The following is a 57,671-nucleotide window of genomic DNA, read 5'->3' on the forward strand; positions in this document are numbered from 1 at the left end:
AGATACAAAAAACAAAGAATAAAAGCAAGTTATTTATCTGATAACCAGTAGGTTATTCATATATTTCCTTCGGTATTATAATTAAGAAAAAAGTCTTTATAACAAAAAAGTCGGAAGAATAATCTTCCGACCATGACTGGGGCAACCCTTCCAGTGTTACTTCGCCATTGGTATAGGATTTAAATATTCCGGTTTTCAGATCAAAAACTCCGTGAGTGGAACCCGAATCAAAAACAAGCTGATCCCCTTCGGTTTTAACTTCCAAACTTTGATTGGTTTTTGCAGTAGTGAAAACCGGTTCGGTAAGTGAAAACTGGGCTTTTGCAAGCTCGTGACCGGCCGGTACCAGAGCGGTAGCGGTTTTGGTAAACGCGTACACATTCAGCAAATATTCTGCATCAGCATCCAGTTTGGGCAATTTGATTTTTGCCGTTCCGGAAGTCTGCGGAGCAACCGCCAGCGAAAAGTCTTCGGTTTTAACCACCGCTCCATCCTTAAGCAACTCCCATTGAAATTGATACTCCTTCAAATTGGTAAAGTCAAATTCGTTAAAAACCGAAAGCTTATTATTTTTTTTATCGAAGTCAAACTGTACATTTTGGTACACCATTTTAACCTCTTCCAGGGCTGGATGCGGCGTGCGGTTTGAAGAAACCAATCCATTGGCGCAAAAGTTTTCATCATTCTGAAAATTGAGTCCGCCCAAATCGCCACCATACGCCCAATAGGTGCCCATATCGTCCTGGGTTTTGATTCCCTGATCTACCCAGTCCCAGATAAAGCCGCCCTGCATCTGGTCACTGCTTCTGATGATGTCCCAGTATTCGGTAAAATTACCGGTGCTGTTGCCCATCGCGTGTGCATATTCACACATAATGTAGGGCCGGTACTTATCGGTTGCAGCGGCATACTCGCGCATATAATCGATGCTGGGATACATGGGGCAAACCACATCGGTATTGCGCTCTTCATTGGCCTGCTCAAACTGCACTAATCTCGTGGTATCGCGTGCTTTGACCCAATCGTAGGCCTGCGGAAAGAAAATCCCGTTACCACACTCGTTACCCAGCGACCAGATAAGCACCGAAGGATGGTTTTTATCGCGTTCTACCAGCCGTTGAATGCGGTCCATTTGTGCCGGGAACCACTCGGGTTGATAAGCCGGGTGCCGGTCTTTATTTTTAACCGCGTGTACGTTGGCTCCCATTCCGTGAGATTCTATATTGGCCTCATCTACCAGATACATCCCGTATTGATCGCAGAGTTTGTACCACAGCGGATTTTGCGGATAGTGGCTTGTACGCACGGCATTGATGTTGTTTTGCTTCATCAGCTTCAGGTCTTTGAGCATCACCTCACGCGAAGGCACGTGACCTTTAACGTCGTCGTGAATGTGCAGGTTTACCCCTTTGATCAAAACCGGCATCCCATTGACCAGCAATTGCGCATTTTTAAGTTCAATTTCCCTAAAACCGATCTGTTCTGAAGTAAGCATCAGGGTTTTTCCCGCAGCGTTTTTTAAGGTCAATACCACATCATAGAGGTTGGGCGTTTCGGCGCTCCAGGATTTTACGTTTTTGATTGTGGTCTGAAAGTTTAGCGGGGTCTCGACAGTGGTAAATTTTTTAGTTGCAGAATACACCGGTTTGGAAGCATTTGCGGGAATGATTTCAAGTTGTAACGCACCTGATTGGGTGGTGTTATCAAAATGCTTCAAGACAACCGAAGCATCAAAAACTCCGTCTTTGTAGTTGTTTTCAAGGCCTGCTTTGAGAAAGAAATCCCAGATACTGGTTTTGGGCAAGGCGTATAAAAACACATCCTGCTCCAGCCCGCTTAAGCGCCAGAAATCCTGATCTTCCAGGTAACTGCCATCATGCCATCTAAAGACCTGAATGGCGAGTTGATTCTTGCCTTTTACAAGTAGCGAAGTAATATCAAATTCAGAAGGGGATTTGGCGACTTTGGTCATCCCGGCTTCTTTTCCGTTTACGAAAACGCGCGCATAGCCTGATACCGAAGAAAGGTTGAGAATCACTTCTTTATCCTTCCAGGTTTCCGGAATTTCAAAGTTGCGGCGGTACGTGCCCACCGGGTTGTAGCTGTTGTCTACAAAAGGCGGATTCTTAGGAAACGGATAATCGATATTGGTATAAATGGGTATGCCAAAACCTTCCAACTCCCAGTTTCCGGGCACGCTAATGCGATCCCAGCCAGAATCGTCAAAACCAGTTTTATAGAAATCCCGAGGACGGTCTTCTGGTTTTTTGACAAAGTTGAACTTCCAGGTACCGTTTAAGGATTGGTAATAGGGAGAAGTTGAAAACACATCGGCACGGGCATCGGTTTCGTTAGTATACGCGATAAAATCGGTATGCGGCTGTAGTTTATTCCGTTCGTACACCAGCGGATTTTCCCATTCGTTAACCTCCTGGGCAAGACCTGCGAAGCAGCAAAATAAGATGAAATATAGGGATGCGGTAAGGTTCATAAATTCAATTTTCAATACTTATATCTTGACGTAAATTTTCTTTTTGTCCATCCAGTAGCCCAATGCCCAGCACAGGAGCATAAAAACAATAGCGGTCATCAGCACTCCAAACGAACCCGGGAAGATGCGTTGAAAAATTGCTTCACTTACCCATTCAAAAGCATCCTGATTCGCATTTACAGGGATCAGGCGCAGGCTGATGTAAAACAGTTCGGAAAAGAGGTAAATCACTAGCGGATTTTTGCCAAAGACGTTGAAGAAGTTTGTGCCAAATTTGATGTTTTTCAGTTCTACTGCAAAAATGAGTGCTGCCAGCATAGACAGATTAAGGCCTATGGTTAACATCGCAAACGGACTCGTCCATAACTTTTTAGAGAGCGGAAAAATAAGCGCCCACCATTCTGCAAGGGCAAAAACGAGAAAACCGGCCAGCATCAGCTTGGCAATAGTCTCGTAGGATTTGCCTTTTCGTCTGATAAACACACCGGCAAGGTAACCGGCCAGTACGTTTACAATACTGGGCAGTGTGCTGAGTATGCCTTCAGGATCAAAAGGGATGGCGTCTTTTTTATAGATGTGGCCTTCGCCTAAAATGGCATAGTCAAATTTTGCCGCTGCATTGGTCGCCATCTCAAGCTCATGACCGGGTTCTCCAAAACCGTACAAAATCCCCCAATAGGCCAATAAAATTGCGGCACAGATAAACCCAATGGTTTTAACCGAAAAATACCGAACGAGCACCGCGCCAAAAAAGTAGCACAACGCGATACGCTGTAAAACGCCCATAATACGGGTTTCAGAAAAAGGAGAAAGTTCTAAATGCCCCTCATTCATCCTAAAAAACGGAAACCAATACATCAGGAATCCCAGTAGAAAGATGATGGCTGTACGTTTTAAAACTTTTTTCCAGAAATCTGCAGGTGCAGCTTCCTGAAACTTACGCATCGAGAAGCTCATGGCGTTACCCACGGCAAACAGAAAGGACGGGAAAACCAAATCTGCCAGGGTAAACCCAAACCACTGTGAGTGCACCAGATACGGATACAAGTCTGCACCGGTACCCGGGGTGTTTACCAGGATCATCAGGGCGATGGTAAGCCCTCTAAATACGTCGAGCGATAAAAAGCGTTCGGAGGTTTTTACAGTCATAGGCTGGTTTTAATAGTTATAGTCAATAGGCGGCATAATCTGGGTGATCGGTGCAATTTTGCTTCGGTATTTGTCGTAAAGCGCTTTTGCCACCTTGTACGAATCGCCGCTGGGCTGGGTAGGATACGCTTCTTCTTTGTTGACCCATTTCCATTCCCAGTTTTTTATTTTTTCATCAAAAACCTCCTGATCAAAATCTCCCCAGTTGGCCTCCACATCGGTGATAAACTGTTGCCAGCGCGGTTTGTAGAAATCATCCAGCACGCCGCTCCATTGGCGGCACGAGTACTCGTGCAACGGATTATCAGGACCTCCCCAAAGGGTGATGAGATCACGGGCATTACGCTCGTAAAGGGCTTTTTCTTCGGGAGTGGTGCCCCAGCTTCGGGCATCTGCAATCCAGGGTCCCAGCAGAAAGTCTTTGCGTGTAGCGAGCAATTGGTCCAGATCACTAATAAGGGTCAGGAGTTCCTCACTGTGTTTTTTAAAGGCTTCTTTGTCGTTATTTTCATAAGCGATACGCATTTGCTGTTGTACCGGCAATGCATAGTTGGCGAGCACCTGACGGCTAAGATCGACCAGATCGTACGCAAAGCCATCTGAATCTTTAAAGCGATCACGTACACCAATAAACAGGTCCCAGGCCGGTAGCAAATCAAGCGGATCGTAATTCATCTTGGTACGTGCCCAGCGGCGGTAGCCTTCAAAAGTAGGCCGCGCTGCGATGATAGACTCGGCACCGTCGCGTATGGTAGTACCGTTATACGCAGTTGCTACCAAAATATCCCAGGCTTCAAGGATGCTGTCGTTTACCGCACCATAGCGGTTTCGGGTATAATTCTTCAGCCAGGACTTGAGTTCAATGGGCGTATCCCGCCAGGTATTATCGGTCATCAACTCGTAAAGCACCGGGTTTTGTTCAATGGCTTCCATCGTAAGGCCAATACCTTTTAAATTACCCGAAGTACTGTCGTTTAATGCCAATGCCGGCTGTTCGGCAACGGTCTCGATACGGCCAAACATACTGATGTTTCCGCCAAAATTATGCAGCATATTCCAGATCCATTGCTTGCCGTAAAAGGCTTCGGTTTGCTTCCAGACGGGTTCGATTTCGGTAGCCAGATCAAGAATGATCATACGGTCATCAGGCACTGTGCTGAGCAAGCCTTTGATCTGTGGTGTTTTCCAAAAGTCTTTGTGGCTGTAAAACAACCAACCCTGCATTACCCAGGTTGCTTCGGGATCTGCGGCTTTCATTCCTTCAAAAATCTTTTCGCTCAACTCACCCAAATATTTAGGATCGTCTGAGGGCGGCTCATTCTCATTAAACGTATCTGCCGTATAGAAGTGATCTGTACCAAAAACTTCCTCCTGCTTTTCTAAAAAGCGTTTTCCAATTTCTGCGAAAAGCGGATCTTCTGCATCAAGGATATAGGTGTCTCCAAAATCATTGCCCCAGTTGGTCTTTTTAAGATCGGCATCAGGGAAGAATTTTTTAAAGGAGGCTGGCACGTGTCCCGTAAATGCCGGAAGCACGGGCTTCATCCCCAATTCGCGCGAACGCTTTAAAATCTTTTTTTGCAAGTCGCGGTGGCTTTCTTTCCAGCTTTGCGGAAGCGGGCCGCCCCAACCGTCCAGATTTCCCATCCAAAACCAGGAGAAATACGAAGGGCCGCTGAAGAAATCCTTCAGGTCTTCATCGGTAAAGCCATAGGATTTATAAACCTCGTCCCAGATGTATTCTTCGCCGGTAATAGCCAAAGGCATATTGATGCCGTGAAGCGCCATCCAGTCGATTTCTTTTTCCCAGCGCTCCCAATCCCACCAGCTCATCGAGTAGTTAAAGGTGCAATAGTTGAGGTAATAGCGGTATTCGTAAGGCGATTCTTTACGTACCGGTTTGTCGGGCAAGGGCAGCGATTTTGGAAAGTTCAGGTTGGTCCCATTCCAGGTGATCTGCCCGTGCGCATATTCTTTAATGTAATAATACAGAGCCGAAGCGATAGCGACACCGTTATTCCCTTTTAAACTGATTTTACTATCCTGAGCTGCAATTTCAAAAGCCTGATCGCCGGCACCGGGCAGCGAATCGATGATAAACGCATCTGTATATTCGGGAACAACCCGATTCAACAGGCTTTGGTAAGGCGTGAGTGCAACAGGCGCTTGTTTGGTTTCCTTTTGACAGGAACTAAGTCCTAAAACGAGGAGCAGGCAACCTGCAAGCTTTACGGCGGATGGATATTTAAGTTTAAAAATCATAACAGGAACTACTATAAAAATAATCTAAAATTTTAAGGTATCAGGTAAAAATTGAGCTGCTAAATCCTCATAATAAGGACGCAGTTCTTTTACGTTTGGGGGGGTAGGAGCCTTTGAGTACAAATCGTACGGGTTGAATTTTTCTACCCATTTAAACATCTCGTGATCATGAGCACTCATCAGATGCTCGTAAGCCCCTTCGCGGTGTTGTGCATAAAATGAGTGATAACGTATCATATACAAGGCTTCTTCAGGCAAATAGTCGCGCATAATATGATACAGGTACTCATCGTGACCCCAGGACATATGTACGTTGTCGAGTCCGCAATTGGGGCTGTAGACCCCGTTTTTGGTATTGAAACGAGGGTTGTTGTAATCGGGGTTTTGTTTAAAGAATTCCGGGTACACGATTTTGTCAGAATAGGCACAACCTACCGGAAAGGTATCACCCACCACTGCCCATTGGGGTTCGCCAAAAAGACAAAGCACTTTGCCCAGATCGTGCAGGAAACCGGTAAGTATAAACCAGTCCGGGTGCCCGTCTGCACGTATCGCTTCTGAAGTTTGAAGTAAATGCTGGGTCTGATCAAGATCAATATCAGGGTCTGAGTCGTCAACCAGGGTGTTTAAAAATTCTACTGCATTCCACAGCGACATCTCCCGGCGGTTAAATTTTAGAAAGTCGTTTTTCTTTTCCAGCACAAAGTCATAAGTCTGGTTGATGTGGTTGATGCGGTAAAATTCTTTTACCGTGTCGCGGGCAGGAGCTTCATAATTGCGAAAGTCTTCTTTAGCTTTATGAGCCTCTTCGGGATAACGACGTACCAGATCATCTTCCCATTCATCCAGGTTATCCAGCGGTTGCGCGTTTTGATTGCTATCTTTCATACAAATAAATTCAGGTTAAACAGTTCTTTTAATTTTTCATTTTAGAGGCACATGTGGCCAATTCAATTCCCGCTATGCGGGTTTCATCAGTCAAATCATTTAAGACCCGAGGGAAACCATCAGGTAAAGTAATCCAATAATGAGTATAACAATGAGACAGGCCAGCAGGAAGCCGGTACGGTCTTTTTTATTACACGTATAGATTTCCCAATTGCTATTTGGGAATAAAAGTTTTTCGGTGGTGGGTTGATTCTTCAGAATGCTATTGTCTACAGCACGGGTACGCATCTTACGGTAGAATTCAGCTAAATGTTTATCTGAATCCGGTTTAGTAGCTAAAGCGATAAGAAACAGCACCAGAAATGGGAATAGCAAACGTATGCCTAGTCTTATGGTTTCGTTTAAGGCATACGGGTTTTTTGAAAGATCCCACCCCAAACTGTCTAGCAGGTACAATTCAAGATAAATATAACCGCGGCCGTAGGAGGTACCGTCTTTCTCGGTCGTAACCCCTTTAGACCAAAAAATAGCCTGTCGCGGCATGGCATAATCTACAGCATTTGTACCGCCCAGTGCAAGTTCTTCAGGTTTACTGATCTGTTCTTTTTCGCTTTGCGGAAGCTTTTCCCATTGCGCGATATCGTGTATGCGGTTATCCAGATCGACTTCCTTTACCTCATAATTTCGGGTTACAATACGGGAATCGGTAAGCTTCGTAAGGCTTTCATCGGTACGCATCGCCGGAAAGATATTAGGTAACAGCGTCGGGATTAGATAAAACAAGGTAAAGGTGAGCAGAATCGAACTCCAAGCAGATATTCGGTTTGCGCGTCGCCATTTTAAGCCCAGCCAAAAGGCCGCTACAAAGACCACAAAAAACTCCCAGATGAACTTAAGTATCTGTAAAATCGTATCAAATTGAGTCGTAATGATTGCCGCCCCAATCAGGAATATAGCTCCCGAAATACGTGCCGCCCAGATGTAATGTCTGGCAGACTTTTCCGGGAAAAAGTATTTGTAAAAATTATTAACCACCAATCCGGACACGGTAATCATCAAGCAATCTGCCGTAGACATCAAAGCTGCCATCAAACTGGCCAGCATCAAACCTACAAGTCCCAATCCCAAAGGTGCCAATAGTTGTGTGGTGGCGTGACCCCAAACAAAATCAGAATTCATGATTTTACCTCCATACAACAAGATGGCACAAAGCCCAACCATACCCCATAAAATGGTCACTATACGCTTCATAAAGGTACCGGTCACAAAGCCCGTACGAGCTGCATCTTCACTTTTCGCGGCTCCCGCAGTTACCAGTTGATTGGGCTGCGCGACAACCGTCATCCCAGATACTAAAGCGGCCATAACTATGAAATACCAGGTAAAGTCTAAGGTTGCAGGTGAACCGAAAATTTCAAAGGTACTTTCCGGCAGTTGCTCGTGCAGATTCGAAAGCGCATCCATCATTCCGCTACCACCAAATTGTTCGTTAATTGCCGACCAGGCAAAAGGAATGAGAATGATTGAAAGTAGAATAATAAAAATACCCTGAAGTAAATCGGTATAAAAAGCAGCTTCGAGTCCGCCCATCGCGGTATAAAACAGAACGATAAAACAGATGGTCCAGATCAGCATATCTTCGGAAAAATAACTGAATAACGCCCGCGGATTTTCCTGTCTGAGTTCGGTTAATTCCTGTTTCTCAGCTTGCGAGAGGTAGGTGAAGTTTTCGTTAGATAATTCAAAAAGCCGGTCTGCCTTTTCTTTTTCGACCTTTTCAGTTACAGTTAGCGCGGTATCCGGCTTTCCGGTCATGGCCATTGCCGTGGTGGTAACCGCTTTATAACCTACAGATAGTAAGCCCATCATCCCGATTGTGCCCACAAGAGCATAGGTGGCGGCCATTTTTCGCGAAACGTAACGCTGTTCATAAAAATCCCCCATCGTGGTAATGCGCAGCCGTCGTAACCATGGAGCAGTGATCCAAAACAAGGGAGTGGCAAAAAGCATTAAAAGCGAACTCCAGATCCCACTGGCGCCGTTTTTAAAGGTGGTGGTTGCCACACCTGCCGGACCGTCTGCCGAAGTTGCTTGACCAAAACTTGCAAATGTTGAAAAGAGTTTTCCAAATTTTCTACCACCAAGAAAATAGTCTTCTTCTTTTTTGATCTTCAGACTAGATCGTATACCGATATATACAATGATGGCAAAGTAAAGCACCAGTACAACAATATCCAGATATGACAAGCCTAAAACCATAATCAGTTCGCGATTTTTTCGAGTTGTGTTTTTCCTTTTTTAACGATGCTTTCTAAATGCTCAAATGCCGCCGTTCCATTAAAGTTATCGAGTATCAACGGAGTTATATTTTCGGCATAGAGTGCGTTGCCGTAGTATGCCGGTTTTTGGGTTCCCCAATTTACCGTGGTATTTGAGATGTATACGTTTTGGGCATTTATCATATAAAACCCTGCGGTTTGTTCACCTACAAAATCATCATCTTTGCAGGGTCTGCAATCATAGTATCCACCCTGATATTCCGTAGTTTTTGAAACCTCCAGATCAATATCATTAAAGCGAATATTATCAAGCAGATCTGGTGATGCCGCTCCCAGAAAAATACCGTTTTCACTTTTGCATCTAATGTTTGCGAAGGTGATGTTAGAAACTTTACCAATACCGGCTTCTTTAGCTCCGGGTTTTAACCTCCAGCCTGCATCTTTATGGTCGTGCGAGGCACGGGGATAAGCGGTAATGTAAATAGGCTCTGCCATACCCCACCAGACCTCAGAAAACTGTTTGCATTCTACCATAATATTCGAGAATATGATATCTGATACAGTACCTTCATCCCGGTTTTGAATACCTATACCCCGGCAACTTCCGGTTATGATGCAATTATTAAAGGTAACATGACTAATAGAATCCATATTTTCTGAACCTATTTTAATCGCGCAAGAAGTACTGATTAAGGTACAGTTGGAAATAACGATATTTCTGCAGGGACCTAATTCTTCATATTCCCTTCGGTTTTTTAAACAGATACAGTCATCACCAGATTCTATATGGCAATTACTAATACGTATATTTTGGCAATGATCAAGGTCGATACCATCACTATTGCGAACTTTCAGATCGTTGTATAAAGATATATTTTCAATGGCAACATCATAGCAGCCAATAAAATGAAGCGCCCAATAGGCGGCATTACTAACAGTAACACCGTACATTTTTATATTTTTACACGATACTAGTGTAAGCATATGAGGTCTTGGGTCTATAGTTTCAAATGGTTTAAGCTCATAAGAGTCATGCAGTTCATCCCCCATAAAGAAGATACCGTTGCCATCTAACGTACCGCCACCTGTGATGGAAATTTGATTGAGATTTTCGCCACCGATCCAGATCGTGCCTTCACCCATATTTTGTCTAAATGCACTTTTTGTATACACACTTTCATCTGGATAAGCTTTAAGAACGGCTCCGTGTTCCAGGTGTAACTCGATATTCGATTTAAGATTAAAAGGTCCGGATAAATAAGGCTTACCGGCAGGGATCACTACTTTACCACCACCTAGGGCCGCGCAATAATCTATTGTTTTTTGAATTGAAACCGAATTATTCGTAAAATCATCATTTACGGCTCCAAAATCCTGTATATTCGCTAAATTCATTAATTTTATATGTGGGACATATTTTAAATGGTAATATATTTAAAATATATATTAAAATTACTTTTTAAATGTCTTAAGTTTTAGTTGTTTTACCAGAAATTTCTAATTAATCATCCAATCACTATGTCTTCCAAAATCAAACCCATTAAATCAGTTTCACTGGTTGAGCAGGTAGAACAGCGCATTCTCGAATTTTTAAAGGAAAACCGCTTTAAATCCGGAGATTCATTGCCAGGAGAGATTGAACTTGCTGAAAATTTGGGAGTAAGTCGTAACATCGTGCGTGAGTCACTTAGCCGCCTACGTATGTTTGGTGTAGTTGAGTCTAAAAAGCGCAAAGGAATGTTCATCGCTGAGCCTGATATTTTGAGCGGAATTGAACGTATTATGGATCCTGATCTTTTAGGGGAAGAAGCTATGCAACACATTTTTGAATTACGGCTGGTGCTTGAAGTAGGTATGAGTGAATTGCTGTTCATTAGAAAAAATAGTTCAGATATTAATAATTTGGAGGAAATTGTAGATCGTGAGGCTAATGATCCTCTTTGCAAAACAGATCTTAAAACTCGTCTGGCTTATGAGATTGAATTTCACTCCTATCTTTATAAAATGTCTGGTAATGGTACATTAAACCGTTTTCAGTCTATGCTACTACCGGTTTTTCATTATATGATGCAGCAGGAATCTAAGTCTGATGCTAAACCGGTACGCGGTACTATTTCGCATAAAGATCTTGTTGAAACTTTACGGAATGGAACCGCTTATGAATTTCGAGAAAACATGCGCAATCACCTTACTCCGCATTTTAGCAAATTGAGTTAAATAATTCATATTTTTTAAAATTAAAGTCCGTCAATCCTTCAGGCTAATCCGTGATTGACGGACTTTCTTGTTCTTAGTAACCCGGATTTTGGCTTATCGAATTACCGGAAGCGTCAATCTCGGACTGTGGTATTGGTCTTAGTCGATTTTTATCACTAATTGCATTATTAAGAGCTGCATGTGGGTTGTATTCTAAAACGCGTGATACTAAAGTACCGGTACGTTTTAAGTCCATCCAGCGGTTTACCTCTCCTATAAGTTCACGAGCACGTTCTTCTAAGATTAGTGTGATATCTATATCTGTTGCAGTCAACGGTGTAGTAAGACCAGCACGTGAACGAACAGTATTAAGATAAGTAGCTGCCGCATCCAGATCATTGTTCTGGAAAGCAGCTTCAGCTGCGATAAGATAGGCTTCAGCACCTCGCATCATAATCATATCACGATCTCCAAAGGCTCGCTCATTTGCATAAACAAATGGAGCTCCTGGGTCATCAAATTTTTTGAACATAGGGAAGTGTACGTTTGTTACGCCATCATTCACCAGATATTCATCGGGATTAATTACAGTGTAAGGTTTACTGTCTATACGTGCTTGACTCCAGGCGGTTTTAGGAAAATAAATTGCAGTATCTCCAACTTCTAGTCCGTCTTCAGCCACATCAGCATACATAACATAGCGTAATGTTTCTTCATTACGGGTATCTTCAGGGTCGAACATATTAAAGAAATACGGAGTAGGCATTCTGCCTATACCATTTTGGTACAAAGTACCCCGTTCCAAACCTGAATAATTGAAGTACTCAAACTTGTAAAGTAAATGTTTGGTGTTTCCCCAGCCCACGCTCGAAGATTCGCTACCAAAGAGATAAGAAAATATTACTTCATCATTCCGCTGATTTTCAATATCAACCACAGCAGCAAAAGTAGGCTCTAGTGGATGATTTGCTATCACCGTTTCTGCCAAGGAAATAGCACGCTCATAATCATCTGGAGCGGCAAAAGATTTGTAACCTCGGGTTAGCAACACTTTTGACAATAAATGGCGAGCAGCATCTTTAGAAACAGTTCCATAGACTTCTGGATTTTCATCAACAGTGTTGATGGCATCATTAAGGTCGCTTACGATAAGGTCATAAACTTCTTGTTCTTCAGCACGTGTGAAATCTGATTTAGCAGTTGTAATGGGTGCTGTAACAAGGGGACCCCCTCCGTAATTTTCGACCAGTTTAAAATAGGACCAGGCTCTGAAAAACTTGGCCTCGCCAACTCCTCTGCTTTTTAAGCCTTCTTCTACACCATCAATCAAATCGGCATTTTCAAGCAAAGTATTTGCTGCTGCAATAATTTGGTACTGATTGGCCCAATACACCTGCATCACATAGTTTGATGCGTTCATATCTACATAGTCATTAATCGCATCGGTACCGGTAAGAGGGGAGGAGCGAGTCACGATATCTGTACCTAGATCTTCCAGCACATATAACATATCTGGCGCATAACGAGTGGTATTGTCACGTGATATTTCGTAAATATAATTCAGAAGTTGGTTAAAGCTTTCAGCATTTTCCCGCGAAGAAGGAATACTAATAGCCTGTCTGTTTGTTTCCTCCAGAAAATCTTCGCAACCGGTTAAAAGCGTACCGATAAGGAGTAAAGCGAGAGATGAGGTATAAATTGATTTTTTCATAATACTGTATATTTTTTTTTAGAAACTAAAGTTTAAACCAGCCATATAGGTACGGGACATAAATGCAGCACCATAGGTGTTTCTACCGGCATTCTCTGGATCCCAGCCATCATAATCTGTAAAGGTGAACGGATTTTGAACTGTAGTGTATAAACGTAGCCTTTTAATACCCAATTTTTCTGTGGTAGTAGTTGGTAATGAGTATCCTAAGGTCATAAATCCAACTTTTATGAAAGATACATCCATATTTTTAATGGCTTGTTGATAGGGACCGCCATTACCAGGCTGAAACCAGTTGTTGGTAGGGTTATCAGGTGTCCAGTAATTAGTGTCATAACCATTCCACAACCGGGCTGGCTCACCATCATAAGAGAATGCTCTGGCATTATGGAAATTACTAGAGATAGTAACCCCCTGACTTGTATATACAAAGAAGGAGAAGTCAAAATCCTTATAGTTCATAGTGCTGGTAAAACCACCGGTCCATTTAGGTAATGGGTTTCCAAGTACGGTACGGTCTCCTTGCTCAGTGATTTGCCCGTCACCATTAATATCAACTACACGAACCTGTCCCGGTTTCTGACCGTAGGTAGCAGCTTCTTCAGCTTGATCCAGTTGCCAGATACCATCGTACTTATAGCCGTAGAGTGAACCGGTTGGTTCTCCTACACGGTGAATAAAGGTACCTCCCTGAGCACCAAAAATAATTTCATTACTGTTGTTATATAAATTAACGATCTCATTTCGGTTGCTTGCAAAGTTTATATTAGTATTCCATTTGAAGTTATCATTGTCAATTATTTTGGCATTTAGGCCTATTTCAATACCGCGGTTACGAGACTCCCCAATATTGTCAAAGGTTCCGGAAAAACCAGTTGCGGTAGGTAAGGGTCTGAAGAAAATGATATCCCTGATATTACGATTATAAATATCTACACTACCGGTTAATCGGTTATTTAAGAAACCAAAGTCAACACCCACGTTCACCTCAGAAGTGCGCTCCCAGCTTAAATCCTGATTAGCAAGACCGGAAACAAATAGGGTAGGTACACTCGCATCACCAAGATTAGTATAACTTGAGTTAAGCAAAGACAGTGTTCCTAAAGGATTTAATCCTCCGCCAATACCATTATTACCCGTTTGCCCGTAACTAAGGCGTAACTTAAGATCGGAAAACACCTTTTGAGAATTCATAAAGTTCTCGCGAATAACCCGGTAGGCTAATGAAGCGGACGGGAAAAAAGCCCATTTATTATCTTCTGACAGAACAGAAGCACCATCGTACCGTCCTGTTAAAGTAAGGATATAGCGATCCATTAAATTATAATTTACACGAGCTGTGTAGGATTCTAAAGTTTGTTTACTAAAGCCGCTTCCATAAGAGTTAATATTAGAACCGGCACCCAGATTGTAAAAAAGGAAATTATCTGAAGAGAAATTTCTTATCTGAATGTTATAGGACTCATTTTCCTGTAAAAACCTTGAATATATGAAAGTAGCAGCAATGCTATTATCGCTATCAATATCTTTGTTATAATCAATAATGTTATCCCATGTATAGGAATAGTCCAAAAAGTTGTCTACTTGGGCACGGGTACTGCTTTGGTTACCTATAGCACTTTTGGTATACAAACCTCTGTACTCACCTAAACGGCTGTATTTTACGTTAGGAGCAAACTTTGTTGTAATGCTAAGCCCTTTAAGTGGTTTTACACTTAGCGAAATATTACCGATAAAATTGATGTATTTGTTCTCTAGCTTCCAGTTTTTGGTATCAAAAATAGGGTTACTTACCTGTGTTTCTTTTTGTGTAGGTAGAAAAAGTAAGTCTCCATTTTCATCATAGGCCCGTCCTATAGGTTTTAATCGATATGCACTTCTAAAAGCTTCTAAACTACCTTCGTTGGTTGTAGCTAAAGTGATGTAATTATCATAACCAAAAGTTAACCAGTCGGTTAGATCACTTTGGATATTACCTTTTAAAGTATAACGCTTAAAGTCTTCACCATAAGTAGTACCTTCATCTTCGGTATAACCTAAACCGGCGGCATAAACCGTATTTTCATTACCTCCGCTAAGATCCAGGGTATGGTTTTGCTGAAAACCGTTGCGGGTAATCAGGTCAACCCAGTCTGTGCTTACGCCGTTTGCAATGTTTTGCAGTTCTTCTTCACTCAAATAATCTTCAATATTAACAGCCGCTGCGGAGTACTGGCTGAAGTTACCATCTTTATTAGAAGCAAACTGATTCCCAACTACTACGTCTCTAAGGAAAGGGATATAACTCTGCCCATCAAAAACAGGAGGCAGATTATAAATTTCTTTAAAACCTACATAGTTGTTGTAACGTATACTCATTTTACCTTCTTTTCCCTTTTTGGTCTGAATGATCACAACCCCATTGGTACCACGGGAGCCATATATAGCCGCAGATGCAGCATCTTTAAGCACATCCATACGTTCAATATCTGCCGGATTAAGGAAAGAGATATCGTCAACAAAAATCCCGTCTACTACGAATAAAGGGTTTTGTCCGGGACTATATCCACCGTTACCAGAACCAGAATTGATGGTGTTAGCCCCTCTAACACGGATATTAAAGCCGCCAGAACCTGGCTTATTATCTGTACGTTGTACAGTCACACCGGCAACCTGACCCTGAATAGAGGAAACAGCGTCTATCTTGTTGGTTTTTTCAAGAGTTTCGCTACTTACCGTGGATACAGAACCGGTAAGGTTAGAGCGTTTTACTTTGCCATAACCAATGATAGCAACCTCTTCTAGTGATGCTATGTCTGTTTCCATATTAATGGATAAAGAAGTCTGGTCTTTAATGATAACTTCCTGGCTAACATACCCCACAAAACTAAATACCAGTATGGATCCAGATTCAGCCTTGATCTCAAAAGAACCATCTAAATCAGTTACGGTTCCAGTATTAGAGCCTTTGATATTTACGGTCACACCCGGCAAAGTTTCGCCTGAGTCAGCATCGTAGACCACTCCCGAAATCGATTTCTGTTCATAACTCGAATAAAATTTTACGTAGGTATTGGCTTGACTTACCTCCGTGCCTAAAAGTACCAGTATTGCGAATATTGGCCTTAGCATCCTGAGCTGTAAAAGTTTTCTCATAAATGATGTTTTGGTTATAATAAAACTAAATATGTATTTATGTAATTATGTACTACATAACAATGTTAAGAAAATATTTTGAAAACATTAATACTTTTTCAAAAAAAATAGCATTTAGGTGGTATTTCTCAATTTGTTTGAGTTTTTGTAAACTGGGAAAAAATCCTCATAGTTATTTAAAGATAGGCGTAGCATGTGATTTGCTATCTAAACTGTACACACCTCGTATTTATAGCTTTTTTAATGTTCAGTTTACATTGAGAATAGTAAAGTCTTTATAGTTTAATCTTAAACGAATATTATTTGTGGCAAAAACATTAATAATATTTAAGTGAAAAAAAAATCAATTATTTAATTTTGCTTATAAATTTCTGGTTAAAATTATTTTTATCGTGTGCTCTATATCGTAGCTTTTCTGCTTGATGATCAATTTTTTACCTAAAATGATAATTTTGCTTTTTATATAGAAATCACTAAAATTCTTTAAAAGTTAGTTATGGATGAATCTTCTCGACTTCATGATTTATATGATCATCAAATACTAGATAGTAATCCAGAAAAAATATTCGATGAGCTTACTTATTTGGCTTCATTAATTTGTGGTACTCCTATATCTTTATTTAGTCTTTTGGATAAAGACCGTCAATGGTTCAAATCTGTGTATGGTATTGAATTGAAAGAAACGCCACGTGCAGATGGTTTTTGCCATTACCTATTACATGGAGCTACGTCTTTATTTGAAATAAATGATGCTTCCAACGATCCACGTTTTAAAGATAGTCCTTTGGTAGAAGGCTTTCCTTATATATCCTATTATGCAGGAGCCCCTATTAAAAGTGCTTCAGGGAATATTCTAGGAGCTCTTTGTGTTATCGATCAAAAACCCAATAGCCTTAATGATCACCAAAAGAAAGCTTTACAGATTTTAGCAGGGAAAGCGACTAATTATTTAAAAACCCGTAAGGCACTTATCGATCAACAAAAGAATATAGAACTTAACGCTAGCCGATTAAAACAAATACTCGATAATACGCCGGGAGTTATCTTTCAATTCAGGATTCAAGATGATATTAACCTTAGTTTTGATTTTATAAGTAGAGGGATAGAGGATATTCATCCTAATCTTTCCGACAAAAAGATGAAAGAGCAGCCAAGAAGTTTTTTACAGTATATTCATCCGGAAGATGTAATGGGATTTCGGCAAAGCATGAGGAAATCAGCTTCTTCCTTAAGACCTTATAAATATAATTTTCGAATACTTTCATCTAATGGTAAAACAAAATGGTATAAAGTTAGGGCGACCCCGCAACATATTGATCAGAAGACGGTAGGGTGGTTTGGGACTTTGATGGACGTTTCTGGTATCATGGAATATGAAACAATTTTAGAACAAATTACTTTTGATATATCTCATGTAATCCGTAAACCATTAACTACCTTATTAGCTTTAAACAGTAACCTCCGAAATCATGATGAATTAAATGAAACCGATCTGCGAGAGTATTCAGACATGATTAATATAGTTATTAAGGAACTTGATGTATTTACCAGAAAGATTGATCAATTCTATCAATTGAAGGTCGCTGATCACCAAGATAGAATGTAATTATCAAGCACTAATACTAATCTAAAATTGAATTCTCGGCATGCCCTAAATAATCTAAATTGCTTATTTTAAGTATCCCTCTTTATATTTCCCCTTCCAATAGCTATGCGAATTGGAAGGGGAAGAAATAAAAAATAAATTTCTAATAAATACTTCTTTAGCTGGACGGGATATAGTCTTCTACTAAAAGAATCTATTCTTAATAAATGATAATATCAAAGTTTATAATCCTCTTTAAAATTATTTGGAGAAATCCCCGTATTTTTTTTAAAAAATTTGGAAAAATGACTTAGGCTTTTAAAGCCTAAGTCTTCTGAAATATGCAAGAGACCTAAATCATTTTGGAGTATTGCTGCTTTCGCTTTTAATATCACATATTCCGATATTATTGTTTTTACACTTTTGCCTAAAATCTGATAAGTAATACGATCTAAATGCCTTTTACTTAAATTAAGCTGATTGGCATAAAAACCAACTGATTTGTAACTTTTGTAATTTTTAGAAATTTCGACTTCCAACCTATAAATAACATTAAAGTATCTTGTTTTACTATTATCCAAACCTGTATATTCAGATAAGTAGTATCTGGATAAATCTATATAAATAATAGAAATGAGATATGCGATTTTTCTAAAGCTGAAATATTCATCACAGTTGTATTCTTCTTTTAAAAACTGAAATTGATGGATAGTGGAGATAAGCTCTTGGTTCTTTAATAATAAACTAGGTGGATTATGATAGGATAAATAAAAGGGATAGTCATTGATCTGGTCGTTTGGTAAAAGTAGGTCGAACAGGTTTTTTGAATGAAAGAAAATATAGCCTTCAGGCGCAACAGTAAATTTCCAGGAATGTACTTGTCCCGGTCGCATAAAAAATATACTACCCGGCTTTATTTTATAGCTTTTAAAGTCTATTTCATGATTCCCTTTTCCTGCAGTAAACAATACACATAAATAGAAATCATGGCCATGAGGGGACAATATCAATTCTTTATTTTTTTCAAGATGTTTTCTAAAATCGTTAAAATAAAAATCTATTTTATTTAGATCCTCCTTGAATTTTGGGATAGAGAAAATCGTTGGTTTTTGCATAATGTCTTACAAGTATAAAAAAAAGGATAAAACGGGTAAGAACTATGATTTTGAGTACTGGTAAATTTGTAGTCCAATAAGAATGATGATGAAAATTTTAGCGATACTGAATAATCGATGTCCTAATTGTGAAAAGGGGAGCATTTTTGATAAAGACCGAGGCTTGATTAATCTTTCAATTCCAAAAATGAATAAAACCTGTCCCTCATGTGGCTTTCAATTTGTCAAAGAGACCGGCTTTTTTTATGGCGCTATGTATGTTAGTTATGCTTTAACGGTAGCAGAAGGTTTTACCTGGTTTTTAATCGGTTATTTTCTTTTAGGACTTTCCTTAATGACCAACTTTCTGATAATCGCTGCGATAGCACTATTATTAAGTAGATTTAATTTCAAAATTTCAAGAACTATCTGGATTTATATATTTTACAAATAACATTAGAATTCTTCATCGTTTGTATGACTTACAAATATCTATTGTAACCAATGGGTATTAATATTGTGTCTAAAATGGATAAGTGTCTTCCTGGGATTATTACAATTACAAATCCAGAGTAGATAGACCATATTTTTGATATCGTTAGAAATACCAGTAATTAATGATGGCACTAAAAGTCTGTGTAACTGCTTGTATATGTGATTTAGCAAAATAAAGCAGGTTTCAGAGCAAATAGACCCTCTTGCGGTCTAAAAAGACTGGTTTTATAAGCTATTCTTACAATCCATTTAGATAAACTCAATTTCCTGTTATTGGATGTACAATCTGAATAAATAGTTTAGGTGTCGATTTCAATTTGGCGAAAATATCCCGAGTCTATCCCGTTAGTCTTTTATCCTGTTTTTTAGATTTCATTAAAGATTGATATATCTGCTTATTAATAAATAAGCTTAAAAACATAGCAGCCTAAGCTATTTATCCTTTATTTATGCACAACCGGTTGTTTATAGGTGGGGTTTCGTAAAATTAATATATTTTATCTTGCTTATTGGTAATTTCAATTTTCACTAAAAAATATATTTTAAAATATTGAAAATTAAAAAAATAGTTAAAAAATTTGATGAATTGATTTTAAAAAATTAAACTTGTAGTCAATAAAACTATTAGTTAAAATTGTAAATCTATATTTTCAGTTTATTTGAACAATCGATTTCGTAGACTCGAATAATTTAAAATCTTTATTATGGGGAAATATTTATTAAAATTTAATTTTCTGATGCTTTTGTTTTTCTGTCAGTTATCTCTTGCTCAGGATAACAAGGTGACGGTGTCAGGAACAGTTGAGGACAGTGCAGGTCCCTTACCTGGGGTGAATGTTATTGTTAAAGGAACATCAACGGGGGTGACCACAGATTTTGATGGTAGATATGTACTCGAAGATATACCTGCGGGATCAACTCTTGTATTTAGTTATTTAAGTTTTAAAACGCAGGAAATCCCTTTGAATTCCAGGACGGAAATTAATGTTACTATGGAATCACGCAATCGTTAGAGGACGTTGTTGTAGTTGGATATGGTACTCAAAATCGTTCGGAAGTGACAGGCGCCATTTCTTCTATTGATTCGGAGGAGATTGCCAGTGTTCCAGTAGCAACGGCAGATCAGGCACTACAGGGGAGAGCTCCCGGAGTAAACGTAGTAAATAGCGGTGCACCAGGAAATTCGCCTGTAGTTAGTATTAGAGGTCTTGGAACGCCTAATAACAATAGCCCTTTATATGTTATTGATGGTATTATTGCTTCTGGGATGGGAGATCTAAATCCTAATGATATAGAGAATATTCAGGTGTTAAAAGATGCTGCAACCACGGCGGTATATGGCTCTAAAGGCTCCAATGGTGTGGTTTTAATTACGACCAAAAAAGGTAAAGGCACTCAAAAAGCATCACTGAACTTTGATGCTTACTCTGGGGTTAATTTCGTAAGCTCTCGGTATAACGTATTAAACACTCAACAGTATATTCAATATTTGGATGAAATAGATGCTACACCTACTAGAGTTTCAGATCCTCAATACGCAGATTTCATCAATAATGATACAGATTGGCAGGATGAAATTTTTAGAGGAGGACTTATGCAGAGCTATAATTTAGCACTTTCTGGAGGAAACGAAAATAGTAACTATCGGTTTTCTGGAGGTTATCTAGAGCAAGAAGGAGCTATTATTGAAACTGGATATGAAAGATTTAATTTTAGAGCAAACAGTAATTTCCATTTTGGTAACTTAACCATAGGAGAAACTTTAGGCGTTTCTTTTGATGAACAGAACCCGGAAAGGGATAGTGGAGGGCGTTCTATAATAGAACATGCTATTAAAATTTCTCCTTATCTACCTGTTTATAATGCAGATAATTTAGGAGGCTTTCAAGGGCCTAGTAGTTCTATTGATGGTCAGGATGCAGAAAATCCTGTAAGAGTTCAAACTTTAGGAAATGCCAGTAACCGTTCTGTTAATATAATAGGGAGTCTTTTCGCAGAATATGTGTTTTTCGATAAAATTACTTTCAAATCTCAGGTAGGTCTGGATTATAGTAACTTTAAAAATACCAATTTTATTCCTTCGTATAGGGATGATGAAACTTCTACAAATAGTACTCCATATGCGCAGATAACTAAAAACACTGGGATATATCAATCGTTGACCTATACCAATAGTTTGACTTATAAAGACTCTTTTTTAGAAAATCATAATATTGAATTCCTCTTATTATCAGAGCAGCAAACGATAAAAAATGAATCTATTAATGCGAGTAGTAGAAATGAAATTTCAGATGAGGTAGAACAACTCTCCTTAGAGGGGGCTAATCTTGGTTCAAGTTCTTCAGAATACGTACGTATAGGTTATTTAGGACGATTAAACTATAATTATGATAAGAAATATCTCTTTGCGTTCTCACTTAGAAGAGATGCATCTTCAAGATTTGGGCAAAGTAACAGATGGGGATGGTTTACTTCTGTATCTGCTGGATGGAATCTGGGCAGAGAGCGTTTTATGGATGGCTCGATATTCAATAACTTAAAACTTAGGGGTAGTTGGGGAACTACCGGAAATGATAATATAGGTGATTATCGATATAGTTCTACTCTATTAACCAATTTTATTTATCCAATAGGTGGTAATCCCGTTCAGGGAACTACTGCGAATGGGTTGGGTAACGCAGATTTGAAATGGGAAGAAACCGAGATGAGAAATATAGGTTTGGATGTTGGAATTAATAATAATCAGTTTACTCTTTCTTTAGAATATTATAATAATAAAAGTGATGATCTTTTAATTGATCGTCCATTAGCATATTCTTTAGGTTATAATGATCCGGTTATTACTGAAAATGTAGGATCTGTTAAAACTCATGGTTTAGAAGCCAATTTAGGGTATAATGATTACGATGGTGATTTTACATGGTCTGCTAATCTTAATTTTGGAACTAGTAAAAATGAAGTGATATCTCTTGGCGGAGTTCCTTCAATACCGGGTGCCAATTTTGAAGGAGAATTTGTGTCGAGAATATCGGTAGGGGAGCCTTTATTTTACTTTTATGGATATAAAACCAACGGGATATATCAGACACAAGAGGAAATTGAAGAAGTATTAACCGCTAATCCAGATCAAACCGCTGTTAAGCCTGGTGATGTACGTTATGTTGATATCAATAATGACGGTCAAATTAATTCAGATGATAAAGTGAAAATAGGAAATCCCTATCCAGATTTCACCTTTGGTTTTAATTTCAATGCGAATTATAAAAACTTTGACTTGAATTTATTTGTAAATGGTTCGATAGGTAATGATGTATTTAACACCAATATTTACGATTTAGAAGGAATGACAAGGCCATTTAATGCTGGTACCCAGGTATTAAATAGGTGGACTGGTCCGGGTACCTCCAATAGTATTCCCAGAGCACTAGGAGCCACTCAAAACACGAATGCTTCAGATCGATATGTTGAAGACGGTTCTTACACCAGATTAAGAAACTTGGTAATAGGATATTCTTTTCCTTCAGAATTTTTCAATGATACATTCTCAAAATTTAGAGTGTATTTAAGTGGGCAGAATTTATTGACCTTAACAGATTATTCTGGCCTTGATCCAGAAATTGGACGTATTTCACTTAATAATGGGGCAGCAAGAGACAATTTCGAGCTTGGTATAGACCGCGGAAATTACCCTCAACCAAAATCTGTTCAAATTGGTCTTCAAGTTGCATTTTAAAAATTAAAGTTATGATGAAAACATATAAAATTACAGTAATATTTATTTCTGTTTTATTTTGGATTTCTTGTGATACAGACCAATTAGAGCAGAACAACCCAACTCAACTTTCTCCTGAAACATTTTTTAAGAATGAAGCACAGGTAAGAGCATCGGTGAATGCAGTATATGCCAGTCTACAAACTATAGGCTCATATAGTAGAAATTATTACTATATGATGGATAATATGGGACACGATAATACTGCTAATATACAGCAGGAAGCTAATAAAATTATATTCTCGGATTTTTCTTTTGATGCCAGTTCAGAATTGGTTAGAGCATTTTGGGATAGTGAATTTAGAGGAGTTAATAAAGCCAACTTTGTAATAGACAATGCAGATAGAATTAATGAAATCCCAAATTCTCTTTTAAGCCAGGAAATGAAAGATAAATATATAGGTGAAGCAAAATTTCTTCGTGCTTTATATTATTTTAATTTGGTGACAAGGTTTGGAGATGTGCCATTAATTACTACTATTCCAGAAGGTGGTCAAGGCCTGCCTAGAACAGCTTCTGAAGAAGTGTATGCACAGATTATTGCCGATTTAAAAGATGCTTCTCAGACGTTATTACCTAAAACTGAAGAAGAAAACGGAAGAGCAACCCGTGGTGCGGCATACGCATTTCTAGGGAAAGTTTATTTATATCAGGAAAATTATGCAGAGGCAATGAATGCTTTTGAAAATGTATATGGAAAGTATGCATTGGCTGAAAATTATTTTGACAATTTTAAAGAAGAAACAGAACATGGTCCTGAATCTATTTTTGCGGTTGAATATGATGAATCTATGCCAAACGGTGCTTTTTGGAATTCTGATGTGAATGGAGAGGGAGGAAATGAGTCTAGTTTAAGAGGTCAGTCTTATGGGATGTTTGATTGGTTTAATGCGTATCCATCGGATGAATTAAGAGCCGAATTTGAAGAAAATGACCCTCGGTTCGATGAAAGCTTCTATACTGTTGGAGATACTTATGCTGGAGGAGTTATTACCGAAATTAGCTTAGACAGACCTGCAGGTTGGAGAAAATATCAAAATTATTATAAAAGAACTAACGAAAATCTTCAATCTGGTATAAATATGAATGTAATTCGATATGCCGATGTTCTATTGATGATGGCAGAAGCCAGTAATGAGTTAGGGAACCAAGCTCAGGCTATTGGATATATTAATGAGGTACGAGATCGTGTTGATATGCCATTATTACAAAATGGTCTAAGTCAGGATGAAGTTTTTCAGGCTATAGTTCATGAAAGAAGAGTTGAATTGGCCGGAGAGCAAGTACGTTTCCCTGATTTGGTAAGATGGGGGCTTGCAGAACAAGAACTCGGAAAATACGGTTATCAGGAAGGAATACATAACTTCTTTCCTATTCCTGAAGTAGAGTTAAATACAAATGATAGTATAAATAGCGGAGATCAAAACCCTGGATATTAATGATAATAGAACTTGATTTAATATTCGAGTATTGATCTATTGAAACCATAAATAGGCAGCTTCTATTAATAAAATTAGAGAGGCTGCTTATTTTAATAAACACTGTTAGTTTGTTTATAGGCAGGGAGGATGTCATCACAACAATTAGCTATAGCAAGCATTTTTTTTAACGACCATAGTTATACTACACTTTCTTCTTAACTAGCTTATTACAAACTAATCCATATAACAGATATAAAATGTAACGCAGTTGAAAGTTTTTGTTACATGCAGGGAAAGATACCTAGTATATATTCAAGTAAATTGCTTTCTAAATTTTTACAGGTTTTGTCTCATACTACCCCAAAATTATGCATGGGTTGCAATATGACATGATCCCTAGATGATCTGGTTGTTATTAAAATGATATGAAGATATTTGGTCAATTTTTAATTGTTTCATTGCTATTTGGAGTCTCTAAAGGATACTCCTTTCAGGATACTTTAATGACTTTAAATTATGATGAGCCTGCCAAAGTATGGGAGGAGGCTTTGCCGGTGGGGAATGGTAGGCTGGGAGCAATGGTTTTTGGCAGAACAGGCATGGAGACTATTCAATTAAATGAAGAATCCGTTTGGGCAGGGGAGCCTGGAAATAATGTGGTCGCTCTAAGTGAAGAACAGTTAGAGGAAATCAGGAAGGCTATTTTTCAGGAGGAGTATCAAAAAGCCCAAAAATTAGCAGATAAATATCTCTCAAAAAAAGATAATAATAGTGGAATGAGCTACCAGACGGTAGGCAATCTAATTCTTAATTTCCCCAATTCAAATGCAGTGCGGGATTATAAGCGGGAGTTAGATATCAGTAAAGCTGTAAGTACTGTTACTTATAAAACCGGAGGTGTTGCATATAAACGCCGTATCATTTCTTCTTTTCCAGACGATGTGATTATGGTAGAGCTTACTGCAAACAAACCTGGAAGCATCTCTTTTGAAATGGGCTTAAAAAGTCCACACAAAAGTCATGATATTCAGATTAAAAATGATGAGGTATGGCTTTCCGGAACCTCCTCAGATCAGGAAAATAAAAGAGGAAAAGTAAAATTTCTGGCAATTGCAAAACCGAAAATTGAAGGCGGAAGGATTGAAACTACAGAAAACAGATTAAAAATCACAGGAGCTAACCATGCTGTTATTTATATTTCTATAGCCAGTAATTTTAAAAATTATAAAGATCTTTCTGAAGATGCAGAAAGCAAGGCTATTGCACTATTGAATGCTGTTTATATCAAAGAGTTTGGTAAGTGTCTTGATGCTCATATTGCCGAATACCAGCAATATTTTAACAGGGTGCAACTAGATTTGGGAACTTCTAATGCCATAAATAAAACTACCGATATTCGATTAGAAGAATTTAATGACTCTGATGATCCGCAGCTAATTGCGCTATATTTTCAATTTGGCCGCTATCTTTTAATTTCCAGTTCTATGCCAGGAACACAACCTGCCAACCTTCAGGGGATTTGGAATAAGGAAATCAATGCACCCTGGGATAGTAAGTATACTGTGAACATAAATACAGAAATGAATTACTGGCCTGCTGAGGTGGCTAACCTTTCAGAAATGCATAAACCTCTTTTCGGTCTAATAAAGGATGTTTCTGAAACCGGAAAAGAGTCGGCAGAGAAAATGTATCACGCTCGAGGTTGGAATATGCATCATAATACTGATATCTGGAGGATTTCAGGAGTTGTTGATCCGCCTTTTTATGGGTTATGGCCCCACGGTGGAGGTTGGCTAAGTCAGCATTTATGGCAACATTATCTGTTTACTGGCGACACCAAGTTTCTAAAAGAGGTATACCCAATCTTAAAAGGTACTGCACTATTTTACAAAGATATCCTTCAGCAGGAACCTGAAAATAATTGGATGGTAGTAAATCCCTCTAATTCTCCTGAAAATGGTCATCCCGGTGGGTCAAGCCTGGCAGCTGGAACCACTATGGGAAATCAGATTGTACAGGACGTTTTCTCAAATTTTCTGGAGGCCTCCCAAATCTTTAATGAAGATAAAAAATTTTCTGACAGTATTAAAAATGTGATACCAAACCTTGCTCCTATGCAAATTGGTAAGTGGGGACAACTACAGGAATGGATGAAAGATTGGGATCGGCAAGACGATAAACATCGGCATGTTTCGCATTTGTACGGACTTTTTCCTTCTAATCTTATTTCTTCTTATCGTACTCCAAAATTATTTGCTGCCGCTAAAAATTCTTTGCTAGCCCGCGGTGACGAATCTACCGGATGGTCAATGGGTTGGAAGGTGAATTTATGGGCGCGTCTTTTGGATGGTGACCATGCGCTGGCACTTATCCATGATCAGTTAACGCCAAGTAGACAGGCGGGACACGGTGAAAAAGGAGGAACTTATCCTAATCTTTTTGATGCCCATCCGCCGTTTCAGATCGATGGAAATTTTGGATGTACGGCGGGGATTGCTGAAATGCTCCTGCAGAGTCAGGATGGTGCAGTTCATATTTTACCTGCCCTTCCCTCTACATGGAATAAAGGAGAAGTAAAAGGTTTAAAAGCCAGGGGTAATTTTGAAGTGGATATCGCCTGGGAGGAGAATAAACCGGTTAAAGTGAACATCACTTCAGCCATTGGTGGTAATTGTAGATTGCGTTCCTATTATCCACTTTCAGGCGATGGATTAAAAAAAGCTACCGGCGTAAATCCTAATCCACTTTTTAAACTTCCACAGACTAAAGAGCCACTCATCTCTTCTGATGCAACTATAATAGCACCTGAATTAAAACCGGTTTATGAATATGATCTGGCAACAGAAGCAGGGAAAGAATATCTCATAAAACTTGCAGATGATGAATAATATTAGACAAAAAAGTTCCTTTGTTTTTGTAGTTTTTATGCTTTTTGGGATGCTGGGTTTTTCGCAGCAAAAACCCTATCAGAACCCTAATTTAAGTCCCGAAAAACGTGCTGAGGATTTAGTGAACAGATTAACATTAGAAGAGAAAGCTTTTCTGATGTTTGATGTTTCTGAAGCAATTCCCCGTCTTGGCATTAAAAAATTTAACTGGTGGAGTGAAGCCTTACACGGTTTTGCAAATAATGATGATGTAACTGTCTTTCCAGAGCCAGTAGGAATGGCAGCTTCTTTTGATGATGAATTAGTGTATCAGGTTTTTGATGCAACCTCAGATGAAGTACGTGCGAAATATCATGAGGCTCTTCGGAACGGAGAAGAAAATAAGCGTTTCCTGAGTCTTTCCGTATGGACCCCCAATGTCAACATCTTTAGAGACCCACGTTGGGGACGCGGACAGGAAACTTATGGAGAAGATCCATACCTGACTTCAAGAATGGGTGTTCAGGTGGTAAAAGGACTACAAGGGCCTGAAGATGCTAAATACAAGAAATTACTGGCTTGTGCCAAACATTACGCGGTTCATTCAGGACCGGAATGGAGCCGTCATGAACTTAATCTCAATAACGTATCTCAAAGAGATCTCTGGGAGACCTATTTGCCTGCTTTTAAAGTACTGGTACAGGATGCCAATGTGCGACAGGTCATGTGTGCTTACCAGCGTTTAGACGATGAACCTTGTTGTGGTAGTGACCGTTTGCTTCAGCAGATCTTAAGGGAAAAATGGGGTTTTGAGCATCTTGTAGTTTCAGATTGTGGTGCGATACAGGATTTTTATACCTCACATAACGTATCGTCAGATGCTGTACACGCTGCTGCCAAAGCTGTTCTGGCCGGTACAGATGTGGAGTGCCAGTGGGATAACCATAATTATAAATTATTGCCAGAAGCCGTAGAGAAAGGTCTGGTAAAAGAAGAAGATATCGACAGGAGTGTAAAAAGGGTTTTGATAGGCCGATTTGAACTTGGTGAAATGGATCCCGATGAGATTGTTCCGTATGCCCAGATTCCTGCATCGGTGATTAATAATGAAGAACACCGGCAGCTGGCTTTAAAAATGGCCAGGGAGTCGATGACCTTACTACAGAATAAAAATAATATTCTTCCACTTAGTAAAGGCCAGGATAGAATTGCGGTTATCGGGCCAAACGCAGATGATGAACCCATGCTTTGGGGAAATTATAATGGTACCCCGGTTAGAACAATAAGCATTCTTGATGGAATCACTTCAAAGATTGGAGAAAAAAGTATTGTCTACGATAAAGCCTGTGATCTTGTTGAAGATAAGGTCACGCAAAGTTACTTTTCTCAAATTTCGTTTGATGGAAAACCTGGATTTAAGGCGACCTATTGGAACACTCCGGATTATAGCGGCGAAATAGTCGCTACCCAACAAATTGTAAATCCCATAAAACTAACTACTGCCGGACAGCACGAATTTGCTTCTGGGGTTAAACTTGAAGGTTTTTCTGGAAAGTTTGTGGCAGAATATGTGCCTGAAAAAGATCAGGAAATCGTCTTCAACTTTGGAGCTACAGGTCATTTCGAACTTTTCGTGAATGGAGAATCATTGCGCAGTTATAATAACTGGCGTACATTACCTTCTAAAATCCCTTATAAGTTTGAAAAAGGGAAAAAGTATACAATCGAAATTCATTACGCTCAGCTTAATAACTGGCAGGCAAATTTAGAATTCAATTTTGGAAAGGAGATTCCCGTAAACTATGAGGATCTTCTTAAAAAACTAAAGGGAATAGAGACCGTAATTTTTGTTGGTGGCCTTTCAACCAAACTTGAAGGAGAAGAAATGCCCGTTTCTTATCCCGGATTTAAAGGAGGCGATCGTACAGATATAGCACTTCCTTCAGTACAAAGAAACTGCTTAAAGGCATTAAAAGATGCTGGCAAAAAGGTCATTTTCGTAAATAATTCAGGTTCCGCCATTGGACTCGTGCCAGAAACAACATTCTGTGAGGCTATTTTACAAGCATGGTATGGCGGGGAATCTGGTGGGCAGGCGGTAGCCGATGTGCTTTTTGGGGATTATAATCCGTCTGGAAAATTACCTGTAACTTTTTATAAGGATACCACGCAACTTCCAGATTTTGAAGATTACTCCATGAACGGTAGAACCTATAGGTTTATGAAAGCTGAACCACTTTTTCCATTTGGACATGGCCTTAGTTATACCAATTTTAAAATAGGCGAAGCCCAGCTTGATAAAAGCGAAATTGATACTTCCTCATCGGTTAATATTACCATTTCGATTAGTAATGAAGGGAAAACTGAAGGGGTGGAAATTATACAGGTTTATGTTCATAAACAAGGTCTTGAAGAAGGGCCTATTAAAACTTTAAAAGGATTTAAGAGGGTAAATCTTAAGCCAAATGAAATGAAAAATGTGACAATTAATCTGCCTTCAAATTCTTTTGAATTTTATGATAAGAAGGCACGAAGCATGAAAGTGATGCCTGGGAACTATGAGATTTTCTATGGAAATTCTTCAGATGACAAGCAACTAAAAAAAACTGAATTAAAAATCCACTAATATGAAAACCAGAATACTGTTACTTTTTTCTATGCTGCTTTTCGCATTTAGTGCCAGAGCACAGGATCCAAATTTTCATATTTATCTGGCTTTCGGTCAGTCTAATATGGAAGGGCACGCCAAAATTGAACCTCAAGATACGGTAGCTATTAGTGAACGTTTCAAGGTTTTATCAGCAGTAGAATGCCTAAACCTGGATCGTAAAAAAGGAGAGTGGTATACGGCCAAACCGCCGCTATGCAGATGTAATACCGGCTTGACTCCCACAGATTATTTTGGTAGGGAGATGGTAGAAAATCTTCCAGATAGTATTAAAGTGGGAATCATAAATGTTGCCGTTGGCGGTTGTAAAATTGAGCTTTTCGATAAAGAAAATTATGAGTCGTATGTAGCTTCGGCACCAGGATGGCTAAAGAATATGGTTAAGGAATACGACGGTAACCCCTATAAAAGACTAGTAGAAATGGCTAAAATTGGTCAAAAAAGAGGGGTGATTAAAGGAATTCTATTGCATCAGGGTGAATCGAATACCGGTGATACACTTTGGCCACAAAAAGTAAAAGGAGTTTATGATAACCTGATTAAAGATCTAAAACTAGATCCTAAAAAAACTCCTTTACTTGCCGGTGAGATGGTTAGTAAAGAAGAAGGGGGGGCTTGTGCCAGCATGAATACTATCATTGCTAAGCTTCCAGAAGTTCTTCCTAATGCTTATGTAGTTTCTTCTGAAGGCTGCACTGCCGTAAACGATCATCTGCATTTTACGGCTGAAGGTTATCGAAAGCTGGGAAGACGTTATGCCGAAAAAATGCTGGAGGCGAAAGGTTTTGAAGGACTGGAAAAAGAAGCCCCTAAAGGTTTTGACCAGAAAAGAGAAAATATTGCCCATGGAAAGCTGGACAGTATCAGTTATAAATCGAAAACCGTAGGAACTACTCGAAAAGCTCTGATTTATACGCCACCTAATTATTCAGAAAATAAGAAGTACCCGGTGCTTTATTTATTACACGGTATTGGTGGCGATGAAAAAGAATGGCTACGTGGCGGGAATCCGCAGGTGATTCTCGATAATTTGTATGCTGACAGAAAAGCTGAGCCTATGATCGTGGTAATGCCTAACGGAAGGGCAATGAAAGACGACCGTGCCGTTGGAAATATCTTTGATAGTACCAAAGTTGCAGCTTTTGCCAATTTTGAAAAAGATTTGCTAAAAGATCTTATTCCTTATATAGAAAAGAATTATCCTGTGAAGAAAGATCGGGAATACCGTGCAATAGCTGGTCTTTCCATGGGTGGAGGACAAACTTTGAATTTTGGGCTCGGCAATCTGGATACATTTGCATGGGTAGGAGCTTTTTCATCGGCGCCAAATACTAAAACACCAAAGGAACTGGTTCCAGATCCGGAAAAGGCCAGAGAGAAATTAAATCTGTTATGGATTTCTTGTGGAGATGCCGATAACTTATTGCCATTTAGCGAGCGAACTCATGAGTATTTGGTGAAAAATGATGTCCCTCATATTTATTATATAGAACCAGGTGTACACGATTTTAAAGTTTGGAAAAACGGACTTTACATGTTTGCCAAAATGATATTTAAGCCCGTAGATCAGTCAAAATTCAACGATTACAGTCTGTTAGGAAAACCCGCTTCTACCAATGTAGGCAATGCTCAATACCCTCAGATTTTACCTAATGGCCGAGCAGTTTTTCAGGTGAAAGCTCCGGAAGCAAGAGATGTGAAGGTAGATTTGGGGCGTAAATACGATATGGATAAAAATAAAGAAGGGATCTGGAAAGTCACCACAGATTCCCTTAGTGAAGGGTTTCATTATTATTCCATTCTTATAGACGATGTTCCGGTGGCCGATCCTAATAGTGAAACTTTTTACGGAATGGGGAGAATGGCCAGCGGGATAGAAGTTCCGTTTGCTGGGGATGAGTATTATGCTTTAAAAAATGTTCCTCATGGTGATATTAGAATGGAGCAGTATTTCTCGCAGGTGTTGAATAGCTGGAGAACATTTTATGTTTATACCCCACCGGGATATGACGAAAATAAAGATAAGAAATATCCTGCCCTTTATTTATATCATGGCGGTGGTGAAGACGAACGTGGCTGGGCACAGCAGGGAAAAGCGAATCTTATTCTTGATAATCTTATAGCAGAGGGAAAAGCAAAACCTATGCTGGTAATCATGCCAGATGGGAATATGCCGGTGTCAGCCTTTGATGAAAAAGGATTGAAAATGTTCGAAAATGAATTACTTGAGGGATTAATCCCTCATGTTCAGGAAGAATATCGCGTTATCGACGATGCAGACAGCAGGGCAATAGCCGGTTTATCGATGGGTGGTATTCAGACACTTTATGCAGGCATCCCAAACACCGATCATTTTTCATCGCTTGGGGTTTTCAGTTCGGGATGGATTGGAGAAGATAATAAAATTGCAGAGGCTCAGTATAGCTATATGAATGAAAATGCCGAAAAAATTAATCAGAATTTAGAGCATTTTTATATTTCCGAAGGTGGGAAAGAGGATATCGCCTATAAAAATGGTAAAAGAATGATATCAAAATTCGATAAAATGAATATCGATTATACCTACAATGAATATCCTGGCGGCCATGCCTGGCCGGTATGGAGACACGATTTATATACGTTTGCCCCTCTTTTATTTAAAAAACAATAAGCAAATTATGAAACATAAGATGTTAGTTTTTGTGGCTATCCTGCTGTGTTATTCCGGGTTCTCACAAAACCCGCAGCAGGAAATTAAAGAAGACTTTAAGCCTTCTTCTAAAAATCAGCCCGGGCAGGAATATCCTCAGGTAAATTCTCAGGGTTATGCCCGTTTCAGAATTGTAGCTCCCGCAGCCGATAGTGTTCGGGTGAGCTTGGGATTAGGCGGCCAAGGAGGTACCAAACTTGAAAAAAACGAAGAAGGAGTCTGGATGGGAACCACCGCGGGACCTATGGATGAAGGTTTCCATTATTATCACGTAAATGTAGATGGTGGGACTTTTAACGATCCGGGAGCAAAGAATTACTATGGCTCGGTTCGTTGGGAAAGTGGCATCGAAATTCCGGCACACGACCAGGAATTTTACGCTTTAAAAAATGTTCCTCACGGAAGTGTTCAGCAAATTCTTTTTTCTTCGCCAAGTACAAAAACTTCCCGTCGTGCTTTTGTATATACTCCTCCGGGATATTATGAAAATAGAGATAAGAATTATCCTGTTTTATACCTACAACATGGTTGGGGTGAAGATGAGACGGCGTGGAGTAATCAGGGACACGCCAATCTTATCATGGATAACCTTATTGCTGAAGGGAAAACAGCACCTTTCCTAATCGTAATGACATACGGAATGACCAATGAAATTAAATGGGGCGGCTTAAAAGACTTTGATATTAAACATTTTCAGACGGTTTTGGTTGATGAACTTATTCCTTATGTAGATGAAAATTTTAGAACCATAGCTGATGAAGAACATCGCGCCATGGCCGGTCTTTCTATGGGCGGCATGGAAACCAAAATGATTACTTTAAACAAACCTCATGTATTTTCTCATTATGCCCTTTTAAGTGGCGGTACCTATTCACCTAAAGATTTACAAAATCATAAAGATCTTAAACTTGTTTTTATAAGCTGCGGAAGTAAAGAACGTCCCGATGCGGTTAAAAATTCCGTAGAAGAACTTAAGGCTGCCGGTTTTAATACGGTGAGCTATATTTCTGAAGGTACTGCACATGAATTTCAAACCTGGCGACGCAGTCTGCATGAACTAGCACCTTTATTATTCAATTAAAAGATATGAACCGAATTCAGCTAGTAATATTTATTTTCTTTGTTAGTTTCTCTTTGCCATTTTCAGCGCAAACCGATGATATGGTAAAGGAAGATTTTCAGGCATCGTCTGTGAATCAGTCTGGAAAAGAATTTCCGAAGGTAAATTCTGAAGGTCTTGTAAGAGTCCGCGTAGAAGCTCCGAAGGCTAACAATGTGCAACTTGATATTGGCGGGATGAAATATGACCTCAAAAAGAATGATGAAGGTGTTTGGACAGGAGAATCAGCTCCGCAAGACGAAGGTTTTCATTATTATCAGCTGAATATAGACGGAGCTTCGGTTCCCGATCCAGGTTCAAAATATTATTATGGTGCTGGACGATGGGGTAGTGGTATTGAAATTCCGGCTCAGGATCAGGAATTTTATGAGATGAAAGATGTTCCGCATGGCAGTATTACAGAGAATATTTATTTTTCTGAAATCACTCAGGATTGGCGTCGCAATTTTGTTTATCTGCCACCGGGATATTTCGAAAATTTTCAAGAGCGCTACCCGGTACTTTATCTACAACACGGGAGTTTTGAAGATGAAACCGGATGGGCTTCCCAGGGACATGCCAATCTTATTCTTGACAATCTTATCGCTGCTGGTGAAGCCAAAAAAATGATTGTGGTTATGGATAATGGCTATGCCAACAAACCAGAAGTAATGCAAAATGCTCAGGATGGGGATGGCCGTCCAAAATCTGCTTTTGAAGAAGTGCTTATCGAGGAAGTTATTCCCAATATTGATAAAAAATTCAGAACAAAATCTAGTAGATCATATCGCGCCATTGCCGGATTATCCATGGGAGCCAATCAGACGATGAGAATCATAATGAACAATTTAAACCTGTTTTCTTATTACGGTGGATTTAGCGGAACGTTCAATTATCCAGGAAATGAAAAAATTGATACCAGGACATTTCTGAATGGAGCTTTTGAAGATGCCGATGAGGTAAATGAAAAGCTGAACGTACTTTGGCTTGGTCTCGGAACTAAAGAGCCGGAAGTGTTCTTTAAAACCGTGGGTGATTTTAGACAAATGTTAGAAAATAAAGGGATAGACTATAGCTTTTACGAGTCGCCGAAAACGGCACATGAATGGCTTACCTGGCGCAGATGTTTGTATCAGTATGCTCAATTATTATTTAAATAAAGAAAGATAAATAAAAACGCTTATAACTAAAATTAATACAAGAATTAGATAGAATGAAAAAAACACTTAAATCACCAATTTACAAGTATTGTCCGGTGCTTCTTTTAATGGCGTTGTTGCTATTCTCATTTTCTGAAAATGAAAATAGTACAGAACCTAAACCGAAAAAAGCAACTAACGAACCGGTTTTTCTTAGCGCCACTTACAAAGGCGAGGATAAAGTATATAAGGAATATCCACTTAAAGATGGTGAATTCTATAACCCTATACTTCAGGGAACCTATCCTGATCCCGCTATTACCCGTAAAGGAGATGATTATTATATGGTATGTTCTTCTTTCGCCATGTTTCCTGGTGTGCCGATTTTCCATTCCAAAGACCTGGTAAATTGGACACAGATTGGACATGTGCTAGACAGAACTTCTCAGCTAGATGTGCACAATACCGGAATAAGTCAGGGAGTTTATGCTCCGGGAATCACTTATAATGAGAATAACGACACTTTTTATATGATTACTACTGCATTTGCTGGTGGTTTAGGGAATATTGTAGTAAAAACTAAGGATCCCATGAAAGGTTGGAGTGAACCTTATAAATTAAAGTTTGATGGGATCGACCCTTCTATATTCTTTGATGATGACGGAAAAGCGTATGTGGTGCATAACGATGCGCCAGAAGAAGCACTTTATCAGGGACATCGGGTGATTAAAATCTGGGAATACGATGTAGAGAAAGATCAGATCATTGCAGGAACCGATAAGGTGATCGTAAATGGTGGAGTAGATTTAGCGGATCAACCTATCTGGATCGAAGCACCGCATGTTTATAAAAAAAACGGACTGTATTATCTAATGTGTGCTGAAGGTGGTACCGGTGGTTGGCATAGCGAGGTGATTTTTGTAAGTGATAATCCAAAAGGACCTTATGAGCCTGCACCAAGCAATCCTATTTTAACCCAGCGTTATTTTCCCAAAGACCGTGAGAATATGGTAGACTGGGCAGGGCATGCTGATTTGGTAAAAGGTCCTAATGATAAATATTATGGTGTTTTCTTGGCCATTCGCCCAAACGAGGCCGGGCAGGTAACTACAGGAAGGGAAACCTTTATTTTACCTGTTGACTGGTCTGGTAAATTCCCCGTTTTTGAAAACGGACTGGTACCTATGGAGCCAAAACTCCAAATGCCAGAAGGAGTGGAAAACAATACCGGTAAAGATGGATTTTTCCCTAACGGAAACTTTACTTTTACAGACGATTTTCAGGCAGATACGTTGGATTACCGATGGATTGGACTCAGAGGTCCAAGAGAGGATTTTATAAAAAAGACTAAAAACGGACTCCAAATTAAGCCTTTCGAAACCGATATTAATGAATTGGCACCAACTTCTACGTTATTCTATCGCCAGATGCATAAGGATTTTACCTTTACCACTAAGATGAATTACAAGCCTAAATCTGCTAAAGATATGGCGGGAATTACCTGTTACCAGAATGAGCGTTTTAATTATGCCTTCGGGATTACCCGAAAAGATAAGGATTATTACCTGCTTTTGGAAAGAACTGAAAATGGGAAATCTAAAATCGTAGCGAGTAAGAAAATTGATCTGGATAATCCTGTTTCATTGAAAGTAAAGGCGAGAGGAGATCAATATGAATTTAGCTATGCGCTTGATGGAGAAGATTATGAAAATCTGGGAGGGAAAGTTTCAGGAGATATTCTCTCGACAAACGTGGCTGGTGGTTTTACCGGTGCCATGGTTGGCTTATATGCCACTTCGGCTAATGATGCAACTCCTAATTAAACATACTAAAACTTAAGATTTTGAGAATTTTAAATAAAGCTGTAGCTGTATTAACCATAATGATGGGGTGTACAGCTGCAGCTCAAAAACCAATTATTCAGACCAAGTATACAGCAGATCCTGCGCCAATGGTATATAATGATACTATATTCCTCTACACTTCACATGATGAGGATGATGCGGAAGGTTTTAAAATGCTGGACTGGCTGCTGTATACATCGACCGATATGGTAAACTGGACAGAGCATGGTGCGGTGGCTTCTCTGAAGGATTTTAGCTGGGCGCCCCAAGATAATGGTGCCTGGGCTGTGCAGTGTATTGAAAGAAACGGTAAATTTTACTTGTATTGCCCTATGCACGGTAGCGGTATCGGAGTTTTGGTTTCAGACAGCCCCTATGGACCATTCAAGGATCCACTTGGCAAACGCTTGATTGATACAGACCATATTTGGAATGATATAGATCCTTCTCCATTTATAGATGACGATGGGCAGGCCTATCTATATTGGGGAAATCCTGATGTGTATTATGTGAAACTGAATGAAGATATGACTTCTATTGAAGGAGAAGTTGTAAAAATTGATTCAAAACCTGAAAACTATCAGGAAGGTCCCTGGGTATGGAAACATGATGACCATTATTATCTAGCCTATGCTTCTACCTGCTGTCCAGAAGGGCTAGGGTATGCTATGAGCGACTCGCCTGAAGGTCCCTGGGAATACAAAGGAATGATCATGGACGCTACCGAGAAAACAAGAGGAAATCATCCGGGAATAATTGAATACAAAGGAAAGTCGTATGCTTTTGGTCATAGTTATGATATTTTAAAAAGTAAAACTTCGATTTTTTATGAAAGACGTTCGGTTGATGCGGATGAAATGAAATATAATGAAGATGGAACCATTCAAACCATTCCTTACTGGAATGACAAAGGTCCTGAACCAATCGAAAACCTAAATCCATTCCATAGAACAGAAGCGGAAACCATTGCCTGGAGCGAAGGTGTAAAAACTAACAAAACTGAGGATAAGATATATGTAACCGCGATTGAAGATGGAGATTATATGATGGTGCAGGGTGCAGATTTTAAAAATGGCGCAACGAAATTCAAGGTTTTTGCTCAGCCAGTTTCAGGAGGAACTATCGAGATCCGATTAGATGGAGCAGAAGGGCAGCTTATAGGTAGCTCTAAAATTGAAAAAGAAGCCGGAAATACCTATAAATTATATACTAGTAACATGGAAAAAGTGCCGGGAGTTCACGATATCTACTTTGTTTTTAAAGGAGGTGATGGCGAGCTATTCAATCTAGATTACTGGGAATTTCAAAAATAAAAATCAATACTATGAGAATATTCAGCCTGATATGCTGTATGCTTTTAATGAGTACAATTATTGCTCAGGAAGAAGCATCCATTAATAGTCCAGACGGCAAGTTGGAAGTTTCAGTCAAGGTCGAAAACGGAAAACCCTTTTACAGTGTTACGTATAATGAAAAAGTCATGTTAGAAAAATCTCCGCTAGGAATCGTGACTAATGAGGGAGATTTTACTTCAAAGATGAAATTGCTGGAGGCTTCAAAAGGTACTACTAGCTCAGAATATAACATAAAGAAGATTAAGCAATCTCATGTTTCTTACAAGGCCAATACGCTTACAATTTCTTTTGCTAATGCTGAAGAAAAGGAAATATCTGTTGTTTTTCAGGTAAGCGATAACGATATCGCCTTTAGATATGAAATGCCTAAATGGGGAGACACGCGGGCTTGCGTGGTTGAAAAAGAGCTAACCGGATATAATTTTCCCAAAGGGAGTACTTCATTTTTGTCGCCTATGATGCAACCTATGGGAGGCTTTGCCAGGACCGCACCTAGCTACGAAAGTGGCTATTCAGACGATGCCCAGCTTGAGAGCAATACATCTGAAACTGGTTATGTTTTTCCAAGCCTTTTTAAGATTGGGGAAGATGGATGGGTTTTACTTTCAGAAACCGGTGTTAGTAGTCTTTATACGGCCTCGCATTTAAGCAGTTTTAAAGATGGAATTTACAGCGTAGCATATCCAGATCCCGCACAAAATAATGGTTTTGGTAGTGTTGGCGCTCAAATTGGATTACCGGGACATACGCCTTGGAGAACTATAACGCTTGGGGAAAGTCTTAAGCCTATTGTGGAAACTACTATTCCTTTTGATGTGGTAGATCAGCTTTATGAGCCTTCTCAGGATTATAAATACGGAAAGGGAACCTGGAGTTGGATCGTTTGGCAGGATAACAGTATGAATTATGACGACCAGGTAAAATATATCGATCTTGCTGCTGCAATGGATTTTGAGTATATCCTTATCGATGCCTGGTGGGATGAAAGAATAGGTTATGAAAAGATGGAAAAACTTATCGATTATGCCAAGTCTAAAGGAGTAGATGTTTTCCTATGGTATAATTCCAACGGAGTTGCTAACGATGCATTTATGACTCCGCTTAATAAAATGAATACTGCTATAGCCCGAAAAAAAGAAATGAAATGGCTAAAAGAAGCTGGCGTTAAAGGATTGAAAGTAGACTTTTTTGGAGGTGACAAACAGGAAACTATGAAGCTTTATGAAAACATACTTTCTGATGCCAATGATTATGGATTAATGGTTATTTTTCATGGAGCAACACTCCCAAGAGGATGGGAAAAAATGTATCCTAATTTTGTAGGAAGTGAAGCTGTTCTAGCTTCAGAAATGCTCATTTTTTCTCAAGATACAAGAAATAAGGAGGCCTTCTATGCTTCTCTTCATCCGTTTAGTAGAAATGCCGTTGCCAGTATGGAGTTTGGCGGAATATTGTTGAATAAGTATCTCAATAAAGGCAATAAAGAAGGTCAGGAGCGGTTAACCACCGATGCTTTCCAACTGGCTACTGGAGTTTTATTTCAGAATCCTGTACAAATGTTTGCATTAACTCCAAATAATTTGGAGGATGTACTAGACTTTGAACTTGATTTCCTAAGGGAGTTGCCAACTACCTGGGATGAGACGGTATTTATTGATGGGTATCCGGGAAAATTTTCGGTTTTGGCAAGGAGGCATGATCAAAATTGGTATGTGGCCGGAGTTAATGCTGAAAAAGACGTGAGAAAACTAAAACTGGAACTTCCCATGCTTGCCGGAAAGACAGTGACCTTATTTTCTGACGATAAGAAAAAAGAAACCTATTCCAAAGAAATTAAAATCCCTTCTAGCGGAAAGGTTTCCGTAAATATTCAGCCAAATGGCGGATTTGTAATTAAAAATTAATCAACTTATGAGGTGGTCATTTAATGTATTGATGCTGTGTAGTGTTTTGGGAACTTCATTCCTAAATGCACAAAATCCCATTATTCAAACTTCTTATACGGCAGATCCTGCACCAATGGTGCACGATGATAAATTGTATTTGTATACCAGTCACGATGAGGATAATTCAACCTGGTTTACTATGGACGACTGGCGATTGTACACGACTGAAGATATGGTAAACTGGATCGATCACGGAGCAGTTTTGGAATACACAGATTTTGATTGGGCCCTGAAGAATGCATGGGCACCGGCCGCCATACAACGCGATGGTAAATTTTACATTTATGTACCTATAACAGACCGTAGCAATCAAAATGGGATTGGAGTGGCAGTAAGCGACAGTCCTTATGGACCATTTATTGATCCTTTGGGTAAGCCTTTGGTTTCCGAAAGTAACGCAGATATCGACCCAGCGGTTTTTATTGATGATGACGGTCAAGCCTATATGTTTTGGGGAAATCCTGAGTGTTATTTTGTAAAGCTCAATGAAGACATGATCTCTACAAAAGGAGATATCCAAAAAATTCCAAACACTATTGAAGCTTTTGGCAAAAGGAAAGGTGAAAAGAATGAGCGTCGACCTACTACCTATGAAGAAGGTCCCTGGGTTTATAAACGTAACGATATTTATTATCTGTTTTTTGCAGCTGGTCCGATACCTGAACATATTGGATATTCTACCAGTAAAAGTGTAACCGGACCCTGGAAGTATCAGGGAGAATTGATGCCTACCCAAGGCGGTAGTTTTACGAATCATCCCGGGATTGTAGATTATAAAGGCAAAACTTATTTCTTTTATCATAATGCCGGTTTGCCGGGTGGTAGCGGATTTACACGTTCAGTTTGTGTGCAGGAATTAAAATTTAATAGTGACGGTACCATAGAACAGATGAATATGACTAGTGGAATAAAGGAGGCTTTAAAAAAACTAAATCCGTATCGCAAAACAGAAGCAGAAACCATTGCCTGGTCTGAAGGTTTTAAAGCACAATCAAACGATGTGGTGGGAAACTTTGTAACCGCCATGAAAGACGGAGCTTATATTAAGGTGAAAGCAGTAGATTTTGGAAAAACTTCTCCAAAATCCGTTACCGCCAGAATAGGAAGTATTCATAATAACAATGTTTCGATGGAAATTCGTATAGATTCCAAAGATGGTAAGCTTTTAGCCACTTTAGATGTTCCTTTAACCGGCGGGAATGATCGCTGGAAATTGGTTACTGCCGAAGTAGAAGAACTAACCGGTGTACATGATTTGTTTTTTGTAGTAAAGGGGAAAGCTCCAACGCAGCTTATGTATTTCGATTACTGGATGTTTTCAAAATAAGTATAATTCATTTTTATGAAAGAACTTTTCTATACCCTGGTTTTTCTTATATTTTTTACCCGGCTTTCTGCACAAGAGTTTATGCTTTCTTCGCCGAATGAACTTATCAGAGTAGAATTACATCAACCTGATGAGGTTACTGAAAACTGGTATTTTAAAGTTTTTTATAATGAATCTCCTTCGGAAAAAGCTTTAATTCCTAAAATTGAAATGGGGCTTGCAAGAAATGATGAAGGTTTCTCTTCCAATCTTAAACTTCGAAAAACTGGAAAAATCAAAAGTATTTCTGAAGCTTACAATCTTATCCATGGCAAGAGATCCTCAACAAGCAATGCTGCCAGAGAAGTCACATTTTATTTCCGCAATGATAGCGGTAAAAAAATGAATACCGTACTTAGAGTTTATAATGATGGAGTAGCTTTTCGTTATGAATTTACTGATAAAGAAGGGAATTTCAGTATAGATAACGAGTTTACAGCCTATTCGATTTCTTCAGATGCAACGCGGTGGCTGGAGAAATGGAATCCTGCCAACGAGGGATTATATCAGCAAATGCAGGGAGATAGTTTACGGGGAGAATGGGGATATCCTGCGCTTTTTCATGATCGCGATACTATAGGTTGGTATCTTATCCATGAAGCTAATCTTAATCGCACTTACGCGGGTACAAAACTCAGTAATACAAAAGATATCAATACCTATAATCTGGTATTTCCAAACCCAGGTGATGGTCGTGATACAGGAAAATCGAAACCAGATATCAGTACGCCATGGCAATCACCCTGGCGCGTTATAATAATCGGTAATTTGGCTACAGTGACTGAATCAACGCTGGTTACCGATGTGTCTGATCCTGTTAAACTAAAAGATACCGACTGGATTGAACCCGGACTGGTTTCCTGGAATTACTGGTCTAGCAACCATGGGACTAAAGACTATCAAATCGTAAAAAAATTTGCTGATCTGGCCGAAAAAATGGGTTGGAAATATACGCTTTTGGATTGGGAATGGGATGCTATGGGGAATGGAGGAAATCTGGAGGATGCCACAGCTTATATCAATAAATTAGGAGTTAAACCACTTATCTGGTATAATTCGGGTGGAGATCATACCTGGGTTCCTGCTACACCAAAAGATAGGATGCTTACTCATGAAAACCGCGTACAAGAATTTACCAAACTTAATGAACTGGACATCGCCGGAATAAAAGTTGATTTTTTTGAAAGTGAAAAGCAAAATATGATCAATTACTATCTTGATATTGTAGAAGATGCCGCCGATTTTAATTTATTGGTTTATTTTCATGGTAGTCTGGTACCAAGGGGGTGGAGCAGAACGTATCCAAATTTGATGACTTATGAAGCTGTTCGTGGTGCGGAATGGTACAATAATGTTCCCACGTTTACCATGAATGCCCCGCAGCATAATACTATTTTACCATTTACTAGGAATGTGGTAGGACCAATGGATTATACTCCGGTAACTTTTACCAATTCGCAATATCCGCATGTTACTTCTTATGGGCATGAACTGGCTCTGGGGATATTGTTCGAGTCTGGATTGCAGCATTTAGCAGATAGGCCAGAGGGCTATTATTCCCTTCCAGAAGAGGTAATTACCATTCTGAAGAAACTACCTGCAGCTTGGGATGACACTAAATTTATCTATGGTTATCCGGGAAAAAATGCAGCGCTGGCAAGGCGTAAAGAAGAAAGCTGGTATATGGCAGGCATTAGTTCAGGGCTTTGGGAAATCGAAAAGGAGATTGCTTTGGAATTTTTAAAACCTGGAATTGAATATCAGCTGGAGTTGGTTCAGGATGGGGAGCATGACAAAGCATTTAAAATTAGTGATGGAAAAGTGACTTCGGAGGATATATTAAAAGTAAAACTTTTGAGAAGAGGAGGATTTATAGCCGTATTCGAACCAATAAAACCACTTACAAAATGATATTAAAAGGGCTAATTATATTTTACGACTCCGGTTTTATTCGATAAAAGAGTCAAATGCTCCGCGGGGCGCGCGCTTAGGTAGTTTTGGATTTAGGAATTTGAAATGAAGGATATTGAAAATTGTTTTGCTCTTTGATAGTGATCTTAGGGAGGTGGATTGCCAATAATTAAAGGTTTAAATATGATTGTCATAAAAAAAATACAGGTAGTCATTCTTTTCTGTGTATTTGGTATCAGTTTTTTAGAAGTAAGCGCACAGGAAAAACTATACAACAATGAATTTCCGCTGGAGAATGTTAGCTTGTTGGATGGAAAATTCAAGAATGCCCGTGACCTTAATATGTCGGTTTTGCTAGAATACGATGTAGACCGTTTGCTTGCGCCTTATCGAAAAGAAGCCGGTCTGGAACCAAGAAAACCCTCTTATCCCAACTGGGAAGGACTAGATGGTCATATTGGCGGTCATTATCTTTCAGCTCTTGCTATGAATTATGCGGCTACCGATAATCAAGAGTTTTTAGCGCGAATGAATTATATGCTGAAAGAACTAAGGGAATGCCAACTTGCTAATACAAAAAAACATCCGGAATGGGGTGTAGGCTATGTAGGTGGTTTTCCTAATAGTGCAGCATTGTGGTCTTCCTTTAAAAAAGGAAATTTTGAGAAGTATAATTCTGCCTGGGCTCCTTTCTATAATTTACATAAAATGTATGCCGGTTTAAGAGATGCCTGGCTTTATGCCGATAGTGAGAAAGCTAAAGAAATGTTTCTTGATTTTTGTGACTGGGGTATAACACTTACTGAAGATCTTTCCCATGAGCAAATGCAATCTGTGCTGAACATGGAACATGGTGGTATGCCTGAGGTTTATGCTGATGCCTATCAAATAACTGGAGAGAAGAAATATCTGGAAGCAGCTAAAAGGTATTCTCATGAGCAGGTACTTCATCCTTTTTCGAAGGGTATCGATAACCTGGATAACAAGCACGCGAATACACAAATCCCAAAATTTGTAGGATTTGAGCGTATTGCTGAGGTGGATGGAGATGAAAAATTTGCTAAAGCCGGAAGTTATTTCTGGGAAACAGTTACTAAAAACCGTAGCCTGGCATTTGGAGGCAACAGCAGAAAAGAACATTTTCCCAGTACATTGGCCAGTATTGATTACATAAACGAAGACGATGGTCCCGAGTCTTGTAATTCATATAATATGCTGAAGTTAACCGAAGATCTCTTTCGAGTAAATCCTGAGGCGAAATATGCCGATTATTACGAAAGAACATTATACAACCATATACTTTCAACCCAGCATCCGCAGCATGGAGGTTATGTTTATTTTACTCCAGCCCGGCCACGCCATTATCGAATTTATTCTGCGCCTGAAGAGGCGATGTGGTGTTGTGTGGGAACCGGAATGGAAAACCATGGAAAATACAATCAGTTTATCTATACTCATCAGAGAGATTCTTTATATATAAATTTATTTATTCCTTCAGAATTGAACTGGGAAAAACAGGGGGTAAAAATAAGACAGGAGACCAATTTTCCTTCTGAAGAGGGTACCAGGCTTAAAATTACTGAAGGTACTGCTGAATTCCCTTTATTTGTTCGCTATCCGGGATGGATTAAAGAAGGCGAGATGAAAATCAAGATCAATTCAGAAGAAATTAAAATAATCGGTAAGCCTTCTTCTTATGTTAAAATAGATCGAAACTGGCAAAAGGGAGATATTGTAGATGTTAGTCTTCCTATGCATAATCACATGGAAAGGCTGCCGAATGTACCTCAATATGTTGCATTTTTTCATGGTCCGATATTATTGGGAGCTCCATCGGGATCCGAAGATCTAAAAGGGCTTATTTCAGATGATAGTCGTTTTGGACAATACCCTTCCGGAAGACGCTTGCCCATTAATGAAGCACCAATTCTACTTGCAGATCATACGGAAGAACTTCCTGAAAGTCTGGAATCCGTAGAAAATGAGCCCCTTCATTTCAAGATTAATTCTGAAATGAAAAATCCCATCGATGCTGATTTACAGCCTTTTTACACTATCCACGATTCCAGGTATATGATGTACTGGCTGTCGCTGACTCCCGAAGAATACGAAAGTTATACCGATTCTCTTGCAAATATTGAAGCTAAAAAATTGGCCCTGGAAAAACGTACCATAGATTATGTAGCTACTGGTGAACAACAGCCGGAGAGTGATCACTTTATGGAAAAGAAGAACTCAGGAACCGGTAATAACAGGGATGAATTTTGGAGAAGCGCTCATGGAGATGGTTATTTTAGCTATCAAATGAAAACCAATAAGGAAACCGGTCTTAGCCTGATGCTTAGATATTTCGGGTTTGAATGGGGGGATAAGCGTTTTGATATTTATATTGATGATGAGAGACTTACTTCGGTAAATACTAAAGAACATACCAGAATAAGTCAGTTTCAGGAAATGAGCTATGAAATTCCTGATTCGATGCTTGATGGTAAAAAGAGTATAAGAGTAAAGTTTCAACCCAGAGAAGGAAGTGCAACTAGTGAAATCTATTTTTTACGGTTGATCAGAAATTAATAGGGATATAGAGAGATTTAGGGTTTAGAGATATTCTAATATTGCCCCTGTGATAGAACTATAGCAGATTTTAGAAAAATCTTCTGACTAAAACTTTTGTTTAAAAAGATTAAAAATACGACCAATGATGATAGTAAGAAAATTTAGTGTTCTAATTAGCTGTTTGCTTTTTTTCCTCCAGGGCTTTACACAGCAAAAGGCGATTAACCCGATAATTCATGCTGATGTGCCAGACGTTTCCATGATACGTGTGGGGGATAGTTATTATATGAGTAGTACCACTATGCATATGAGTCCCGGAGTACCCATCATGAAATCTAACGATCTCACGAACTGGGAAATTGTAAACTATGCTTATGATATTCTAGATGATACCGATGCGTTGAATATGGAAAACGGTAAAAACGCCTATGGTAAGGGTTCTTGGGCCAGTAGCTTAAGATATCATGATGGTACCTACTACGTTTCAACCTTTTCTAGTACTACCGGAAAAACCTATATCTATACGACTAAGGATATTGAGAGTGGAGCATGGGAAAAGCATTCCTTTAAACCAAGTTTTCATGACAATACGTTGTTTTTTGATGATGATGGTAAAATTTATATGATCTATGCCGCGGGTGAACTTAGAATTGTTCAATTAAAAAATGACCTTTCTGGTCCTGTTCCTGGTAGCGAAAAGATTTTGATTGAGAATGCGAGTGCACCTGCGGGAGAAAACATCATGTTAAAGGCAGAAGGCTCTCAGCTATTCAAGATAAATGGTAAATATTATTTATTTAATATAACCTGGCCACAGGGAAGCATGCGAACTGTTGTTATTCATCGTGCAGACAATATCATGGGACCTTACGAAGGAGAACTGGCTTTACAGGATAAAGGTGTAGCACAAGGAGGTTTAATAGATACTCCTGCAGGTGACTGGTATGCGTATTTATTCCGTGATAATGGAGCGGTAGGACGAATTCCTTATCTTGTGCCGGTTAAATGGGAGAATGACTGGCCTATATTGGGTGAAGATGGCAAAGTCCCTATGGAGCTTGACCTTCCTGCTAACAAAAGTCTTATTCCAGATATTGTAAATTCCGATGATTTCAGCAGAACCAATAAGGATAAAAAATTATCGTTGGTTTGGCAATGGAATCATAATCCGCAAAATGATTTATGGAGTCTTGATGAGCGCAAAGGCTATCTAAGGCTTACCACAGGGAGGATTGATACTTCTTTCGTAACCACCAGGAATACATTGACCCAACGGACTATTGGTCCTAAGAGTACAGGGGAAACTTCATTAGATCTTTCAGGATTAAAAGACGGTGATATTGCTGGTTTAGGGGTGCTTCAGGATAAGTATGCTTATGTGGCGGTTAAGTTAGAAAATGGGAAAAAAACCATTCAAATGGTTAAGGGGCGTGAAGGCAAAGTGATAGAAGAAATTCCGTATAGCGGAGACGAAATTTTCTTTAAAATTACCTGCGACTTTAAAGATAGAAAGGACCTCGCACACTTTTATTATGCTGAGAATGGGAAACACTGGAAAGAAATTGGAGAACCTTTAAAAATGGAATATACCCTTGGCCAATTTATGGGATATCGATATGCACTTTTCAACTATGCAACCAAAACTTCCGGAGGTTATGTTGATTTCGATTATTTCCGGATTACAGATGGAATTAAATAATATGCATTCAGGTTTTGCGTATATAAATTCAAACTTGATATAGTCTTTCGATTTAAATTCATTGCATAAGTTAATCATTGTTTCTTATAGCTCACTCTTTTCGGCAAAAGTGAGTTAAGATACTGTCGTTATAATGTTTTAATTTATAACAATAGACTCCATAATCGAGATTAAATGCTTTAATCCCAATAGGTGGGTTGAGATATCTCGAAATAAAAAAGGATTTTATAGTAAATGCCTCATGGGTTTGCCGTGAGGTAGTTTACGTAAAAAACTTAATTTCAAAAACTAAGATTTTAAAAATAAATCGAAGCGATTAACTTTCCTTTTTCTTATATAACACTAGTGGTAGTAAGCAGTCTGTCGAATAAATTTACATTTTTACCTGTTAAATATGATAGTCGTCTTATACCTGAAAAATTAGTTGAGTGAGTTTATTATGATTAAAATTCATATATTTTTTGGAAAATATTGGTTATAGTTTATATATATTTAAAAAAATAACTTAATAAGTGATTTTTTTTAATTTAATAAATTCCTTTTACTATTGAATTGATCATTTAACTTAACATATATTTCTAACTTTTATCTTTAAAAATATTACCTTAACGTATTGAGAATAAATCTTTAAGCCCTAATGAAGTTTCTGCCTACAATACTTATTTTTTTGATGCTTACATCTTCCCTGTATGCCCAAAATAGTGAGAAAGCGATTACAATTTCTCCTGATTCTACAAAGGAGGAAATAACGGCCTATATAAAAAGTAATCTGGAAAAGTCTGCCACTGAAATGGAGAAGGGTAACTATCCGGTCGCCATCCTTTACAGTCATAGGAACTTAGAATTAGCCGAGAAAAGTGGTGATTCTATACTGCTTGCTGTATCAAGAAGTTATATAGCCAATAATTACTTAAAATTAGAAAATGTAGAAGAAGCCCGTAATTATATCAATAAAAATATAAATATGGCTGAGACAATGAAAGATACCCTAATGATTAATGCGGCAAAAATTGATCTTGCTAATGTTTATATAAAAGAAAGAAGATATGAAGACTTTATACAATTAAACAAAGAGGTAATAGCCTTAGCTAAAAAGGCTAAAGATAGCTATCGTTTAATCACCAGTAGTCTTAATATTGCAGAGGCATATTTGATGGAATTCAATAAGCCAGATTCGGCCATAACATATATAGATTCAGCAAAAATTTATAATATTCGGTTTTCAGATAACAAACCTTATTTGCCGGAAGATATTTTTTATTATTTGGATGCAGAATACGCTTTCCAAAAGGGTGATTTTAAAGAGGCCAAGATAAATTTTGAACTTGCCATAGAGAAATTTAAAAGCAATGAGGGATCCGAGGAACTTTTATATTCCTATTCCGGGTATCTGCGAAGCCAGGCTGAATTAGGAGAGTACAGGGAAGCTTATGAGAGTTTTAAAGTGCTAGATACTTTATTTAAAAATAAACTGAAAAGTGTGTTAGAAGAATCTAATAAAACTATACAGGATCGCATAGAAATTGAAAATATAGAACAGGAGATTAAAAATAAAGAACTTCAAAACAAAATAATTTCTGCAAAGGCCGAAAAAAGCAGAATATTACTCATTGCCTCCGTAGCCTTATTAGTATTATTACTTTTAGTATTGTTGTTTTTTGTTTGTGAAAGGAAAAAAAGGACAGTCCTCATGCAACAGCTTAAAAGAAAAAATGAGGAATATCTTGACGCCAAAGATAAATCTGAGGAAATGGCGAGGGTTAAAACTAAATTCCTCTCTACCATTAGTCACGAACTTAGAACGCCTTTATACGGAATTATAGGTTTATCCAATGATTTATTCTTGGCTCCAGAACTATCTTCGCATAAAAAAGAAATTCAGTCTTTAAAATTTTCTGCGAACTACCTGCTTAACCTGGTTAATGATGTACTTACATTAAATAAAATGGAATCAGGTACTTCTATTAAACTTGAGAATAAACCATTTAATCTTCAGGAACTTGTAGAGGATATTAATGTGTCATTGAAATTTATGAGGCAAAAGAACAACAATCAATTAAAGATTAAAATCGACAAAGACGTTCCCAAAATTTTGGTAGGGGATAAAATAAAGTTATCTCAAATACTAATTAACCTTACCGGAAATGCTTTAAAGTTTACCAATGAAGGCGAAATAAAGATATTTGTAGATCTTATTCAAAAAGAAGAAAAGCGTGTAAAGCTCAAATTTCAAGTAAAAGATAATGGTATTGGCATCTCTGCTGAAGAACAAAAAGAAATTTTTAAAGAATTTGGAAACTCCACAAAAACGAGCAAATTTGAAGGTACCGGACTTGGTTTAAACATCGTTACCAAGTTGCTGAAAGAAATGAATTCTGAAATTCAATTAATAAGTAAAACTGGTAAGGGGTCTAATTTTTACTTTGAAGTAGAGCTTGAAACCACAGATCAAGAAGAAGTAGTTTCCCAACCCAATGCTTTGAACAACAGTGAAGTTGAGTTCACCGGAAAAAAAATACTGATTATTGATGATAATCATATCAATCAACTGGTGACCAAAAAGTATATTGAAAGGTATGGGATTAAAGCAAAGTCTGCCGATGATGCTGTAGAGGGTATAGAAATGCTGAAAAACGAATCTTTTGATCTCGTATTTATGGATCTTAATATGCCTAAACTTAACGGTCTGGAAGCAACTTCGATGATTAGAGCGTTTAATAAGGAGGTTAAGATTATTATCTTATCTGCGACAGAGGTAGGGGAATTAAGGGATAAAATAAAAGGCTATGCTATTAATGATTTTCTCTCTAAACCCTATAAGACTAAAGATTTGTATAACTTATTATTAAAATACCTAAAATCATAAAAAAGAGTTTTACAGTATTTGATATTTCTGCTATTTCAGCTTAGAACATTAGGGTGTAAAATACTGGCAATTTATGTTATCGGTATTTTTAAAATTCTTTATTTTTTCAATATTTTCAACTAACTACCTGGTAGTTAATTTTTTTATGATTTAGGTGTTCTCCGCATGCTGAATGCAATTGGCTTCTCATATTTTACGTACATATTTCTGCCCGCTAGAAAAGCTGCCATAAAGTTCTTCTATATCAGGCGTATCGATAAGCAGGTATTGGGTTTTATAATCGTTTTAATTATAGAACATCTAGTTTTAAGAAGCGCCTTACTCCTAATCTGCATAATGAATTCTCCGTGGGTTGATTCCTATTTTTTATATTCAAATCAATCAGTTGTCGTTGAAATTAAATAGCAACTTGCGATGAATTCTGAATTAAGAATTCATCGCAAGTATTTCTAACTTTTTAATACTGGATAAAATGGCCGATCATTTTTCTCAAAATCATATCTATTGGTGCATTTTTTTCATCTTGGGCTTATTAAGTATTTTTCCCTTTGCGTTTGTATAAACGTGCATTTTTTCATCGCCTTTGGTTAATTCCATTCTGTAACGTTGACGTGCTTTGCCATTTTCATAACTACTCATATTATACACATCCTTTTTTATAGTCCATCCTGGATAGGCTTTGGCAATGGCAGATCTAACAGCAGCTGGAGGAGCAATATTTTTAAGGTGTTCATTAGTACTGATTAAATTTCCAGACCTATCATAGGTTGCTGTAAACTCTTTTCCCTTTCCTTCTAAGGTAATTTCGAAAGTGTCATAATCATCGATAGATTTGATATCCCTGTTTACGTATACGTCGCTTTCAACATATTCAACTGGTATAGCAGCCATTTCCTCTATGGTGAAATCTGGATAATCTTGCGCTACCGATTCAATAATAGCTGCAGGAACATCTTCCTTTTTAATTTTTTCGGAATAGATAACGTCTTGCGCGAAACCCTGGGCACTTAAGCCTAAAAGAACCAAACTGAATACTACTACTTTTCTCATGGTTTTTCATTTTAAGTTATTATTTTACTCTTTATTTTTTAGAAATTAATCTTAAACAAATTTACGTTCGGTAGACCACCAAGTATGCTACTTTTGTAGCAGAACCTGCTTATTTAAAGTTTGTTTTTTTGAAACTTTTAATTCTCAAAATAATGCTATTTATTTGGTTATTTGTGTATCATGTTGAATCTGAAGGCTGATAGTTTTACAAAATAGTAATTGATTTAGATACTAGTTTTATTGATTCATGTCATGTTAGTTTTTGAAGGATATAGGCAAGAATTAAACAAAAAACCGTTCACTCCATTTATAGGTAGCGAACGGTTTTACTTTTTAAAAAGATACGGCTATCTTCCGTGTAATTTATGTTGCAATAACTCTAATTCCTTAGCTGTTTCCTTCATTTCTTTGTGTGCCTTGAGCATTTCCTCTTCTTCATTAGCGTTTAAATGATCATAGACCATTAAAGAAAGTCTTTTGTGGCGGTCGTGTAAGCGAGCCAGTTGATCTCGATGATCAATATCATGTTCTATCATAATTGTATAATTTTAATTATTATTTATGTAAACTACTTTCCGTGTGTATTAAACATTTTGATTCCCAATGTTAACCTAAATAGCCCCATAAAGAAAAAGGCAAAACTGATGGTATATACCAAAGTTAACTGTCCCAGTAATGGCTTTGCCAGAACCGCCAGCGCAAAGAGTAAAGTCAAAATTGCGGCGAGCAAGAACCAACCTGAATTTTTTGTAGAACTACTTTTAAGTTTAGCATAGGTTATAAAAAATATCAATGACCGGATAACAAACCAGATACCTAAAAGAACAGGAAGTATTTCCATGGTCAGGTTTTCATTTGTGATTAATAAATACCCCAATACCAAATCTATAATACCTCCGATAAGAAATATGCCCCATTGTTTTGATGTTTTTATGAAGCTTATAGCATTTATAATCTCAAAAATTCCGCTAATAAACATTACATAGCTAAAAAATACTGCTAAAGAGATATAAGTCTCTATTGGTGTGGCATAGAACCAAAAAGATAATGCGATAAATCCTATTCCTAATAAGATTTCTACCCACCAGTAGCGGGTGTTTAGACCTGGATTTTTGTTCGTTGAGGATATTGTTGATGTCATTTCAAAATGTTTATTTATTACTCTTCAGTATTTCTAAGCGCTAAATTAAGGTAGCTAGTAAAAAACTTTTGCTACTAAAGTAGCAGTTAAGGCCTATTAATTTTTCACAGTAGTCAAACTCTAACGATAACCAAGGAATTAGGACTAATCTTAAAAGAAAGAGATTTAATAATTAGATAGAATTTAAACTCTTACAAATAGGGAAGTAGTAGTTTAAATTGTTTTTGAATCTATTTGAAAATGAGAGACTTTTTGTAAATAAGCAGACAAAATATATATATTTGGTTTTTAGAAGGCCTATTTATGGATAGACATCATTCTAGTATTTAGTTATATTTATTAGTAATCGATTCTTTTTATCCTAATTTTTAGGAAATGAGATTTTTTAATTTAGAAATTAGGTTGTCAATCTGATTTTATTGGGGATGGACATAACATATAACTTTATCAGTTTTATAGAGTCTTTGGGAGTTATACAAGGATTGCTATTAGGTTTGATGCTGATACTTGTGAGAACCAGAAGAAAAAGGGCTACACACTATTTAGGGCTTTTTATCGTGTTGTTTTCGTTGGAACCAGTGACTAATATTTTGGGAGACCTTAATATTCTAAAATCCTATCCTCAATTAGAACTACTTCCGTTTGGATTTCATTTTTTAGCCTATCCCTTATTCTATATCTATATTCAAAAGGTTTCCATTTTGGAACATAGAAAGACCAGTTACTGGACATTGATACCTGGAATATTGGAGGTGTTAATAGGACTGATAGTTTTCTTTATGCCGGTAAAAACAAAAATGATACTGGTTAATTCAATTTGGGAAAAGATTTACTTTTCAGCAGGCTTAGCCTACACGTTTTTTATATGTATGTTGACATTGAATTGGGTAAGAATGCATCGTAGGGAACTTGAAAATCAATACAGTTTATTGATTCATAAAAACTTGGATTGGGTGCTTTGGTTTGTTTGTGGCAGCATATTTTTTCATTTGTTTTTGTTGGAATATTATTTTTTTGGCAATGAGATTTTATATCTCTTTACAGCTATAGCCAATGTGGTTCTTATATATTGGATATCCTACCAAGGTTTGATGCAACAGAATATCAATAGTTTACAGGAAGAAATGAATGGTTTGATGGTCGAGTCAAGAAAAGATGAGGTTATAGAGAACCAAGGGATGATCGTTGAAACCGGAATTCAGGAGGATTTTAAGAAAAAGCAGGATTTGGTTTCAGAAGAAGAAGTGGGAAATATGCTAAGCGTTATTCATGAGTATATCGAGGCATCTAAATGTTTTACAAAGCAGGATCTCACAATTATTGATTTGGCAGATGCTGTTAACATACACCCAAAGAGAATTTCTTATGCCATCAATAAGGCTTTGGATATTAATTTTAATAATTATATCAATAATTTTAGAGTAGAATATGCCAAAGAACTCTTCCAAAGTGATAAGGCCAAGAATTTATCTGTTGAAGGTATTGGAATGGAGGCCGGCTTTCACTCAAAATCTACTTTCTATACTTCCTTTAATAAATTGGAAGGTACTACCCCGGCAAAGTATAGAAGCTTTGGCTCCTAGTATCAAGTTTGAATTTCCGATATCAATACTTTTTTTTCGACTTTTCTAGATTATTTTGGGACTGTCCTTTCGAAATTTGTAGCATATTAAAACAGTAGATGCTGTATTATTTGCTGTGAAATACAATATCGATGTTAGGACTTCATGATTTAGAATATATTGTAATATTAAAAGTAGCCTCTATAAAAAGATCAAAAGAGTTTTATGCTAAAAAATTGGGGCTCAAGGTTATTTTAAGTGATGATAAGAATCATCGTGTGTTTAAAAATAGACCTCAAATTTGTTTAGATCAGTTAGGTTCACCATCAAAATATACACCACGTCACCTGTGCTCAGGAAGCGCTGAAATTCACTTTTTTTCCAAAAAAACTATACAAGAACTTGAGTATATTTTAGGGGTACAAGAAATTCCCATTATTGCAAACGATAAATACCAAACAGAAGAAGGAGGTGAACAAGAATGTATTTATCTATATGATCCCGATGGTAATTTATTGCGGATAACTGGAGGAGCCAATCCACGCATTTAATTTCGTTGACTTTTATTTTCTGTATTCTTTTGAATGAATACTCAACCGCTAAAGTTTTCAATAGAGAGGACCTCCATCGTCTTTATTTGTATATGTTAAGAAGTCTGATGCATTGATTTTGGGTTTAAAGTGTCCAAATTATGTATTGGCGGGTTTGATTTTCCGAATTCCGAACTTTTCGTACTTCATTTTTCTAGTTATTTTCTTTTGATCCTTAAATCTTTGTAGAGAACATTTTAACAGGTTCATCACTAAACCATAAATCTGCAATACATATAACTATGCAAACTAATAATATTCAATACTTAAGAAGTTTAGAGACTTTGAAAGATTCCAAATTTTTTAAAGATATTCCAAAAGACGCACTAGCTGAATTGATGGAAAAATTAGTGTATAGAAAATGGAGTAAGGGAACCTATTTAAGTGGTACCTACGAACCGCTGCCTTTTTTTTATATTTTAGTTATGGGAAAAATAAAGGAATACCAGGTAGATGAGATTAGTGAAAAGGAACGTATCAATTTTATTTTGTCTGATGGAGACGTTTTTGATGTACTCAACTTATTGGATGACAGGCCCCATAAAATTTACTGGGAAACCCTTGAAGAAACGGAAGTATTAAGGATAACCAAGGAAGATATGCTTCGCTGGATGGATAAATATCCACAAGCACAAAAACACTTATATCAATACATGGCTTCCCATGTGAGAATGTTAGAAGAGATGACCGCCGATCTTTCCATGTGTCCTACACTAGTGCGCTTGTCTAAGTTATTGATTCAGAGTTTTGATATAGATAAGGGGTGTCTAAGTAGGATTGATAACCTACCTAACAGCGAACTGGCAAAATTAATAGGAACCACAAGGGCGGTTTTGAATAGACATATTCAGGAGTTAAAGGGATGCGGAGCCATATCTGTTGAGCGTAAAAAAATAAATATTGAAAATACAGACAGACTATTGATGATAGTACAAAATAGTCATGTACCTATTGCGGCCCGTTGTTAAAGAGCAATTTTAAAGAATTATTTAGTAATATTTCGAGATTATCCGGTACAGCATTCTTTTAATATTGTATCCAAATAAGTATGGGTTTTATCCCATTAGTTTAAAAGTTCTATCAGCTTTTTCTTTTGTTATGCTTTTATAGTGGGCTTATGAGCTATTTGCTAACTATTCAATAAACAAATCTTTTTTTCCAGATTGAAAATTACTTGGTGAAAAGAGTTGCAGGTTAGGGAATAACCGGAAAGGTAAATAATAGTTTATCCGTACACCTTATCCCACATAATACAGCCAAATGCTGGTTATATTGAGGATAAAGAACACCTATAAAATGGTTTGATTAGCTTTAATTACGCTATTTTTTTAAGCTTTTAATGATCCTACTAATTCCTTTAACGACTAGTAATACAATAAACCCTACGATTAGACCTACAAAAAATTCGGTGATAAACGAAGGTATTTTAGGGAAAATACCGTGTAGAAATTCTAAATTATGCACGAAAATTCCTCCTGAAACCAGCATAAGCGCAATAGTACCAAGCACAGAAAGACCTTTGATTACTTTAGGTAAAGCAGTCACTAGAAACTTACCCACCTTATCAGAGAAACTATCATCTTCAGCATTAAGATCTATAAGTTTCCTGCCAAAATCGTCCATTCTTACAATAAGGGCAACAATACCGTAAACACCTACAGTCGCTAAAATTGCGATTAGTGAAACCACAATGATTTTCGTAGGTAGTTCAGCTTCTTCCACAGTGCCAAGCGCGACAATTACAATTTCTACCGATAAAATAAAGTCGGTTAAAATAGCCGATTTTACCTTTTCTTTTTCACGGGCTAAAATTTCTTCTTTCGATAGTTTTTCGGTTCTATCGATTTTTTTATGTTCTTTATGCGGAAAGAAAAATTCGTATATTTTCTCGGCACCTTCATAAGCCAGATAAAGTCCGCCAATCAATAAAATAATATGAATTACTGATGGTAAAAAGGCACTAAGTAAAAAGCCCAGGGGAAGGATAATAAGTTTGTTCAGTAAAGAGCCTTTAGTGATTTTCCATAATACGGGCAATTCCCTGGATGATACAAAACCAGAAGCTTTTTCAGCATTAACTGCAAGATCATCTCCTAAGAGCCCAGCGGTCTTTTTTCCTGCAACTTTACTCATTACTGAAACATCGTCCATTAAAGCTGCGATATCATCTAACAAAGCGAAAAATCCAGAGGCCATACGGTTATAAAATTTTTGGGAAGATAAGATTTATTTCTTTTCCGGTGTATTCAAATTAATATTTCAAAAAATTAATTAATGATTAGTGAATACAATTTTACTATCTAACCTGCATATTTGTATTATGGTAAAAAAATAATGAATAACTCTATTTTTAAAATTATGCAGTGTTTCAGTATAAAATCGGCTTTTCTAATACTTCTATTTTTTAATGTAATTTAATAAAGCCCATTCGCAGAAACTGGTACGTAGTGAAGTTATAGTATTAAGTTATAATATTCATCATGCCAATCCACCTTCGCAATCAGAAGTTATTAATCTGGATACGATTGCCACTATCATAAAAAACAGTAAAGCTGATATTGTAGGCTTACAAGAAGTAGATATATACTGAACGCTCTGGAAAAAAACTACATATAGCCAAGGTGTTGGCCGAAAAAGCTGGATTTGAATACTGGTATTTTTCAAAATCTATCAATTTTCAGGGGGGGGAATACGGAACTGCTATTTTATCAAAATTTCCCCTATCAGATACCATTACTACAAAATTACCGAACCCTAAGAATGCTGAGCCAAGAACACTTTCCCTGGCCAATATTCATATTAATCCCAAGCTGGAAATCAAAATAGCAAATACACATTTAGATTA

Annotated in this window: 37 protein-coding genes (1 of these 37 running past the window's edge); 24 read left to right on the plus strand and 13 right to left on the minus strand. The window is 38.0% G+C overall.

Annotated features, from left to right (window positions below; genetic code table 11):
• Positions 1-52: 52 nt before the first annotated feature.
• From AC13DP_RS09245 to AC13DP_RS09270, 6 genes are all read right to left on the minus strand, one after another.
• Positions 53-2,506, minus strand: a complete 2,454-nt coding sequence (locus AC13DP_RS09245) for a glycoside hydrolase family 2 TIM barrel-domain containing protein (RefSeq protein WP_483067653.1) — start codon at positions 2,504-2,506, stop codon at positions 53-55.
• Positions 2,507-2,509: 3 nt separating this feature from the next.
• Positions 2,510-3,640: an acyltransferase family protein gene (locus AC13DP_RS09250; RefSeq protein ID WP_347406338.1), complete on the minus strand. Its 1,131-nt coding sequence runs from the start codon at positions 3,638-3,640 to the stop codon at positions 2,510-2,512.
• Positions 3,641-3,649: 9 nt separating this feature from the next.
• The gene (locus AC13DP_RS09255) at positions 3,650-5,902 is read right to left on the minus strand and encodes an alpha-N-acetylglucosaminidase (protein WP_347406339.1); all 2,253 of its coding nucleotides are present in this window, start codon (positions 5,900-5,902) and stop codon (positions 3,650-3,652) included.
• Between the two features lie 24 nt (positions 5,903-5,926).
• Positions 5,927-6,790 (minus strand): inositol oxygenase family protein, encoded by an 864-nt coding sequence (locus AC13DP_RS09260; protein WP_483067654.1) that lies wholly within the window; start codon positions 6,788-6,790, stop codon positions 5,927-5,929.
• Positions 6,791-6,889: 99 nt separating this feature from the next.
• Positions 6,890-9,049, minus strand: coding sequence for a sodium:solute symporter family protein (locus tag AC13DP_RS09265; RefSeq protein WP_483067655.1), 2,160 nt, complete (start codon positions 9,047-9,049; stop codon positions 6,890-6,892).
• A gap of 2 nt (positions 9,050-9,051) precedes the next feature.
• Positions 9,052-10,464: a glycoside hydrolase family 28 protein gene (locus AC13DP_RS09270; protein WP_347406342.1), complete on the minus strand. Its 1,413-nt coding sequence runs from the start codon at positions 10,462-10,464 to the stop codon at positions 9,052-9,054.
• A 123-nt stretch (positions 10,465-10,587) separates the two neighbouring features.
• Between AC13DP_RS09270 and AC13DP_RS09275 the strand changes: the two genes are divergently transcribed.
• On the plus strand, positions 10,588-11,286 hold the full coding sequence (locus AC13DP_RS09275) for a FadR/GntR family transcriptional regulator (protein WP_013070511.1): 699 nt from the start codon (positions 10,588-10,590) through the stop codon (positions 11,284-11,286).
• 73 nt (positions 11,287-11,359) lie between these two features.
• Here the strand turns inward: AC13DP_RS09275 and AC13DP_RS09280 are convergent, their stop codons facing one another.
• Together AC13DP_RS09280 and AC13DP_RS09285 are read right to left on the minus strand one after the other, a co-directional pair.
• Entirely contained in the window at positions 11,360-12,976 is a 1,617-nt protein-coding gene (locus tag AC13DP_RS09280) for a RagB/SusD family nutrient uptake outer membrane protein (protein ID WP_483067656.1), read from the minus strand.
• Between the two features lie 18 nt (positions 12,977-12,994).
• Positions 12,995-16,111, minus strand: a complete 3,117-nt coding sequence (locus AC13DP_RS09285) for a SusC/RagA family TonB-linked outer membrane protein (protein ID WP_483067657.1) — start codon at positions 16,109-16,111, stop codon at positions 12,995-12,997.
• Positions 16,112-16,607: 496 nt separating this feature from the next.
• On the opposite strand from AC13DP_RS09285, the gene AC13DP_RS09290 reads away from it, so the two are divergent.
• A complete protein-coding gene (locus tag AC13DP_RS09290; RefSeq protein ID WP_347406345.1) occupies positions 16,608-17,717 on the plus strand; it encodes a GAF domain-containing protein in 1,110 nt (369 codons plus the stop codon).
• Positions 17,718-17,932: 215 nt separating this feature from the next.
• Here the strand turns inward: AC13DP_RS09290 and AC13DP_RS09295 are convergent, their stop codons facing one another.
• Positions 17,933-18,811 (minus strand): AraC family transcriptional regulator, encoded by an 879-nt coding sequence (locus AC13DP_RS09295; protein WP_347406346.1) that lies wholly within the window; start codon positions 18,809-18,811, stop codon positions 17,933-17,935.
• Between the two features lie 187 nt (positions 18,812-18,998).
• On the opposite strand from AC13DP_RS09295, the gene AC13DP_RS09300 reads away from it, so the two are divergent.
• The 17 genes from AC13DP_RS09300 (at position 18,999) to AC13DP_RS09380 (ending at position 50,483) form a co-directional block, all read left to right on the plus strand.
• Positions 18,999-19,244, plus strand: coding sequence for a DUF983 domain-containing protein (locus AC13DP_RS09300; protein ID WP_228251757.1), 246 nt, complete (start codon positions 18,999-19,001; stop codon positions 19,242-19,244).
• 829 nt (positions 19,245-20,073) lie between these two features.
• Positions 20,074-20,298 carry a carboxypeptidase-like regulatory domain-containing protein gene (locus AC13DP_RS09305; RefSeq protein WP_483067658.1) on the plus strand — a complete coding sequence of 75 codons (225 nt, stop codon included), beginning with the start codon at positions 20,074-20,076 and terminating at the stop codon, positions 20,296-20,298.
• A 44-nt stretch (positions 20,299-20,342) separates the two neighbouring features.
• On the plus strand, positions 20,343-23,018 hold the full coding sequence (locus tag AC13DP_RS09310) for a SusC/RagA family TonB-linked outer membrane protein (protein WP_483067659.1): 2,676 nt from the start codon (positions 20,343-20,345) through the stop codon (positions 23,016-23,018).
• An 11-nt stretch (positions 23,019-23,029) separates the two neighbouring features.
• Positions 23,030-24,496 (plus strand): RagB/SusD family nutrient uptake outer membrane protein, encoded by a 1,467-nt coding sequence (locus tag AC13DP_RS09315; RefSeq protein WP_347406347.1) that lies wholly within the window; start codon positions 23,030-23,032, stop codon positions 24,494-24,496.
• A 407-nt stretch (positions 24,497-24,903) separates the two neighbouring features.
• Positions 24,904-27,366, plus strand: coding sequence for a glycoside hydrolase family 95 protein (locus tag AC13DP_RS09320; protein WP_483067660.1), 2,463 nt, complete (start codon positions 24,904-24,906; stop codon positions 27,364-27,366).
• On the plus strand, positions 27,356-29,971 hold the full coding sequence (gene xyl3A, locus AC13DP_RS09325; RefSeq protein WP_483067661.1) for a xylan 1,4-beta-xylosidase: 2,616 nt from the start codon (positions 27,356-27,358) through the stop codon (positions 29,969-29,971). The genes AC13DP_RS09320 and xyl3A overlap by 11 nt, the downstream gene beginning before the upstream one ends.
• Before the next feature lies 1 nt (position 29,972).
• Positions 29,973-32,663, plus strand: a complete 2,691-nt coding sequence (locus tag AC13DP_RS09330; protein WP_483067662.1) for an alpha/beta hydrolase-fold protein — start codon at positions 29,973-29,975, stop codon at positions 32,661-32,663.
• Positions 32,664-32,670: 7 nt separating this feature from the next.
• Positions 32,671-33,783: an alpha/beta hydrolase-fold protein gene (locus AC13DP_RS09335; protein ID WP_483067663.1), complete on the plus strand. Its 1,113-nt coding sequence runs from the start codon at positions 32,671-32,673 to the stop codon at positions 33,781-33,783.
• 5 nt (positions 33,784-33,788) lie between these two features.
• A complete protein-coding gene (locus tag AC13DP_RS09340) occupies positions 33,789-34,961 on the plus strand; it encodes an alpha/beta hydrolase (RefSeq protein ID WP_483067664.1) in 1,173 nt (390 codons plus the stop codon).
• Between the two features lie 53 nt (positions 34,962-35,014).
• A complete protein-coding gene (locus AC13DP_RS09345; RefSeq protein WP_483067665.1) occupies positions 35,015-36,763 on the plus strand; it encodes a glycoside hydrolase family 43 protein in 1,749 nt (582 codons plus the stop codon).
• Positions 36,764-36,783: 20 nt separating this feature from the next.
• Entirely contained in the window at positions 36,784-38,097 is a 1,314-nt protein-coding gene (locus AC13DP_RS09350; RefSeq protein ID WP_013070525.1) for a glycoside hydrolase family 43 protein, read from the plus strand.
• 11 nt (positions 38,098-38,108) lie between these two features.
• Positions 38,109-40,043 carry a glycoside hydrolase family 97 protein gene (locus AC13DP_RS09355; RefSeq protein ID WP_483067666.1) on the plus strand — a complete coding sequence of 645 codons (1,935 nt, stop codon included), beginning with the start codon at positions 38,109-38,111 and terminating at the stop codon, positions 40,041-40,043.
• Between the two features lie 7 nt (positions 40,044-40,050).
• The gene (locus tag AC13DP_RS09360; protein WP_483067667.1) at positions 40,051-41,412 is read left to right on the plus strand and encodes a glycoside hydrolase family 43 protein; all 1,362 of its coding nucleotides are present in this window, start codon (positions 40,051-40,053) and stop codon (positions 41,410-41,412) included.
• A 15-nt stretch (positions 41,413-41,427) separates the two neighbouring features.
• The gene (locus AC13DP_RS09365; protein ID WP_483067668.1) at positions 41,428-43,362 is read left to right on the plus strand and encodes a glycoside hydrolase family 97 protein; all 1,935 of its coding nucleotides are present in this window, start codon (positions 41,428-41,430) and stop codon (positions 43,360-43,362) included.
• 183 nt (positions 43,363-43,545) lie between these two features.
• Positions 43,546-45,936, plus strand: a complete 2,391-nt coding sequence (locus AC13DP_RS09370; protein WP_483067669.1) for a glycoside hydrolase family 127 protein — start codon at positions 43,546-43,548, stop codon at positions 45,934-45,936.
• Between the two features lie 124 nt (positions 45,937-46,060).
• Positions 46,061-47,617 (plus strand): glycoside hydrolase family 43 protein, encoded by a 1,557-nt coding sequence (locus tag AC13DP_RS09375; RefSeq protein WP_483067670.1) that lies wholly within the window; start codon positions 46,061-46,063, stop codon positions 47,615-47,617.
• Between the two features lie 670 nt (positions 47,618-48,287).
• Positions 48,288-50,483 (plus strand): tetratricopeptide repeat-containing hybrid sensor histidine kinase/response regulator, encoded by a 2,196-nt coding sequence (locus AC13DP_RS09380; RefSeq protein WP_347406360.1) that lies wholly within the window; start codon positions 48,288-48,290, stop codon positions 50,481-50,483.
• Between the two features lie 501 nt (positions 50,484-50,984).
• Here the strand turns inward: AC13DP_RS09380 and AC13DP_RS09385 are convergent.
• The 3 genes from AC13DP_RS09385 to AC13DP_RS09395 form a co-directional block, all read right to left on the minus strand.
• Positions 50,985-51,533 carry a hypothetical protein gene (locus tag AC13DP_RS09385; protein WP_347406361.1) on the minus strand — a complete coding sequence of 183 codons (549 nt, stop codon included), beginning with the start codon at positions 51,531-51,533 and terminating at the stop codon, positions 50,985-50,987.
• Positions 51,534-51,880: 347 nt separating this feature from the next.
• Positions 51,881-52,069 (minus strand): hypothetical protein, encoded by a 189-nt coding sequence (locus AC13DP_RS09390; RefSeq protein WP_013070534.1) that lies wholly within the window; start codon positions 52,067-52,069, stop codon positions 51,881-51,883.
• A 32-nt stretch (positions 52,070-52,101) separates the two neighbouring features.
• On the minus strand, positions 52,102-52,674 hold the full coding sequence (locus AC13DP_RS09395; RefSeq protein ID WP_228251772.1) for an HdeD family acid-resistance protein: 573 nt from the start codon (positions 52,672-52,674) through the stop codon (positions 52,102-52,104).
• Positions 52,675-53,099: 425 nt separating this feature from the next.
• On the opposite strand from AC13DP_RS09395, the gene AC13DP_RS09400 reads away from it, so the two are divergent.
• The 3 genes from AC13DP_RS09400 to AC13DP_RS09410 all read left to right on the plus strand — a co-directional run bounded on the left by AC13DP_RS09400 (position 53,100) and on the right by AC13DP_RS09410 (position 55,794).
• Positions 53,100-54,257 carry an AraC family transcriptional regulator gene (locus AC13DP_RS09400; RefSeq protein WP_483067671.1) on the plus strand — a complete coding sequence of 386 codons (1,158 nt, stop codon included), beginning with the start codon at positions 53,100-53,102 and terminating at the stop codon, positions 54,255-54,257.
• A gap of 131 nt (positions 54,258-54,388) precedes the next feature.
• Positions 54,389-54,787: a VOC family protein gene (locus tag AC13DP_RS09405; protein WP_228251774.1), complete on the plus strand. Its 399-nt coding sequence runs from the start codon at positions 54,389-54,391 to the stop codon at positions 54,785-54,787.
• Positions 54,788-55,068: 281 nt separating this feature from the next.
• Positions 55,069-55,794: a Crp/Fnr family transcriptional regulator gene (locus AC13DP_RS09410; RefSeq protein ID WP_483067672.1), complete on the plus strand. Its 726-nt coding sequence runs from the start codon at positions 55,069-55,071 to the stop codon at positions 55,792-55,794.
• A 352-nt stretch (positions 55,795-56,146) separates the two neighbouring features.
• On the opposite strand, the gene AC13DP_RS09415 is transcribed toward AC13DP_RS09410, so the two are convergent.
• Positions 56,147-57,022 (minus strand): DUF808 domain-containing protein, encoded by an 876-nt coding sequence (locus tag AC13DP_RS09415; RefSeq protein ID WP_483067673.1) that lies wholly within the window; start codon positions 57,020-57,022, stop codon positions 56,147-56,149.
• Between the two features lie 319 nt (positions 57,023-57,341).
• Here AC13DP_RS09415 and AC13DP_RS09420 point away from each other — a divergent pair, with 319 nt between their 5' ends.
• The gene (locus AC13DP_RS09420) at positions 57,342-57,416 is read left to right on the plus strand and encodes an endonuclease/exonuclease/phosphatase family protein (RefSeq protein ID WP_483067733.1); all 75 of its coding nucleotides are present in this window, start codon (positions 57,342-57,344) and stop codon (positions 57,414-57,416) included.
• A 34-nt stretch (positions 57,417-57,450) separates the two neighbouring features.
• Positions 57,451-57,671, plus strand: partial view of an endonuclease/exonuclease/phosphatase family protein gene (locus tag AC13DP_RS09425; RefSeq protein ID WP_483067674.1) — the beginning only. The gene runs 316 nt beyond the window's last position; only the first 221 of its 537 coding nucleotides appear in the window; it begins with the start codon at positions 57,451-57,453; its stop codon lies beyond the right edge, outside the window.

Source organism: Zunongwangia sp. L-65, from assembly GCF_056859415.1.

Coding starts and splice junctions, on each gene's coding strand:
- AC13DP_RS09250 (WP_347406338.1), bottom strand. CDS start 3,640: ATGACTGTAAAAACCTCCGAACGCTTTTTATCGCTCGACGTATTTAGA.
- AC13DP_RS09255 (WP_347406339.1), bottom strand. CDS start 5,902: ATGATTTTTAAACTTAAATATCCATCCGCCGTAAAGCTTGCAGGTTGC.
- AC13DP_RS09260 (WP_483067654.1), bottom strand. CDS start 6,790: ATGAAAGATAGCAATCAAAACGCGCAACCGCTGGATAACCTGGATGAA.
- AC13DP_RS09265 (WP_483067655.1), bottom strand. CDS start 9,049: ATGGTTTTAGGCTTGTCATATCTGGATATTGTTGTACTGGTGCTTTAC.
- AC13DP_RS09270 (WP_347406342.1), bottom strand. CDS start 10,464: ATGAATTTAGCGAATATACAGGATTTTGGAGCCGTAAATGATGATTTT.
- AC13DP_RS09275 (WP_013070511.1), top strand. CDS start 10,588: ATGTCTTCCAAAATCAAACCCATTAAATCAGTTTCACTGGTTGAGCAG.
- AC13DP_RS09280 (WP_483067656.1), bottom strand. CDS start 12,976: ATGAAAAAATCAATTTATACCTCATCTCTCGCTTTACTCCTTATCGGT.
- AC13DP_RS09285 (WP_483067657.1), bottom strand. CDS start 16,111: ATGAGAAAACTTTTACAGCTCAGGATGCTAAGGCCAATATTCGCAATA.
- AC13DP_RS09290 (WP_347406345.1), top strand. CDS start 16,608: ATGGATGAATCTTCTCGACTTCATGATTTATATGATCATCAAATACTA.
- AC13DP_RS09295 (WP_347406346.1), bottom strand. CDS start 18,811: ATGCAAAAACCAACGATTTTCTCTATCCCAAAATTCAAGGAGGATCTA.
- AC13DP_RS09300 (WP_228251757.1), top strand. CDS start 18,999: ATGAATAAAACCTGTCCCTCATGTGGCTTTCAATTTGTCAAAGAGACC.
- AC13DP_RS09315 (WP_347406347.1), top strand. CDS start 23,030: ATGATGAAAACATATAAAATTACAGTAATATTTATTTCTGTTTTATTT.
- AC13DP_RS09320 (WP_483067660.1), top strand. CDS start 24,904: ATGAAGATATTTGGTCAATTTTTAATTGTTTCATTGCTATTTGGAGTC.
- xyl3A (WP_483067661.1), top strand. CDS start 27,356: ATGATGAATAATATTAGACAAAAAAGTTCCTTTGTTTTTGTAGTTTTT.
- AC13DP_RS09330 (WP_483067662.1), top strand. CDS start 29,973: ATGAAAACCAGAATACTGTTACTTTTTTCTATGCTGCTTTTCGCATTT.
- AC13DP_RS09335 (WP_483067663.1), top strand. CDS start 32,671: ATGAAACATAAGATGTTAGTTTTTGTGGCTATCCTGCTGTGTTATTCC.
- AC13DP_RS09340 (WP_483067664.1), top strand. CDS start 33,789: ATGAACCGAATTCAGCTAGTAATATTTATTTTCTTTGTTAGTTTCTCT.
- AC13DP_RS09345 (WP_483067665.1), top strand. CDS start 35,015: ATGAAAAAAACACTTAAATCACCAATTTACAAGTATTGTCCGGTGCTT.
- AC13DP_RS09355 (WP_483067666.1), top strand. CDS start 38,109: ATGAGAATATTCAGCCTGATATGCTGTATGCTTTTAATGAGTACAATT.
- AC13DP_RS09360 (WP_483067667.1), top strand. CDS start 40,051: ATGAGGTGGTCATTTAATGTATTGATGCTGTGTAGTGTTTTGGGAACT.
- AC13DP_RS09365 (WP_483067668.1), top strand. CDS start 41,428: ATGAAAGAACTTTTCTATACCCTGGTTTTTCTTATATTTTTTACCCGG.
- AC13DP_RS09370 (WP_483067669.1), top strand. CDS start 43,546: ATGATTGTCATAAAAAAAATACAGGTAGTCATTCTTTTCTGTGTATTT.
- AC13DP_RS09375 (WP_483067670.1), top strand. CDS start 46,061: ATGATGATAGTAAGAAAATTTAGTGTTCTAATTAGCTGTTTGCTTTTT.
- AC13DP_RS09380 (WP_347406360.1), top strand. CDS start 48,288: ATGCTTACATCTTCCCTGTATGCCCAAAATAGTGAGAAAGCGATTACA.
- AC13DP_RS09385 (WP_347406361.1), bottom strand. CDS start 51,533: ATGAGAAAAGTAGTAGTATTCAGTTTGGTTCTTTTAGGCTTAAGTGCC.
- AC13DP_RS09390 (WP_013070534.1), bottom strand. CDS start 52,069: ATGATAGAACATGATATTGATCATCGAGATCAACTGGCTCGCTTACAC.
- AC13DP_RS09395 (WP_228251772.1), bottom strand. CDS start 52,674: ATGACATCAACAATATCCTCAACGAACAAAAATCCAGGTCTAAACACC.
- AC13DP_RS09400 (WP_483067671.1), top strand. CDS start 53,100: ATGGACATAACATATAACTTTATCAGTTTTATAGAGTCTTTGGGAGTT.
- AC13DP_RS09405 (WP_228251774.1), top strand. CDS start 54,389: ATGTTAGGACTTCATGATTTAGAATATATTGTAATATTAAAAGTAGCC.
- AC13DP_RS09410 (WP_483067672.1), top strand. CDS start 55,069: ATGCAAACTAATAATATTCAATACTTAAGAAGTTTAGAGACTTTGAAA.
- AC13DP_RS09415 (WP_483067673.1), bottom strand. CDS start 57,022: ATGGCCTCTGGATTTTTCGCTTTGTTAGATGATATCGCAGCTTTAATG.